At 71.5% G+C, this 56143-nt stretch carries 50 protein-coding genes and 3 pseudogenes (2 of these 53 only partly in view); 30 read left to right on the top strand and 23 right to left on the bottom strand.

The window, feature by feature from the left end:
- The 7 genes and pseudogenes from ACFYYH_RS03265 to ACFYYH_RS03235 all read left to right on the top strand — a co-directional run.
- Positions 1–458, top strand: a pseudogene (locus ACFYYH_RS03265) (GNAT family N-acetyltransferase); its annotated part reaches 49 nt to the left of the window's first position; the annotation flags it as partial.
- Positions 459–720: 262 nt separating this feature from the next.
- Positions 721–1653, top strand: coding sequence for an ABC transporter substrate-binding protein (locus tag ACFYYH_RS03260; protein WP_388545350.1), 933 nt, complete (start codon positions 721–723; stop codon positions 1651–1653).
- A 16-nt stretch (positions 1654–1669) separates the two neighbouring features.
- On the top strand, positions 1670–2713 hold the full coding sequence (locus ACFYYH_RS03255; RefSeq protein WP_388545108.1) for an amino acid ABC transporter permease: 1044 nt from the start codon (positions 1670–1672) through the stop codon (positions 2711–2713).
- A 143-nt stretch (positions 2714–2856) separates the two neighbouring features.
- Positions 2857–3609 carry an amino acid ABC transporter ATP-binding protein gene (locus ACFYYH_RS03250; protein WP_388545347.1) on the top strand — a complete coding sequence of 251 codons (753 nt, stop codon included), beginning with the start codon at positions 2857–2859 and terminating at the stop codon, positions 3607–3609.
- A 163-nt stretch (positions 3610–3772) separates the two neighbouring features.
- Positions 3773–4762, top strand: coding sequence for an ABC transporter substrate-binding protein (locus ACFYYH_RS03245; protein WP_388545105.1), 990 nt, complete (start codon positions 3773–3775; stop codon positions 4760–4762).
- 665 nt (positions 4763–5427) lie between these two features.
- Complete coding sequence (locus tag ACFYYH_RS03240) at positions 5428–7308, top strand: APC family permease (RefSeq protein WP_388545345.1); 1881 nt, start codon at positions 5428–5430, stop codon at positions 7306–7308.
- A pseudogene (locus ACFYYH_RS03235) lies at positions 7289–7636 on the top strand (DUF6895 family protein); the annotation flags it as partial. The gene ACFYYH_RS03240 and the pseudogene ACFYYH_RS03235, both read left to right, overlap by 20 nt.
- Positions 7637–7761: 125 nt before the next feature.
- Here ACFYYH_RS03235 and ACFYYH_RS03230 read toward each other — a convergent pair.
- Complete coding sequence (locus ACFYYH_RS03230) at positions 7762–9054, bottom strand: LCP family protein (protein WP_388545102.1); 1293 nt, start codon at positions 9052–9054, stop codon at positions 7762–7764.
- 450 nt (positions 9055–9504) lie between these two features.
- Between ACFYYH_RS03230 and ACFYYH_RS03225 the strand changes: the two genes are divergently transcribed.
- Positions 9505–10086, top strand: a complete 582-nt coding sequence (locus ACFYYH_RS03225) for a hypothetical protein (protein WP_388545101.1) — start codon at positions 9505–9507, stop codon at positions 10084–10086.
- A gap of 45 nt (positions 10087–10131) precedes the next feature.
- Positions 10132–10629: a hypothetical protein gene (locus tag ACFYYH_RS03220; protein WP_388545098.1), complete on the top strand. Its 498-nt coding sequence runs from the start codon at positions 10132–10134 to the stop codon at positions 10627–10629.
- A 45-nt stretch (positions 10630–10674) separates the two neighbouring features.
- Here the strand turns inward: ACFYYH_RS03220 and ACFYYH_RS03215 are convergent, their stop codons facing one another.
- Positions 10675–12549 carry a LamG-like jellyroll fold domain-containing protein gene (locus ACFYYH_RS03215; RefSeq protein WP_388545095.1) on the bottom strand — a complete coding sequence of 625 codons (1875 nt, stop codon included), beginning with the start codon at positions 12547–12549 and terminating at the stop codon, positions 10675–10677.
- Between the two features lie 246 nt (positions 12550–12795).
- Between ACFYYH_RS03215 and ACFYYH_RS03210 the strand changes: the two are divergent.
- The 3 genes and pseudogenes from ACFYYH_RS03210 to ACFYYH_RS03200 all read left to right on the top strand — a co-directional run.
- Positions 12796–13065, top strand: a pseudogene (locus ACFYYH_RS03210) (carboxymuconolactone decarboxylase family protein); the annotation flags it as partial.
- 504 nt (positions 13066–13569) lie between these two features.
- Positions 13570–15447: an N-acetylmuramoyl-L-alanine amidase gene (locus ACFYYH_RS03205; protein WP_388545094.1), complete on the top strand. Its 1878-nt coding sequence runs from the start codon at positions 13570–13572 to the stop codon at positions 15445–15447.
- Between the two features lie 183 nt (positions 15448–15630).
- The gene (locus ACFYYH_RS03200; protein WP_388545091.1) at positions 15631–16062 is read left to right on the top strand and encodes a cupin domain-containing protein; all 432 of its coding nucleotides are present in this window, start codon (positions 15631–15633) and stop codon (positions 16060–16062) included.
- 91 nt (positions 16063–16153) lie between these two features.
- Here ACFYYH_RS03200 and ACFYYH_RS03195 read toward each other — a convergent pair whose 3' ends face one another.
- Positions 16154–17017: a helix-turn-helix domain-containing protein gene (locus ACFYYH_RS03195; protein WP_388545090.1), complete on the bottom strand. Its 864-nt coding sequence runs from the start codon at positions 17015–17017 to the stop codon at positions 16154–16156.
- A 149-nt stretch (positions 17018–17166) separates the two neighbouring features.
- The gene (locus ACFYYH_RS03190) at positions 17167–18117 is read right to left on the bottom strand and encodes a GlxA family transcriptional regulator (RefSeq protein WP_388545089.1); all 951 of its coding nucleotides are present in this window, start codon (positions 18115–18117) and stop codon (positions 17167–17169) included.
- A 212-nt stretch (positions 18118–18329) separates the two neighbouring features.
- On the opposite strand from ACFYYH_RS03190, the gene ACFYYH_RS03185 reads away from it, so the two are divergent.
- From ACFYYH_RS03185 to ACFYYH_RS03170, 4 genes are all read left to right on the top strand, one after another.
- Entirely contained in the window at positions 18330–19136 is an 807-nt protein-coding gene (locus ACFYYH_RS03185) for a DJ-1/PfpI family protein (RefSeq protein ID WP_388545087.1), read from the top strand.
- A 150-nt stretch (positions 19137–19286) separates the two neighbouring features.
- Positions 19287–19601 carry a hypothetical protein gene (locus tag ACFYYH_RS03180; RefSeq protein WP_388545086.1) on the top strand — a complete coding sequence of 105 codons (315 nt, stop codon included), beginning with the start codon at positions 19287–19289 and terminating at the stop codon, positions 19599–19601.
- A gap of 15 nt (positions 19602–19616) precedes the next feature.
- Positions 19617–20219: a protease gene (locus tag ACFYYH_RS03175; RefSeq protein WP_388545084.1), complete on the top strand. Its 603-nt coding sequence runs from the start codon at positions 19617–19619 to the stop codon at positions 20217–20219.
- A gap of 363 nt (positions 20220–20582) precedes the next feature.
- On the top strand, positions 20583–21791 hold the full coding sequence (locus ACFYYH_RS03170) for a S8 family peptidase (RefSeq protein ID WP_388545082.1): 1209 nt from the start codon (positions 20583–20585) through the stop codon (positions 21789–21791).
- 169 nt (positions 21792–21960) lie between these two features.
- Here the strand turns inward: ACFYYH_RS03170 and ACFYYH_RS03165 are convergent, their stop codons facing one another.
- Positions 21961–23391 carry a dihydrolipoyl dehydrogenase family protein gene (locus ACFYYH_RS03165; RefSeq protein WP_388545080.1) on the bottom strand — a complete coding sequence of 477 codons (1431 nt, stop codon included), beginning with the start codon at positions 23389–23391 and terminating at the stop codon, positions 21961–21963.
- 129 nt (positions 23392–23520) lie between these two features.
- Between ACFYYH_RS03165 and trxA the strand changes: the two genes are divergently transcribed.
- Entirely contained in the window at positions 23521–23907 is a 387-nt protein-coding gene (gene trxA / locus ACFYYH_RS03160; protein ID WP_388545079.1) for a thioredoxin, read from the top strand.
- A gap of 127 nt (positions 23908–24034) precedes the next feature.
- On the opposite strand, the gene ACFYYH_RS03155 is transcribed toward trxA, so the two are convergent.
- Both ACFYYH_RS03155 and ACFYYH_RS03150 read right to left on the bottom strand, forming a co-directional pair.
- A complete protein-coding gene (locus tag ACFYYH_RS03155) occupies positions 24035–24304 on the bottom strand; it encodes a hypothetical protein (protein ID WP_388545078.1) in 270 nt (89 codons plus the stop codon).
- A gap of 137 nt (positions 24305–24441) precedes the next feature.
- Entirely contained in the window at positions 24442–25476 is a 1035-nt protein-coding gene (locus ACFYYH_RS03150) for a LacI family DNA-binding transcriptional regulator (protein ID WP_388545077.1), read from the bottom strand.
- Positions 25477–25735: 259 nt separating this feature from the next.
- Here ACFYYH_RS03150 and ACFYYH_RS03145 point away from each other — a divergent pair, with 259 nt between their 5' ends.
- Positions 25736–26188, top strand: coding sequence for a type II toxin-antitoxin system PemK/MazF family toxin (locus ACFYYH_RS03145; RefSeq protein ID WP_388545075.1), 453 nt, complete (start codon positions 25736–25738; stop codon positions 26186–26188).
- A 111-nt stretch (positions 26189–26299) separates the two neighbouring features.
- Here the strand turns inward: ACFYYH_RS03145 and ACFYYH_RS03140 are convergent, their stop codons facing one another.
- Positions 26300–27172 carry a TIGR02452 family protein gene (locus ACFYYH_RS03140; protein ID WP_388545073.1) on the bottom strand — a complete coding sequence of 291 codons (873 nt, stop codon included), beginning with the start codon at positions 27170–27172 and terminating at the stop codon, positions 26300–26302.
- A 175-nt stretch (positions 27173–27347) separates the two neighbouring features.
- Here ACFYYH_RS03140 and egtA point away from each other — a divergent pair, with 175 nt between their 5' ends.
- From egtA to egtD, 4 genes are read left to right on the top strand one after another with little or no spacing between them, the layout of a single operon-like run.
- The gene (egtA, locus tag ACFYYH_RS03135) at positions 27348–28622 is read left to right on the top strand and encodes an ergothioneine biosynthesis glutamate--cysteine ligase EgtA (protein WP_388545071.1); all 1275 of its coding nucleotides are present in this window, start codon (positions 27348–27350) and stop codon (positions 28620–28622) included.
- The gene (egtB, locus tag ACFYYH_RS03130) at positions 28619–29977 is read left to right on the top strand and encodes an ergothioneine biosynthesis protein EgtB (RefSeq protein ID WP_388545068.1); all 1359 of its coding nucleotides are present in this window, start codon (positions 28619–28621) and stop codon (positions 29975–29977) included. Before egtA ends, egtB begins: the two co-directional genes overlap by 4 nt.
- On the top strand, positions 29977–30732 hold the full coding sequence (gene egtC / locus ACFYYH_RS03125) for an ergothioneine biosynthesis protein EgtC (RefSeq protein WP_388545065.1): 756 nt from the start codon (positions 29977–29979) through the stop codon (positions 30730–30732). Before egtB ends, egtC begins: the two co-directional genes overlap by 1 nt.
- Complete coding sequence (egtD, locus tag ACFYYH_RS03120) at positions 30729–31691, top strand: L-histidine N(alpha)-methyltransferase (RefSeq protein ID WP_388545062.1); 963 nt, start codon at positions 30729–30731, stop codon at positions 31689–31691. The genes egtC and egtD overlap by 4 nt, the downstream gene beginning before the upstream one ends.
- Here egtD and ACFYYH_RS03115 read toward each other — a convergent pair.
- The 8 genes from ACFYYH_RS03115 to ACFYYH_RS03080 all read right to left on the bottom strand — a co-directional run bounded on the left by ACFYYH_RS03115 (position 31586) and on the right by ACFYYH_RS03080 (position 41139).
- Entirely contained in the window at positions 31586–32464 is an 879-nt protein-coding gene (locus ACFYYH_RS03115; RefSeq protein WP_388545060.1) for a lysophospholipid acyltransferase family protein, read from the bottom strand. The two genes, egtD and ACFYYH_RS03115, sit on opposite strands and share 106 nt — an antisense overlap.
- The gene (locus tag ACFYYH_RS03110; RefSeq protein ID WP_388545057.1) at positions 32461–33270 is read right to left on the bottom strand and encodes a GNAT family N-acetyltransferase; all 810 of its coding nucleotides are present in this window, start codon (positions 33268–33270) and stop codon (positions 32461–32463) included. The genes ACFYYH_RS03115 and ACFYYH_RS03110 overlap by 4 nt, the downstream gene beginning before the upstream one ends.
- Positions 33271–33540: 270 nt before the next feature.
- Positions 33541–34794: an extracellular solute-binding protein gene (locus tag ACFYYH_RS03105; protein WP_388545342.1), complete on the bottom strand. Its 1254-nt coding sequence runs from the start codon at positions 34792–34794 to the stop codon at positions 33541–33543.
- 200 nt (positions 34795–34994) lie between these two features.
- Positions 34995–36449, bottom strand: a complete 1455-nt coding sequence (locus ACFYYH_RS03100; RefSeq protein ID WP_388545054.1) for a cellulose binding domain-containing protein — start codon at positions 36447–36449, stop codon at positions 34995–34997.
- A gap of 92 nt (positions 36450–36541) precedes the next feature.
- Positions 36542–38077: a beta-N-acetylhexosaminidase gene (locus ACFYYH_RS03095; protein ID WP_388545052.1), complete on the bottom strand. Its 1536-nt coding sequence runs from the start codon at positions 38075–38077 to the stop codon at positions 36542–36544.
- A gap of 13 nt (positions 38078–38090) precedes the next feature.
- Positions 38091–38840: a carbohydrate ABC transporter permease gene (locus ACFYYH_RS03090; protein WP_388545339.1), complete on the bottom strand. Its 750-nt coding sequence runs from the start codon at positions 38838–38840 to the stop codon at positions 38091–38093.
- Positions 38841–38962: 122 nt separating this feature from the next.
- Positions 38963–39895, bottom strand: coding sequence for a carbohydrate ABC transporter permease (locus ACFYYH_RS03085; RefSeq protein WP_388545049.1), 933 nt, complete (start codon positions 39893–39895; stop codon positions 38963–38965).
- Positions 39892–41139, bottom strand: a complete 1248-nt coding sequence (locus ACFYYH_RS03080; protein ID WP_388545046.1) for an extracellular solute-binding protein — start codon at positions 41137–41139, stop codon at positions 39892–39894. The genes ACFYYH_RS03085 and ACFYYH_RS03080 overlap by 4 nt, the downstream gene beginning before the upstream one ends.
- Before the next feature lie 216 nt (positions 41140–41355).
- Here ACFYYH_RS03080 and ACFYYH_RS03075 point away from each other — a divergent pair, with 216 nt between their 5' ends.
- The 4 genes from ACFYYH_RS03075 to ACFYYH_RS03060 all read left to right on the top strand — a co-directional run bounded on the left by ACFYYH_RS03075 (position 41356) and on the right by ACFYYH_RS03060 (position 44452).
- Positions 41356–42183: a GntR family transcriptional regulator gene (locus ACFYYH_RS03075; RefSeq protein ID WP_388545336.1), complete on the top strand. Its 828-nt coding sequence runs from the start codon at positions 41356–41358 to the stop codon at positions 42181–42183.
- 32 nt (positions 42184–42215) lie between these two features.
- A complete protein-coding gene (locus ACFYYH_RS03070; protein ID WP_388545043.1) occupies positions 42216–43004 on the top strand; it encodes a GntR family transcriptional regulator in 789 nt (262 codons plus the stop codon).
- An 84-nt stretch (positions 43005–43088) separates the two neighbouring features.
- Complete coding sequence (locus tag ACFYYH_RS03065) at positions 43089–43322, top strand: dodecin (RefSeq protein ID WP_388545333.1); 234 nt, start codon at positions 43089–43091, stop codon at positions 43320–43322.
- A 104-nt stretch (positions 43323–43426) separates the two neighbouring features.
- Positions 43427–44452: an MsnO8 family LLM class oxidoreductase gene (locus tag ACFYYH_RS03060; protein ID WP_388545040.1), complete on the top strand. Its 1026-nt coding sequence runs from the start codon at positions 43427–43429 to the stop codon at positions 44450–44452.
- 46 nt (positions 44453–44498) lie between these two features.
- Here ACFYYH_RS03060 and ACFYYH_RS03055 read toward each other — a convergent pair whose 3' ends face one another.
- The 3 genes from ACFYYH_RS03055 to ACFYYH_RS03045 are packed head-to-tail and all read right to left on the bottom strand — an operon-like array spanning position 44499 to position 47943.
- Positions 44499–45245, bottom strand: coding sequence for a succinate dehydrogenase/fumarate reductase iron-sulfur subunit (locus ACFYYH_RS03055; protein WP_388545038.1), 747 nt, complete (start codon positions 45243–45245; stop codon positions 44499–44501).
- Positions 45242–47230: a fumarate reductase/succinate dehydrogenase flavoprotein subunit gene (locus tag ACFYYH_RS03050; RefSeq protein ID WP_388545035.1), complete on the bottom strand. Its 1989-nt coding sequence runs from the start codon at positions 47228–47230 to the stop codon at positions 45242–45244. Before ACFYYH_RS03050 ends, ACFYYH_RS03055 begins: the two co-directional genes overlap by 4 nt.
- 2 nt (positions 47231–47232) lie before the next feature.
- The gene (locus ACFYYH_RS03045) at positions 47233–47943 is read right to left on the bottom strand and encodes a succinate dehydrogenase (protein WP_388545033.1); all 711 of its coding nucleotides are present in this window, start codon (positions 47941–47943) and stop codon (positions 47233–47235) included.
- Between the two features lie 96 nt (positions 47944–48039).
- Between ACFYYH_RS03045 and ACFYYH_RS03040 the strand changes: the two genes are divergently transcribed.
- Positions 48040–48987, top strand: coding sequence for a LysR family transcriptional regulator (locus ACFYYH_RS03040; RefSeq protein ID WP_388545031.1), 948 nt, complete (start codon positions 48040–48042; stop codon positions 48985–48987).
- On the opposite strand, the gene ACFYYH_RS03035 is transcribed toward ACFYYH_RS03040, so the two are convergent.
- The 3 genes from ACFYYH_RS03035 to ACFYYH_RS03025 all read right to left on the bottom strand — a co-directional run bounded on the left by ACFYYH_RS03035 (position 48957) and on the right by ACFYYH_RS03025 (position 53087).
- Positions 48957–51128: a putative bifunctional diguanylate cyclase/phosphodiesterase gene (locus tag ACFYYH_RS03035; protein ID WP_388545028.1), complete on the bottom strand. Its 2172-nt coding sequence runs from the start codon at positions 51126–51128 to the stop codon at positions 48957–48959. The genes ACFYYH_RS03040 and ACFYYH_RS03035 overlap by 31 nt on opposite strands.
- On the bottom strand, positions 51125–51937 hold the full coding sequence (locus ACFYYH_RS03030; RefSeq protein WP_388545331.1) for an SAM-dependent methyltransferase: 813 nt from the start codon (positions 51935–51937) through the stop codon (positions 51125–51127). The genes ACFYYH_RS03035 and ACFYYH_RS03030 overlap by 4 nt, the downstream gene beginning before the upstream one ends.
- A 205-nt stretch (positions 51938–52142) precedes the next feature.
- Positions 52143–53087: an SCO0930 family lipoprotein gene (locus ACFYYH_RS03025; protein WP_388545025.1), complete on the bottom strand. Its 945-nt coding sequence runs from the start codon at positions 53085–53087 to the stop codon at positions 52143–52145.
- A gap of 689 nt (positions 53088–53776) precedes the next feature.
- Here ACFYYH_RS03025 and ACFYYH_RS03020 point away from each other — a divergent pair.
- The 3 genes from ACFYYH_RS03020 (at position 53777) to ACFYYH_RS03010 (ending at position 55426) form a co-directional block, all read left to right on the top strand.
- Positions 53777–53908, top strand: a complete 132-nt coding sequence (locus ACFYYH_RS03020) for a hypothetical protein (protein ID WP_388545022.1) — start codon at positions 53777–53779, stop codon at positions 53906–53908.
- 14 nt (positions 53909–53922) lie between these two features.
- A complete protein-coding gene (locus tag ACFYYH_RS03015; protein WP_388545020.1) occupies positions 53923–54687 on the top strand; it encodes a hypothetical protein in 765 nt (254 codons plus the stop codon).
- Between the two features lie 184 nt (positions 54688–54871).
- Complete coding sequence (locus tag ACFYYH_RS03010) at positions 54872–55426, top strand: hypothetical protein (protein ID WP_388545017.1); 555 nt, start codon at positions 54872–54874, stop codon at positions 55424–55426.
- A gap of 238 nt (positions 55427–55664) precedes the next feature.
- On the opposite strand, the gene ACFYYH_RS03005 is transcribed toward ACFYYH_RS03010, so the two are convergent.
- Positions 55665–56143: the 3' portion of a hypothetical protein gene (locus ACFYYH_RS03005; RefSeq protein WP_388545015.1), read on the bottom strand. Its footprint extends 7 nt past the window's final position; only the last 479 of its 486 coding nucleotides appear in the window; its start codon lies beyond the right edge, outside the window; it ends in the stop codon at positions 55665–55667.

The raw sequence follows: 56143 nt of genomic DNA, 5'->3' as shown, positions 1-56143 counted from the left end.
TCTCCGACCCGCTGGTGCTGCCGATGCTGCGCGAGCTGGACCATGAGTACACCAGCCGCTACGGCCAGGCGGCGCACGGCGAGATGGCCCGCTTCCCGGCGGAGGAGTTCGCACCGCCGCACGGTGTCCTGGTGCTGTTGCTTGAGCACGGCGTGCCGGTCGCCGGCGGGGCGTTCCGCCGGTACGACGAGACCACGGCCGAGCTGAAGCGGATCTGGACCCACTCCGCCCACCGCCGGCGGGGGCTGGCGGTGCGGGTGGTCGGGGAGCTGGAGCGGATCGCCGCCGTACGGGGCTACCGCAGGATCCGTCTGACCACCGGGCCGCGTCAGCCCGAGGCCAGGGGGCTCTATCTGACGACCGGGTACACACCGCTGTTCGACACGAGCGCGGACCCGGAGACCATCGGCCTGCACTCGTTCGAGAAGCGTCTGACCGACCGTCCCGGCGGCCCGCCCGCCGGACGTCCCGCCGACCGGTCCGCCGGCCGCCCCGCGGCCTCCACCCTCACGACTGTCCCCGCCGGCACGGCTGTCTCCACCGACACAGCCGTCTCCAACGGCACAGCTGAATCCACCGAAGGAAAGGTATGAGCCCGTGCGCACCCTGATCCCGGGCCGTCTCCGGCCCGTGCGCCGCGACCGGCCCGTACACCCCCGGGTGGACTCCTCCGTACGCCGACGGGAGGGCGGTCCCGCGCTCCGTGGCACCGCCCGGTCCGTGCGCGGCCGGCTGTCGGCCGCCGTCCTGGCGGCTCTGCTCCTACCGGTCCTGGCGGGCTGCGGCGCGGACGCGCCGTCCGGTCCCGCGGCGGCGGGCGCCGCGTCGCCCGCGCCGTCGGACGATGTCACCGCGTCGCTGAAGAAGAACCCCGCGCTGGCGGAGCTGCTCCCCGAGGACGTCCGCGCGCAGGGGACGCTGCGGATCGCCTCCTATGTGGGGGCGCCGCCCAGCGCGTACTTCCCCGACACGTCCAGCCGGCGGCCGGCGGGTCTCGACATCGACATCGCCGAAGGCGTCGGCAAGCTCCTGGGGCTGCGGCTGGAGCGGCAGGACGCCAGTTTCGAGGCGATCCTGCCCGCGCTCAGCAGCGGCAAGTACGACGTGGGCACCGGGAACTTCGGTGTCACCGACGAGCGCCGCAAGACCCTCGACTTCGTCACCTACATCAATGACGGCCAGGGGTTCGCCGTCCGCAAGGACGACACCAGCCTCGGCAAGGTGACCCGGCTCGACCAGCTCTGCGGCAAGGCCGTGGGCACGTCGGCGGGCACGACCTTCGAGGCGACGCTGAACTCGCAGAAGAGTGTCTGCGCGGACGCGGGCAAGAAGCCGTACACGGTGCAGGTGTTCTCCGACAACGGCGCCATCCTGACCAGTCTTCAGCAGGGCCGGATCGATGTCGTGATGTCGACCATCAACGGTCTGCGCTACCAGGCCTCGCAGCCGGCGGCCGGGGTCACGTTCCTGGGCGAGTTCCACCGGCTCGACGTCGGTTTCGCCTTCGCGAAGGGCTCCCCGCTGCTCAAGGCCTTCCAGGGTGCTGTCAACGAGCTGATCGACAACGGCACGTACGGCCGGATTCTCACCAAGTGGGGGACGCAGGACTCCGCCATCGAGGAGTCCCTCATCAGTCCGCCCGAGACGAAGTAACCGGCAGGAGCCCCCGATGGACACAGCAACCGGCACCGACGCGGACAGACCCGCCGTGCCGTCACCGCCCTCCGCAGCACCGTCCGACGCCCCGCCGTCGTCGTCCGCCCCCTCGGCGAAGGCGGCACCGGCACCGAGCGAGGCCGAACTCGCCGCGCTCAAGGTCGTGCCCGCGCGCCACTACTGGCGCTGGGTGGCCGGTGCGGCCGCACTGGTCGTCGTCGCCCAGTTCCTCCACGGTCTGGTCACCAACCCGGGCTGGGACTGGGACACCTTCTTCCTCTATCTCTCCACCGACAGCGTCCTGAATGCCGTCTGGGTGACCCTCCAGCTCACCGCGTACGGCACCGCGCTGGGCTTCGCCCTCGGTGTCGTCCTCGCCTTCATGCGGCTGTCGCGCAGTGTGATCCTCCAGACGGTCGCCTGGACCTATATCTGGGCCTTCCGCTCGATCCCGCTCATCGTCCAGCTCCTGTTCTGGTTCAACCTGGCCTATCTCTACCAGGAGTTGGGGGTCGGCATCCCCTTCGGTCCGGTGCTGTGGAGCTTCGAGACCATGAACCTGGTCGGCGCGATGTCGGCCGCCGTCATCGGTCTGGCACTGCATCAGGCCGCCTATGCCGCCGAGATCGTGCGCGGCGGGATCATCTCCGTCGACGGCGGGCAGCTCGAAGCCGCGGCGGCGCTGGGTATCCCGCGGCTGCGGCAGATACGCCGGATCCTGCTGCCCCAGGCGATGCGGGGCATCCTGCCGAACGCCGCCAACGAGGTGATCTCCCTCTTCAAGGGCACCTCGATCGTCTCCGTGATGGCGATCGGCGAGCTGTTCTACCAGGTTCAGGTGATCTACGGCCGTAACGGCCGGGTCGTACCACTGCTGATGGTCGCCACCGCCTGGTACATCCTGCTCACGACTCTGCTGTCCATCGCCCAGTACTACGTGGAGCGGCACTTCGCGCGCGGGGCCGAGCGCACTCCTGTGCCCACCCCGTTCCAACGAGCCAGGAGCTTCACCCGCAGAGTGCGGGCCGCTGCCGCCACCGGAGGTTTCCCGCGATGAGTACCGACAGCGCCGCCGGCACCGCCCCCGGTGACAACACCCCGGACAAGGGCGCGCACACGGACACGAAGACGGCCGGGGACACGGACACCCTCACCGACGCGGGCACGGGCACCGGCACCGGCACCGGCACCGGCGGTCTGATGGTCGATGTGCGGGGCGTGCACAAGAACTTCGGCACGCTGGAGGTGCTGCGCGGGGTCGACCTCCAGGTCCGCACCGGCGAGGTCACCGTCGTGCTCGGCCCCTCGGGGTCGGGGAAGTCGACCCTGCTGCGCAGCATCAACCACCTCGAAAAGCTCAACCGGGGATACATCAGCATCGACGGCGAGCTGATCGGCTACCGCCGCTCCGGCTCCCGGCTCCATGAGCTCAAGGAGAGGGAGGTGCTGAAGCAGCGGCTCCATATCGGGTTCGTCTTCCAGAACTTCAATCTCTTCCCGCATCTCACCGTGGTCGAGAACATCATCGAGGCCCCCGTCTCCGCGCTGCGCCGCCCGCGCAGGGTCGCCGTCGAACAGGCGGAACGGCTGCTGGAGCGGGTGGGCCTCGCCGACAAGGCCACCGCCTATCCCCGGCAGCTCTCCGGCGGTCAGCAGCAGCGCGTGGCCATCGCCCGCGCGCTCGCGCTGGAGCCCAAGGTGCTGCTCTTCGACGAGCCCACCTCCGCGCTCGACCCCGAACTGGTGGGCGAGGTCCTCGATGTCATCAAGGATCTGGCCCGCTCGGGCACCACCATGATCGTCGTCACCCATGAGATCGGCTTCGCCCGTGAGGTCGCCGACACCGTCGTCTTCATGGACGAAGGGGTGATCGTCGAGCAGGGTCCGCCGGCCGAGGTTCTCGACCGGCCGCGCCACGAACGGACCAAGGCGTTCCTCTCCAAGGTGCTGTGACGCCGTCCGTCCCTGTCTCTGTCCCTGTCCCCGTCCCGCGTCCCCCGTCGCTCACGCCACTGCCACTGCCACTGCCACTGCCCAACACTCCCCCACGTTCCTCTCCCCCCGTCACCGGCCCATGCCGTTCCATCGACCCGTCTTTTCCACCGAGGAGTCCTCCGTGCCGTCCAGACCTGTCCTCCGTACCACCGCCGCCCTGCTCGGCCTTGTCGCCACGCTCTCCCTCTCCGCCTGCGGCAACTCCGCCGACGACGCCACCGGTCAGGTGGCGGCCAAGGGCGAGGGCAAGGACGGTCTGAAGATCGACCTCAGCCCCGACCAGAAGCGGATCAGCACGGGCAAGGTGGACTCCATCGCCGCGCTCGTCCCCGCGGCGATCCGCGAGCGCGGCACCCTGGAGATCGTCAACTCCGCCGGGTCCGTACCGCCGTTGGTCTTCTACGCCACCGACGACAAGACGGTGATCGGGGTGGAGACCGATATCGCGTCGCTGGTCACGGACGTACTGGGGCTGAAGCCCAGCTATCACACGGTCGACTGGGCCAATATCTTCGTCGGCCTCGACAGCGGCAAGTACGACGTGGGCTTCGGCAACATCACCGTCACCGAGGAGCGCAAGGAGAAGTACGACTTCGCCACCTACCGCCTCGACAATCTCGCGTTCGAGGCGAAGAAGGGCGGCGACTGGAAGGTCGCGGCGCCCAAGGACGTGGCGGGCAAGACCATCGGCGTGGGCTCCGGCACCAACCAGGAGAAACTGCTGGTCGACTGGAGCAAGCAGAACGTGGAGAACGGTCTGAAGGCGACGGACATCAAGTACTACCAGAACGCGAGCGACTACTACCTCGCCCTGGGCTCCGGACGCCTCGACGCCTATCTCGGGCCCAACCCCGTCGCCGCGTACCACGCCGCCTCCACCGGGGAGACCGAGATCATCGGTACCTACTCGGGCGGCGGCGCCGATGTCCAGGGCAAGATCGCGGCGACCACCAAGAAGGACAACGGCCTGGTCAAGGCCCTCCACGAGGCGCTCGCCACCGTGATCGAGAACGGCTCGTACGAGAAGGTGCTGGCCCGCTGGGGACTGTCGAACGAGGCCGTGACCTCCTCCGAGCTGAACCCCCCGGGGCTGCCGAAGACCGCGTCCTAGAACGCGCGAAAGCCCGGGACCTCCGCCGGCCGCTCCAGCGGTGAGCCCGCGGTCGCGTCCCGCCCCGGCCGGATGACCGGAAGGCCAGAGGCCGGCCGAGAAGCCGGCCCCGTCGGGGCCAGGGGGGAGGGCGGGGGCCGCTGGGGCGCGGCGGCCCCCGCCGGCTCCCCCGCCCGCCGTACCCCCGAACGGGTTGTCGGCGTTCCCGCGCGGGCGCCGGCCGCCGTGGGAGAGACGGTCGGCGCGCTCAGCCGATGAGACTCGCGGATGTGACGGATACCCAGGGAGAAGACGGTCGGCGGGGGCGGGAACCGGAGGACAGCGCGGGGACGCCCACACCCGTCATCGTGGAGAAGCTGGACGCGGAACAGGCCATGGTGCTGCGTCAGGTGGGCCGTGAGTGGGCGCGGGTGTCCGCCGTCCCCGAGGCATGGCGGGCGGCGCTGCCCGTGGACCCCGACATCGGCCGCTATCCCGAGCCCGCGCAGATCGTGCCGCCGCGCTTCGGCCGGATCGTACAGGTGCCTCCTCTCGGCGGGCTGCCGGCCGAGCCGGACGGCAGGGCGACGGTGGAGACCCAGGCGGAGCCCGGCGGTCCCGGCCCGCGCATCCGGCGCGCGATCCTGGGGGCGCCGCTGAGGAGCACGGCGATCGCCCGGGAGCGGATGCGCAAGATCGTGGCACTGCCCGTCCTCTCGGCGGACGCGCTGTCGTCGGTCGCGTACGGTCCCGAGGCGCTGCTCGCCGTGCTGGTGCTGGCCGGTACCGCCGGACTCGCCTACTCGCTGCCGGTGGCGGGGGCGATCGTCTTTCTGATGCTGGCGGTGGGACTGTCGTACCGTCAGACGATCCGCGCGTATCCGCGCGGCGGCGGGTCGTACATCGTCGCGACGGACAATCTCGGCCGCGTGCCGGGGCTGATGGCCGCGGCCGGTCTGATGACGGACTACGTCCTCACGGTCGCCGTCTCGATCTCCTCCGGGATGGCGGCGGTCACCTCGGCGCTCCCCGGGCTGTCGGACGAGGTGGTGCCGATCGGCCTGCTGGTGATCGCCCTGCTGCTCGCCGGGAATCTACGGGGTGTCAAACAGGCCGGCGCGCTGTTCGCCGCGCCCACCTACGCGTTCATCATCGCGGTGCTCTCGCTCGTGGTGGCGGGGCTGTACGACGCGGCGGGGCGCGACTTCCAGCCCGTCCCGGCGCCGGCGCCGCATGTGGTCGAGGGGGTCGGTCTGCTGCTGGTGATGCGGGCGTTCGCCTCCGGGTCGACGGCGATGACCGGCATCGAGGCGATCTCCAACGCGGTGCCGGCCTTCGAGCCCGTCGCCTGGCGCAACGCGCGCACGACGCTGTCCTGGATGATCGGCCTGCTCATCACCCTGTTCGCCGGCACGATCGCGGTGGTCCATCTGACGGGTGTGGTGCCCGAGCGGAACGAGACCGTCCTGTCCCAGCTCGCCCATCACAGCTTCGGCTCCGGCGGCATGTACATCTTCATCCAGGCGGCCACGGCCCTGGTGCTGCTGCTCGCGGCGAACACCGCGTACAACGACTTCCCCCGCGTGCTGTACCTGCTGGCCCGTGACAACCACGCGCCGAGGATCTTTCTGCGGCTGGGTGACCGGCTGGCGTTCAGCAACGGCATCATCCTGCTCTCCGTGGCGGCGGCCGTGATCTTTGTCGCCTTCGAGGGCAGAACCGCGTCTCTCATTCCGCTGTACGCCGTCGGGGTCTTTCTCGCCTTCACCCTGTCGCAGTGCGGCATGGTGGTCCACTGGTGGCGCGGGCGTGAGCGGCACTGGCGCAAGAGCCTCGCCTTCAACGCGACGGGGGCCCTGCTCTCGGCCGTCGTCTTCGTCACCGCGGGCATCACCAAATTCACCCAGGGGGCATGGCTCGCCATTCTCACGGTCGTGCTGTTCCTGCTGGTGACGACCAGGATCCGGCGCCACTACGACCGGCTGCACCAGGCGCTGCGGCTGCACTCCGAGATGATCGAGATCCCGGGACGCGCGCTCCCGCCGCGGCCGGAGGACTGCGTACCGAAACAGGTGCCGGAGAAGGCCGAGGGCGCGTCGGCGCGGGAGCTGTCCCGCGGACCGCGGGAGGTGGAGAGGGAGGAGACGCCCGACGAGATCCTGCATCTGTCCGTCGTCCTGGTGGACGCGCTGCACCAGGCGAGCATGCGCGCGCTGGCCTACGCCGCCTCCCTCCAGCAGCCCGTTCTGGCCCTGCATGTCAGTCCGAGCGACGAGGACGCCGAGCGGTTCCGCGAGGGATGGCTCATGTGGGGCGACCATCTCCCCCTGCGGATCGTCCTCTCCCCCTATCGGGCCATCGTGACGCCGTTGATCAGCTACATCGAGCAGCTCCACCATCAGCGTCCGGATCTGACCATCACGGTGATCCTCCCGGAGATCGTCGTACGGCACTGGTGGCACCGGCTGCTCCAGAGCCCGCTCGCCGGGCGGCTGCGCCGGGCGCTGCGGCCGCTGCCGAAGATCGTGGTGACGACGATCCCCTTCCATGTGGATGACGCGGTATAGGCCGGACGCGGTAGAGACCGGACGCGGTACAGGCCGGACGCGCGCCGGTGCGCGGGCCTTCCGGAGTCCTCACCGGGACGGCCCGTTGCCTCGGCGACCGGCTGCCCGTCCGGACCGGCGTCCGGGCCGGGATCGCCGGGTGGGATCCGGTGGCCGCGCTTATGATCATCGGGAGTCCGCTGCCGTTCCGTACCGCGACCCGACGGACCGGGAGCGACTGGCCCGTCCTCAGCACGAGGACGGGCTCATGCCCCGCGACGGACACCCCGTCGGCGGGGATCCCGGCGAACGCTTCGTGGCGCACCACCACACCACTGTGGTCGCCGCGGTCGCCGGTGCGCTCGCCCTCTCCCGCACCCTTGGCACCCGTCCAGGACATCGAGAGCGGGAGCGGGAGCGGCGGGAACGGCATGCGCGGCGGCCCCAGGGACCCGCATCGGACGCGGCCTCGTCTCACCCCGTGACCTCGGGCAGGTCGGGACCGATGGTCAGGGTCACCGTGCCCGGTGCGGCCTGGGCCGACTGGACGGGGACGAGCCCCGGGAGCCGCGCGGCCACCGCCCTGGCCCGGTCCGCGAGGCCCTCGGGGTAGACGAGCGTGGTGCGGCCGGCCGGCGCGGGCGCGTTGCCCGTGCGGCTGATCCGGAAGCCGAGCGCGCCGAGCCGGTCGGCCGTCTCCCGGGCCTTGCCCGTCACGCCCGTGCCGTTGAGGACGGTCACCGCCACGGTGGCCGCCGCGGGGGGCAGTTGACGGGCCGCCTGCGCCAGCCGGGCCTCGGTGATCTCCCGGTCGAGGGTGAGCGCGGTGAACAGCCGCTCGGCGGCGGGCCCGTTCCAGACGACATTGGCCTTGTCACTGGGAACGTCACGTTCCCGTGGGTAGTTGGGCACGGTCAGGAAGGAGATCCGTTCGGTGGGCAGGCGCTGGATACCGGAGGCCAGCTCGAAGAGGGGCTTGAGCCCGGCCAGTTCGGGATCGGTGGTCAGTGACCCGGTGGCCGAGTCGAGGAACCCGTACAGCGCGCGGGGATGGTAGAGCTTGGCCTTGGCCCGGGTGGCGAGGGCCCGCATGAACTCCTGCTGCCGGCCGATCCGGCCGATGTCCGTGCCGTCGCCGAGGCTGTAGCGGGCCCGTACATAGCCGAGGGCCTGGCCGTCCTTCACCGTCTGGCATCCCGACTCGAGATCGAGATGGGCCCTGCTGTCGTGGATGGGCCGCTCGGGACAGATCTCCACTCCCCCGAGCGCGTTGACCATGCCGGTGAATCCCCGGAAGTCCACGACGAGGAAGTGGTCGACACGGACACGGGTGTTCTGCTCGACGGTCTTGATCGCACAGGCCGCGGCCTTGCCGGTGTCCCCTCCGGAACCGCCGATCGCGAACGCCTCGTTGATTTTGAAGTCATGGGGTACGGAGAAGGTGCCGTCGCCCTGCTCGCAGGCGGGGATCCGGACCCAGGAGTCGCGGGGGAAGGAGACCACGGTGGCCCACTTCCCGCTGCCGCCGACATGGAGCAGCAGCAGGGTGTCGGACTGCATGGTGGCCAGCCCCCGGCCGTAGGTGCCCCCCGTGCCTTTACGGCTGTCGGAGCCGATGACCAGGATGTTCTGCCCGCCCTGGGTGGCCCTGGGCCGGTTGTCGCCGATCGCGTCGTCCACCCCCGCGCCCTGGATGTTGCCGCTGAGCCGGTTGTACAGCCAGCCGCCCGCCCCGGATGTGCCCAGCACCAGGAGCGCCGCGGCCACGGCGATCCAGCGTCCGATCCGCAGGCGCGTGGACCGCGGGCGCGGGCGTCCCCCACTCCGCGCGGGCCGGTTCCCCGGGCCCGTCTGTACTGCTTTCACGACGTCAAGCTCCTTACTGCGGCCCGGTCATGGAACGGATCGTACGGGGAGGGACGTGCCCGATGTGCCGGATGTGTCGGACAATCATTCAGGCGAGAACGAGGACCGGCCCCGGGTCGAACACGGCTCGGAATCCCGCCGGCCCCCAGGAAGCGCGGGGAGTGGCCCGGCACCGGGAGCGTCGCGGCCGGACACGGCGTACGGGGGCGCCGGGTGGGGCGCCGGGCGGGGGGTACGTCGGACGGCCCTGTCCGGTGGCCCCCTCCCGGGCGGTGCCGTGTAGTGGAGGGTGCGGCCCCGACCGGGCGGTCGGTGTACCGCCCGAGGGACGGCCGGATCGGAGGAGCCTCGATGGGGAGCACGTCCAGCGCGGCCGGTGCCATGGCCGTGGCCCTGCTCTGCGTCGCGGCGCTCACCGGCTGCTCCGGCGGAGGAGGAGAAGCACCGGCGGCGCCGTCCGAGGCTCCCGACAGACCGGCGGCGGACGCGCCCTCCGCCTCGGCCCCGGCGAGCGCTTCGAGCCCTTCCGGACCCGGGGCGGACAGGGACGAGGTCGCGGCGCGCTCCACCGCGCTCGGAAGGATCCTGGTCGACGGCGCGGGCCGGACCCTCTATCTCTTCGAGGGGGACAGGAGGAACACCTCCACCTGCACGGGGTCCTGTACGAAGATCTGGAGTCCCCTGACGGTGGTGACCCGGGCGACCGCGGGCGGCGGCGGGGTCGAGAAGAGACTGCTGGCCACCACCGCGCGGGAGGACGGCGCCCGGCAGGCCACGTACAACGGGCATCCCCTGTACACGTTCGAGGACGACCACAAGCCCGGTGACACCAACGGCCAGGGCGACATCTCCTTCCACCACCGGTGGTACGTCGTCGACACCGCGGGCAACAGGAACACCACCCCGCAGCAGGACACCGGCGGTCTCTACTGACCCCCGCCTCCGAACCCCCTGGCCACCGGTGAGACAGGAGAAGCGATGTCATCAGGCACGTCCGTCGTACCGCCGCACCGCGGACGGAAGCTCCGTGTACTGCGGGGAGCGGCACGGCTGCTGGCCGCCGTCGCGCTGGCCGTGGTCGCCTATGTCCACGCCGATCTCGCCCCCAGCTACGACCTCGTCTCGGAGGACATCAGCCAGGGCACGCTCTTCCGTGTCGAGGCCGGTCTGGCCGCGCTGGCCGCGCTGCTCGTCCTGGTGTGGCACCGGCTGATCAGCGATCTCTTCGCCTGGTGCGTCGCCGCCGGAGGTCTGGCGCTGCTCTTCGTGTACCGGTACGTCGACGTCGGCGCCCTCGGGCCGGTCCCGAACATGTACGAGCCGAACTGGTACGGCAGGAAGCTCGTCGCGGTCGTCGCCCAGGCACTCGCCGTCCTCGCCACGGTCTTCCTGCTGCTCACCCACCGCTGGCGGCGCGGCCGGGGCGTCCACGCGGGTCTGGGCAACCGCAGACGCCGCCGCGGCGAGGTGTCCTGAGCGGACCCCCGCCCACGGCGGCACGCGCGGCGCGGCGCGGCGCGGTCACGCGAACGGTGTGAGGAACTCCTTGGGCCTCAGTGCCCGGTCCACGATGCGGGTGTCGCCGACCCATCCGTAGAAGCCCTGCCCGAACTGCTCGTCGAACTGGGTCCCGCCGATGACGAAGGGCTTGCCGAGCGTCGCGATACCGGTCGACTCCTGCGTGGGATTACGGGCGATCTTCGAGCCGTCGACGTACATCACCGTACGGTGGCCGTCGTTGACGACGGCGATATGGGTCCACCGTCCGACCGGCAGGGCGTGGCTCCATGAGGTGGGGTCGGCGTCCTGGCGGTGCGCGTAGACGACGAACTGGAGGAACCGCTCCGGGGAGACATTGAGACTGCAGGTGGGCTCGTCGGGCGACCAGCCGGTGGTCTTGCCCGCCTCGCTGTTGCGCCCCTCCCAGCTCAGGATGCCCATCCAGGCGTGATCGCCCTCGAAGGGCTCGGGCAGCTTGATGAAGGTCTCGATGGTGTACCCGGAGGTGAACTTCGCGCTGTTCAGCGGGGCGTGGGCGGAGGTGGTGAGGAGGGCGCCGCGGTCGGGGGACTTTCCGCCGTCGAACCGCAGGCTCGCGTGGGCCGGCTGGCCCTCGTGGTGCTCGTTCGACCAGGTGAGCGCGTCGGCGCCGCTGGAGTGCAGTCGGCTCACGGTCAGGTCGTTGCCGTTGCCGGTCAGATCGCGCGCGACCCTTCCGTCCGCCACGGGCGCGCCCGCCGTCCCCGCGCCCCCGAGGCCGGAGGAGTCGAAGCGCCAGTACGCGACGGTGCCGCGCGGCATCACGGCGGAGGCCGGGCGGGCCGGGGGCGGTACGACCGGGGCGAAGCCCGCGAACCGGGTGTCGAAGTCGATGTCCAGACCGAACCGGTCGGTGGGGCCGGTCAGTTCGATCGTCTCGGCCTCCAGCGGTGTCCGCTTCTCCGGATTGCGCGCGAGGAACCAGGGCGAGAACGTCTCGACGTCGATGACACCGCGTGCGAGGTCGAAGCCGTACAGCCGGATCATCCCGGCCCCGCCGTAGTAGCGGTCCTGGTAGTTGGTGATGTGGACATGGACGTCGTGGCCCGCGTCATTGGTCAGCACGGTGCGGCCGGGCGGCCAGTAGTGACCGCCGAGCGCCAGGAAGATCTGGTCGTTGCCACGGATGAGGCCGTCCCACAGCCGCTGTCCGTTGTCCGAGAGCTGGGCCCTGCCGTCGTCGTCGGACCAGGCGATGTCATGGGTGGTGAGAAGGGCCGGCAGTGTGGCATGGCGGTCGAGCACCGAGCGCGCCCAGTCCAGCCCCGCGTCGGACACCCGCCAGTCCAGGGCGAGGACCAGCCACTCGCGTCCCGCGGCGTTCAGTATGTGGTAGCTGTTGTAGCCGTCGCGCGAGGAACCGCGGAAGGTCGGCATGGACGCGTAGCGCGCCGGTCCGAAGGCCTGGAGGTAGGCGGAGTCACCCCGCTGGTCGTCGGTCGAGGAGTTGATGTCGTGGTTGCCCGCGAGCACGCTGTAGGGCACCTTGCCGTGGAGGGTGCGGAAGGTGTCGGCGGCCAGCTCGATCTCCTCACCGGTGCCGTGCTCCGTGACATCGCCGAGATGCGTCATGAACGCGATATTGGCCTCCTTCCGCTCGGACACGAGGTAGTGGAAGGTCTCGCGCAGCGGCGCCGGGTCGGAGCTGTCGGCGTCGAAGAGGTACTGGGTGTCGGGAAGGACGGCCACCGTGAACCGGGCCGCGGCGGAGTCGAAGCGCCCGTCGTCGCCGCTCGTCGCGGCCCACGCCGGGGAGGCGTCGAGCAGCGTCGCCGCGGCTCCCGCCGCCGGAACGGCGAGGGCCGCCTGGAGCAGCGTCCGTCTCGCCGGCTTGCCATGGTTGTCTGTTGTGCCCATGTCGAACTCCCTGCGCTGTACATCCGTGTCAGCCGCACTGTTCTGATCAGCCATGGCGCTGCGATGGCGGACAACTGAACGACGTCTGCCCGTTCGCGGTACGTATGGGCCGGTCCGGGGGCGAGAAGGGGATGCGCGAGAAGGTGATGCGGCAGGTGAGACGCACCTCACACCCGGCTTCCTGTCACACTTCACCGGGCTCTCCCGGTCAGTAGTGTGTATCCGCAACATGGCTAGGAGACCAGCATGGAATCGCGCCTCGACTACTTCGGCAACCCCCTCGCCGCGAAGGTGCTGAAGCACATTAACTCGGCCGGCAAAGTGGTGTCGGACTCGACGCTACCGGCCGTGATCCAGGAACTGGTGAAGATCCGGGCAAGCCAGATCAACGGCTGCGGCTTCTGCACCGACATGCACACCAAGGAAGCCACCCTGGCGGGAGAGACCCCACAGCGCCTCAACCTGGTGGCGGTCTGGCGGGAGGCCACGGTGTTCACCGACGCCGAGCGCGCCGCGGGACATTCCCGCCCCCCGGCGCCTGCCTGTCACAAAGCGAGCCGCTGCCCTGTCTCTTCCGGTGCACAGCATTCATTCGGTACCGGTGAGCAGCTCGTCGCGGGATGCGCGCCGCGAAAACCGCCGGGCAATTACCCGAAGGGGCGCCGGCCGGAAACCACGCCCCTTCCGAACAAGGCTGATGCGCATCCCACTTGCCGTTTCACGGTTTCGTTTCCCTGTGAATGTTGTGTGCGGCACGGTATGCCCCCGCAGGGTCTTTCCCCTGTTCAGCGCCGCGAGTTGAGCCGTACAGCCCCTCAGGGACGGGGATGTGTCCGTACAAGCCGAACGGCGCTTCCTATCATGTACAGTCCAATGCTGGTATTCCACAGCAGGCTCTGGCGCCCGGTTCGCCCCTGTCGATGCCACGGCGCGTTTCATGACTGCTCAGAGCCCGTCACCATCATGTGAAAGCAAGGTATCGCAGTGCACAAGCGCAAGCCGCGACGGCGGCTGTCACTCATGATCACAGCGGGTGCGCTGGCGGCAGCGAGCGTGACGGCCGTTCCGGTGCCCGCCCAGGCCTCCGGACCGGACGGGCGGACCACCGGCCGCCAGCAGGCGTTCGAGCAGGCCGCGGCCGAGTACGACGTTCCCCTGCCCGTCCTTCTCGGCGTGGCTTACCACCAGTCGGCCTGGGAAGCGCATCCCGGTGAACACAGCGTCAGCGGCGGCTACGGCCCGATGCATCTGACCGACGTGACGCCCGAGATGATGGCCGGGGGCGACGCGGGAGCGGCCGGCCGCGGGGATGTGAAGGAGATGGCCGCCGATCCCTCCCTGCACACCCTCCGGACGGCGGCGGAGCTGACCGGACTGCCCGCCGAGAAGCTGCGCGAGAACGAGGTCGCCAACATTCGCGGCGGTGCCGCTCTGCTGGCCTCGTACGCGAAGGCCACGACCGGGCGCACACCGCTGGACCCGGGCCAGTGGTACGCGGCGGTGGCCCGCTACAGCGGCTCCACGCAGGAGCGCGGGGCGAAGGCGTTCGCCGACCGTGTCTTCGCGACGGTCAAGAAGGGTGTCGGCGAGACGACCCGGGACGGGCAGCGTGTCCGGCTGAACGCCGTCGCGGATGTCCGGCCGGACACGGGCCAGTTGGCCGGGCTCCGTCTGAAAGCGACGGCCGCCGCGGAGACCGAGTGCCCGCCGACGCTCGACTGCGCCTTCATTCCCGCCGCTCCCGCCAACGGTCAGGTGTCCGCCCGGCCCGCCAACGGCATCCGGATCGATTCCATCGTCATCCATGACACCGAGTCGTCCTACGAGTCGGCCATCAGCACCTTCCAGACGCCCGGCGGCGGTTCGGCACACTATGTGATCCGCTCGTCCGACGGCGCCGTGACCCAGATGGTGCCCACCAAGGACCTCTCCTTCCACGCGGGCAACTACTCGAGCAACATGCATTCGATCGGTGTCGAGCACGAGGGCTTCGCCGCCTCCGGGGGCACCTGGTACACCCAGATCCAGTACGAGACCAGCGCGGAACTCGTCACGTATCTGGCGGACCGCTTCGGCATTCCGCTGGACCGGCAGCACATCGTCGGGCACGACAACGTCCCCGGGCCGAACTCCTCGCTCGTCTCCGGCATGCACTGGGACCCGGGCCCGTCCTGGGACTGGGAGCGCTACATGCGTCTCCTCGACGCTCCCGTGGACGGCTCTCACGGCGTCGCGCCGATCGGCTCGCCGGTCACCATCACCCCCGGGTTCGCCCAGAACCAGCAGACGGTGCAGGTCTGCCCGTCCGACGACCCGACGGGTGCCACGCCCGAATGCGCCGAACGGCGCCAGGCGTCGAACTTCGTCCACCTGCGCACGGCACCCAGCGACACCGCCCCGCTCTTCGGTGACCAGGCCATTCACCCGGACGGTATCGGCACCAACCGGGTCAACGACTGGGGCAGCACCGCGCAGGCGGGGCAGCAGTTCGTCGTCGCGGACCGCCAGGGCGACTGGACAGCCATCTGGTACAGCGGCACCAAGGTGTGGTTCCACAATCCGGACGGACGCAACACGACCCCCGCCCACGGTGTGACGGTGGTCAAGGCCGCCGGGGCCTCGCCCGCGGCGGTGTACGGCAGCACCTACCCGGACGCGGCCGAGTATCCCGCGGGGCTTTCGCCCTCCACCCAGGCTCCGTTGAGCTTCTACACCGTCCCCGCCGGCCAGGCGTACGTCGCGACCGGCGAGGCCGAGGCCACCGACGACTACTTCCCCTCCAGCGGCAGCGTCGTGACCGGCGGCAAGAAGATGTACACCGTTCAGTACAACCACCGGGTCGGGCTGGTGTACGAGTCCGACGTGGTGACGGCGCCCGACGTGGTGACGGCGCCCTGACCGTCCGATCGCGGACGCCCGGCAGGCAAGGGCCGATGAGCGACCGTCCGGATGCGGATCGGTCGCCATCGGTCCTTCCCCGTCCTCCCCACGGACACACGGCACACGTGGTGTGTCCGCCCTGATGCCGACCGCCTGGGTCCGGCCCGGTCAGCACCGCACTCATGACGAGAGGGAACACATATGCGCACTCTGTCCCGAATAGGAATCGTTGGCTCTCTGCTCACCGGTCTGTCCCTTCCGGGGGTCGCGCACGCCACCCCGGGCGGTCCCGGTGTGACCGGCAAGGTCATCGCCCGCTCCACCGTCGGCGGGTACGACTACATCGTGCGGGAGGTCACCATTCCGCCGGGCCAGGCGACCGGCTGGCACTTCCACGACGGCACTCTGTACGCGTACGTCAAGCAGGGGACCCTCAGCCACTTCGATTCCACGTGCGGGTCCGACGGGGTGTACCCGAGGGGCGCTTTCCTGAGGGAGCCCTCCGGTGCCGACCGTGTGCACATCGGCCAGAACCTCGGCGCCTCGGACGTCGTCCTGGAGATTCTCTACGTCCTGCCGCACGACGCGCCCTTCTCCCGCGACGCCCCCAACCCGGGCTGCGACTTCGAGTAGTGCCTCAGACCGTGTCCGGGCCGTGCCGGTGCGCGGTGCCCACGGTGGCGTCGGCGTAGCGGCGGGCCGGACGCGCGAAGGCGTCCTCCGGTCAGAACTTCTCGCGGAGAACGGTGAGGAGTTCCTTGGTGCGGCTCGCGGGCTCCGCGTGGGCCACCATCCGGTCCATCGCCTCCATGTGCTCGGCGACCTCGCCCGCCTCGTCGAGGTAGAGCGCACCGGTCAGATACTCGATGTAGACCATGTCGGGCACTTCGGGGACGTCGAAGCGGAACAGGACGAACGGGCTGTAGGTCCCGGGGTGGTGTCCCGCGCCCAACTCGGCTATCTGAAGAGTGATGTTGGGCTGCTCGGTCGCTTCGATCAGACGGTCGATCTGCGCCCGCATCACGGCCGCGGAGCCGACGGGTCTGCGCAGGACCGTCTCGTCCAGGACGGCCCAGTAGGCCGGGGCGTCGGAGCGGGTGAGCAGCGCCTGGCGCCGGCACCGCAGGGAGACATGGCGCTCGATCCGCTCGGAGTCCGCCGTCCGGCCCAGCGCGCCGGTGGTCAGGACCTGGCGGGCGTAATCCTCGGTCTGGAGCAGCCCGGGGACGAAGTGCGGCTCGTAGACCCGGATCGTCGTGGCGGCCTCTTCGAGGCTGACGTATCCGCTGAACCACTCGGGGAGCACATCGTGGAAACGCTGCCACCAGCCCGGCTCGGTCGCCTCCTCGGCCAGCCGCAGGAACATCCCGGCCTCCGCCTCGGACACCCCGTACGCGGGCAGCAGGATCTGCACATACGGGATCTTGAGCCCGACCTCGGCCGTCTCCATCCGCCGGATGGTGGCCGCGGTGATCCGCAGCAGCTTGCCGGCCTGCTCCCTGCTCAGCCCCGCCTTTTCGCGCAGGGCACGCAACTGCCTACTGAGAACGAGCTGCCCGATCGTCGGGGCAGACCGCGGTTCGCTCATGTCCCACCCCCGAGCAACACCACCGTTTTCGGGCAGTCTGCCACAGCAACTGGTATGTGGGGATGGCATGTTGATCGCGAAACGCACACTATTCACGGCCGCTTACGGACGGGGCGCGCGCTCGGGGCGGGGACGCGCCGGGGCCGCGGTCACCGGACGGAGCCGCGGAAGGCGCGCCGATAGGTGTGCGGGCTGGTGCCGACGACGCGCTTGAAGCGTTCCCGGAAGGCCGTGGGCGAGCCGAATCCCGCCTGGGAGGCGATGCGGTCGACGGAGTGGGTGGTGGTCTCCAGGAGGTACTGGGCGCGGCGGATCCGGGCCCGGTGGAGCCATCGCAGCGGTGTGGTTCCGGTCTGTTCGCGAAAGCGCCGGCTGAGGGTACGGCTGCTCATCCTGGCCCGCGCGGCGATGTCATCGAGGGTCAGGTCCCGGTCGGCGTTCTCGTCCAGCCACCGCAGGAGCGGCTCCATGGTGGAGCCGGCCGGGGTGGGCGGCTGGGCGTGGACGATGAACTGCGCCTGGCCGCCCTCGCGTTCGAGGGGCATGACCGACAGCCTGGCCGTGTCGGCGGCGACGGCGGAGCCATGGTCCTTGCGGACCATGTGCAGACAGAGATCGAGTCCGGCGGCGGCCCCGGCCGAGGTGAGGAACTGTCCGTTGTCGACGTAGAGCACATCGGGATCGACGGTGATCTCCGGATGGAGGGCGGCGAGACGGGCGGCCGCGACCCAGTGGGTGGTGGCGCGCAGCCCGTCGAGGAGGCCGGTGGCGGCGAGCACGAAGGCACCGCTGCAGATGGAGGCGACGCGGGTGCCGTTCGCGGCGGCCGCACGCAAGGCGTCGAGCACGGCCGCGGGAGGCGGCCCGGCGTACTCCGAGGTGCCCGGGACGATGATCGTGTCCGCCTCGCGCAGCCGGTCGAGCCCGTACGGGACGCGCAGGACGAACAGACCGGTGTCGACCTCCTCGGTGGCGCCGCAGATCAGGAGGCGGTAGGCGGCGCGCCCGTCCGGCAGACGGGTGCGGGAGAACACCTCGATCGGTGTGGACAGGTCGAAGGAGACGACCTGGTCGAGCGCGAGTACGGCCACCGTGTGCATGGCGAGATGCTAGGCCAGGAACGGGTTACCGCCAAGGGCGGCCTACCAGGGACGATGCCGGGGCAGGTCCGAGGTGAGGTGGTGCGCTGCGGCCTGGCGAGAATCCGTTGGAAGCTGGCACTCGGGCCACTACTGGGCCGCGGGCCTCCCGCCTAGCGTCGAGGACGGCTCCCGCGCCGGGAGCCCCACGACTCCGGGAGAGTGACGACCGCATGCTGGTGCAATGCGTACTGTTCGACGGCTTCGATCCACTGGATGTCCTCGCGCCGTACGAGGTGCTGTACATGGGAGGGGCCGCCGTCGGCGGCGCCCTCACTGTCGAGCTGGTGTCGGCCGAGGGAGCGCGGGAGGTGCCCAGCGGTCTGACGGGGGTGTCCCTGCGGGCCGTGGGGCGTCTGGACCCCCGGCGTGCCGACGTGATCGTCGTACCGGGGGCGGCGAGCCGCGTCCTCGCGGCGGACACCGGAGCGGTCGGGGAGCCGGAACCGGACGCGGTCGGTGCGGCCGGTGAAGCCGGTGCGGCCGCTGCGGCCGGTGCGGCCGGTGAAGCCGGTGCGGCCGCTGCGGCCGGTGCGGCCGCTGCGGCCGGGGAAGCCCGTGAGGGGGCCGGTGAGACCGGCGAGGAGTCGGTTCCGGCGCTCCTCGCCCGTACGCTGCGCACGGATCTGCCCGCACTCCTCAAGGAGGCGCTGGACAAGGACGGGCTGACGGTCGCCACGGTCTGTGGCGGATCCCTCGTCCTGGCCATGGCCGGGCTGATCGAGGGACGGCCCGCGACGACCCATCGTCTCGGTCTGGACGCGCTGGACGCCACCGGAGCCGTCGTGGTCGACGCCCGGGTGGTGGACGACGGCGACCTGATCAGCGCCGCCGGTGTCACCTCCGGTCTGGATCTCGGGCTGCATCTGCTGGACCGCGAGGTGGGACCGCGGGTCGCGCAGGCCGTGGAGCGGCTGTTCGCCCATGAACGCCGTGGCATCGTCTGGCGCCCGGTGGGCCCGGAGCCCGTGGGTCTGTGACCTCCGCGCCGACAGCCGCGCCGGCTTCCTGGGCGGTGTCCGTCTCCCCTCCCGGTCCCGGTTCCCCCGTGCGGCCTCGCCGCCGCCCGCGTCCCCCCCTCACCTCCACCCACCCCCATCCGTCGTCCCACAGCGAGGAGCCACTCCGCCATGTCCGTCGAAGGCCGATGGAGCCTGGTCGTCCGCACCCCGATCGGCACCCAGCGCGCCACCCTGGAGATCGGAAGCCGTGATGGCGTCCTGCACGGGGTCGCCCTCGGCGACGGCGGCCCCGTCGACATGACCGACGTCGTCCTCGACGGCGACCGGCTGACCTGGCGGCAGTCCATCACCGAGCCGATGCGGCTGCGTCTCGTCTTCGACATGACCGTGACGGGCGACGGGATGAGCGGCACGTCGAAGGCCGGCCGTCTGCCCGCCGCCAGGGCCACCGCCCACCGGATCCCGCCCCAGCGGCACGTCTGAGAAAGCACCCCACCTGTGACGAAGTTCCTTCTTGCCGTTCATGTCCTGGCCGCGATCGTCGCGATCGGACCGGTCACCGTGGCCGCCAGCATGTTCCCGCCGACCGTCCGCCGGGCGATGGACTCCCCCGGCGATGCCCAGGCGGTGGCGTGGGTACGGCTGCTGCACCGGATCTGCCGTGTCTACGCCGTCCTCGGCCTGGCCGTACCCGTCTTCGGATTCGCCACCGCGAGCGCGATGGGTGTGCTCGGGGACACCTGGCTGATCGTCTCGATCGCCCTGACCCTCCTGGCGGCCGTCACGCTCGGCGCCCTCGTACTGCCCCGTCAGGAGGCCCTGCTGGTCGGGATCGAGGCGACGGCGACGGCGACCGCTACGGCGACGGCGACGACCGGCCCGGACATCCCGCAGCCGCAGCCGGAGCCGGAGTCGGAGTCGGAGTCGGACTCGGAGTCGGAGTCGGAGTCGGAGTCGGAGTCGTTCAAGAGTGCCGCCACCGGACTGTCCGCTCGCCGGGCGACCGCCCGGCTGGCGATGGTCACCGGGATCTTCAATCTCCTGTGGGCCACCGTCACCGTCCTCATGATCATTCGCCCCGGCTCCACCACGGGGGCCTGACACACCGTCTTTCAGCGCCTCAACACCCCGGTACCGGAACGGACTCCGGTGCCGGGGTGTTCGCGCGACAGGCCCCCGGACCGACCCGGGCGCCACCGGGACCCGCGTCCGCTTCCGTCACCCCATGGGCCAAAAGTCCTTCATGACATGGTTCTTGACGTGCGGTCATTGCCAAGTCATTGCATGGCCATGTCATATCGATGACATGGCTTCAGGCCGTCTTGTCGGCGCACCCCACTCTCCGCAATCGTTCTGGCACGGGCGGCAGCGGCACCACTCGCACCGCCTCACGCATACATCCGTGTGCGTTCCCCCACACTGCGCACGCACCCCCGCGCACCCCGCTGAGGAGGACCCCTCACCATGGCAAGCACGCGTACCACCAGGACGAAGTTCGCGGCTGTGATCACCGCGACAGCGGCGGCCGCGGCTCTCGCGGCGATCTCCGCCCCCGCCCAGGCGGCCCCGGCGGTCGGCACCGTCATCGGCGCCGACGCCAAGGACGCGGTACAGGGCAGCTACATCGTCACCCTGAAGAAGACGGCCGGCCTCAAGTCCGCCTCGGCCGCGGGCCGGAGCGTCGTCTCGGAGTACGGCGGCAAGGTCGAGCGTACGTACACGGCCGCCCTCAACGGCTACGCCGCCAGCCTCTCGCCCGAGCAGGCGCGGAGACTGGCCGCCGACCCCTCGGTGGACAAGGTCTTCCAGAACCGCACGGTGCGCGCGTTCGCCACCCAGACGAACCCGCCGTCGTGGGGCCTGGACCGTATCGACCAGGCGGCGCTGCCGCTGAACCGCCAGTACACGTACCCCGACACGGCGGGTCAGGGCGCCACCGTCTACGTCATCGACACCGGAGTCCGCATCACCCACCAGGACTTCGGCGGGCGGGCCTCCTACGGTTACGACGCCGTGGACGGTGACACCACCGCGCAGGACGGCAACGGACACGGCACGCATGTCGCCGCCACCGCCGCCGGCACCTCGTACGGAGTCGCCAAGAAGGCCAAGATCGTCGCGGTCCGTGTGCTCAACAACGCGGGCTCCGGCACCACGGCCCAGGTCGTCGCGGGCATCGACTGGGTGACCCGGAACCACTCGGGCCCCTCCGTCGCCAACGTGTCCCTGGGCGGCGGCGCCGACCCCGCGCTGGACACCGCGGTGCAGAACTCCATCAACAGCGGGGTGACCTACGCGATCGCCGCCGGTAATTCCGGTGCGAACGCGCAGAACTACTCGCCGGCCCGGGTCGCCGCCGCCATCACCGTGGGCGCGACGACCAGCACCGACGCCCGCGCCAGCTACTCCAACTACGGCACGCGCGTCGACCTGTTCGCGCCGGGCAGCTCCATCACCAGTGCCTGGAACACCTCGGACACGGCGACCAGCACCATCAACGGCACCTCGATGGCCACCCCCCATGTGGCCGGAGCGGTGGCCGTCTACCTCACGGGTCACCCGACCGCGACTCCGGCGCAGGTCTCCACGGCCCTGGTGAACGGCGCCACGTCGAACGTGGTGACCAACCCGGGCACCGGCTCGCCCAACAAGCTCCTGCGCATAGTCCCGTAACGGACCGCCGGAACGGACAGCGGCACAGCACAGCCCGACAGCACAGAGCGCCCGTCGCCGTCCAGGCGGCGGGCGCCCCTGCGTCCGCGTCCGGCGGCCCCCGCGTCCGCCCGCACGCGGTCCGGGCCACGCGGGCCGTTCATCTCCCCCTCCGGGGACGCGCGGCCGCTCAGCCCCGGTAGGTCTCCAGCAGCCGCAGCCACACCTCGCTGATCGTGGGATAGGACGGAACCGCGTGCCACAGACGGCTGATCGGAACCTCGCCGACGACCGCGACGGTGGCCGAGTGGAGCAGTTCACCGACGCCCGGTCCGGCGAAGGTGACGCCACGGAGGATCTCGCGGTCGAGGTCGACGATCATGCGGGCGCGGCCGTGGTAGCCGTCGCCGTAGAGCGCCGCCCCGGACACACTCCCGATCTCGTAGTCGACCGCGCGGACGCGGTGTCCCGCCCGCTCGGCCTCGGCGAGGGTCAGGCCGACCGCCCCGATCTCCGGGTCGGTGAAGACGACCTGCGGCACGGCGCCGTGGTCGGCGGTGGCGGCGTACGGGCCCCAGGGCTCGGAGACCGGTACGGACGCGTCCGCGGCCCTGGCCGCGATGGCGGCGCCGGCGATACGGGCCTGGTACTTGCCCTGATGGGTCAGCAGGGCGCGGCGGTTGACATCGCCGACCGCGTAGAGCCAGTCGCTCCCCCGGACCAGACAGCTGTCGTCCACGGTCAGCCAGGAGCCGGGTTCGAGGCCCACGGACTCCAGCCCGATGTCGTCGGTGCGCGGCGCCCGGCCGGTGGCGAAGAGGACCTCGTCGGCCTCGATCCGCTCACCGTCCGCCAGCACGACGGTCACCGGACCGGTCCCGCCGTCGCGTTCCACCGCGGCGACGGACGCCCCCGTGCGGACCGTGGCGCCCGCTTCGGTCAGCGCCTCGACGACCAGCTCACCGGCGAACGGTTCCATCTTCGGCAGCACACCGCCGCCGCGCACCAGCAGGGTGACCTCCGAGCCGAGCGCCCGCCACGCGGTGGCCATCTCGACGCCCACCACTCCCCCGCCGACGACCACCAGACGTCCCGGGACATGCTGGGAGCTGGTCGCCTCACGGCTGGTCCAGGGGTTGGCACCGGCGAGTCCCGGCAGGTCGGGCAGTTCGGCACGGGTGCCGACGGACACGGCGACGGCATGGCGGGCGGTCAGCACGCGGCGCTCGCCGTCGGGGCCGGTGACGACCACCCTCTTGTCGCCGTCCAGCCTGCCGTGCCCGCGTACGACGGTGGCGCCCACGCCTTCGAGCCACGCGACCTGGCCGTCGTCCTTCCAGTTCGAGGTGAACTCATTGCGGTGGGCGAGCACCGCGGGCGCGTCCAGGGGGCCGCCCACGGCCTGGCGCAGTCCCGGCACCCTGCGTGCCTCGGCGCGCGCGAGCACCGGGCGCAGCAGCGCCTTGCTCGGCATACAGGCCCAGTAGGAACACTCGCCGCCGACCAGTTCGCTCTCCACGACCGCCGTGCTCAGTCCGGCGGCCCTGGCACGGTCGGCGACGTTCTCCCCGACCGGTCCCGCGCCCAGCACCACCACGTCGTACTCAGTCTCTTCCGTCATGGGGTCAGTCTGGTCGGGCGATCGCCGCATGGCCACACGATCTTCGGGCATGGGCCAAGGAATACCGCGACGCGGTGGACGGTTGTCGCAGGCGGCTTCCCCCCGGAGAGCAGGAAGAGGTAACAGGCCATGGCCACTGTGGAACTCACCAAGGACAACTTCGACCGGACGGTGTCGGAGAACGACTTCATCCTGATCGACTTCTGGGCCTCCTGGTGCGGACCGTGCCGCCAGTTCGCCCCGGTGTACGAGAAGGCCTCCGAGCGCCACGAGGACCTCGTCTTCGCCAAGGTCGACACGGAGGCGCAGCAGGAGCTGGCCGCCGCCTTCGACATCCGCTCGATCCCGACGCTGATGATCGTCCGCGACAATGTCGCGGTGTTCGCCCAGCCCGGCGCGCTGCCGGAGGCCGCGCTGGAGGATGTGATCGGCCAGGCCCGCGCGCTGGACATGGACGAGGTCCGCAAGTCGGTCGCGGAGGCCGAGGCGAAGGCGAAGGACACCGAGAGCGCGTAACGCGCCCTGGCGGCGACGCGTCCCGCCGCCGTACCGAGCCGGAGCACCGCACCACCACCGGAGTACCGCACCACCGGAGTACCGGGCCGGAGCACGGGGCCGGAACGGCGGGCCGGCCCGGGGCCCCTCAGACGGCAGGCACCGCGACCACGCGCACCGACATTCCGTAGTCCAGTTCCGAGCCGTCGACCAGCAGGGCTTCGACCGTCAGCGTCTCGGGGTCGATGTCCGCCTCCATGCCGTTCCCCTCGTACCGCGGATAGCCGGAGGCTCCTGTGTCACCGGTCGCCTGGACGAGGGCCGAGCGCAGGGCGGTCGCCCCGGTGGGCGGGCCTTCGTCGTCCTCGGTGAACTCGGCGACCAGCAGGATCTCGAAGCGCTGCGGAACGGTGCTCATGCGGCGACGCTAACCACCGCGCGGCGGCGCCGCATGTCGTCGGCGCCCGCACAGGACCCGGTTCCGACGCCGGCCGAGGAGCCGAGGACCCGCTTCAGCCGGTCGAGGACGCGGTCCAGCCGGTTGGGGACCCGGTTTCAGGTGGACTCGCGGGGGACGGCCCGCGCGCCCATCAGATCGTGCCGCTCCGGCTCACCGTCCGGGTCGCGGACCACCCGGTGCACGAGTTCGGCCAGCCGCCGGCCCGTCACCATGTCGATGTGCACCGTGGAGAGCCGGGGGCGCAGCAGTCTGCCGAGCAGCAGATCGTCGGCGCCGATCACGGCCGTCTCCCCCGGGATGCCGATGCCCTCGTCCTGGAGCGCCCGCATCAGGAGCATCGCGTACTCGTCGTTGTAGGCGAAGACGGCGTCCAGACCGAGCCCGCGCCAGCGGGCGGCGAGCGCCGCCGCCGACTCCTCCTCGTACGCCAGCGGCAGCGGCGTGATCCGGGCGCCGGTGCCGTCGGCGGCGGCCCGCGCCCCCGCGAGACGCGGGTCGGCGAACAGCTCCAGGCCGGGTTCCTCGGGCATCACCACACCGATACGGCCGTAGCCGCGTCCGACGAGATGGGCCACCGCCCGGCTGCCGATCTCACGCTGGTCCATGACCAGCGCGTGCGCGCCCGCGACCCGGTCGGGGCCGAGCGTGATCACGGCCCGCGCCCCGGACCGTCGGAGCAGGTCCACGCCCTGCGGTGTCAGGGCGATCTCGCCGAGCGAGATGACGGCGACGGGCCGCAGCTCGGCCCAGGCACGGGCCGCCGCGTCCCCGTCCATGCCGAGACTGCCGTACTGCACCACGGTGTAGCCGAGCCGCCGCAGCTCCCACTGGAGTTCATTGAAGAAGGCGCTGTAGAGGGGCCCGACGGGGACATGGGCCGCAGGCAGCAGCACGATCCCGGTGTGTCCCGCGCGCAGACTGCGGGCCGCCGCGTGCGGCACGTACCCCAGTCGCTCGGCGGCGTCGCGCACCTTCCGGCGGGTCGGCTCGCTGATCCGGACGGCCGTGGCGTTGTTGAGCACGTACGAGACGGTGGCGCGGGAGACGCCGGCCAGCCGCGCCACATCGGCGCTGGTGGGAACCGGACGTTCGACGGGGTGTTCGGCGGACTGCTCGGGCAACGGGCTCATCGCTCCCGGTATCTTTCCAGACCGCGTGGGGCGAGGTCCGGCGGTTGCCAGGAACGGGGCGCCCTTTCCTGAGCCGCGTGCGCGGGAGGCGTGCGCGGGAGCGCCCGCACGTGGCGGTTCGCCGGGGGCCGGAAGCGGAGCCGGAGCCTGAAACCTCCAAAGCCTGGAACCTGGAGCCGGAGCCCGGAGCCGGAGCGCCGAGCGCGGTACCGGGCCCCCGCCCGCCGGAGCCCGCCGCCGGGGTTCTAACGTCATGCGGATGACGCGCATCTCCCCCACCGGCGACGACCTGCCCGGCCGTGCCGGCCCCACCGCCACCACCGAGGCCGACCCCCGTGCCGTGGGGCCGGTCCGCACCTCGTACGCCCCCGAGCACGACGGCGACCCGGACCCCGGCGAGATCGTCTGGACCTGGGTGCCCTACGAGGAGAACGACGGACGCGGCAAGGACCGCCCGGTGCTGGTGGTCGCCCGTGAGGCCGCGGGCACGCTGCTGGCCGTCCAGCTCTCCAGCAAGCGCCATGACCGCGACCGCGAGTGGGTGCCGATAGGGGTGGGCCCGTGGGACCGCGCGGGCCGCGACTCCTGGGTCGCTGTCGACCGGGTGCTGCGGGTCCACGAGCGGGGCATGCGACGGGAGGCCTGCGCGCTGGACCGCGGCCGGTTCAATCTGGTCGTCAACCGGCTCAGGGAGCGCTACGACTGGAGCTGACGGCCGCACGTCCGCCGGAAGCCCGCGGTGGGCGACCGCCAGGAGCCCGCGGTGGGCGACCGCCGGGAGGCCTGGGCGTCCGCCCGGGAAGCCCGTGCCCGTGCCCGTGTACTAAGCGAACGCCCGGCGGAACGCCCCCAGCGTCGTCGCCCCCGCCGTACGGTCCAGCACCGCGAAGACCACCTCGTCGAAGCGGTCCGCGAACCTTCCGCCCCCGGTCAGCGGGGCGTGGAACGCCTCCGCGACCGTCGCCGGGTCGTTGCGGAAGACACCGCAGCCCCAGGCCCCCAGCACCAGCCGCCGGTAGCCGCGCTCCGCCGCCGTCTCCAGCACGCGCTCCGCGCGGGAGGCGAGCGCGGCCGCGATCCCGTCGGCCCGCTCGGGGATCCGCTGGGCGATCACGCCCGCGTTCGGTGCGGCGGAGGTCAGAAAGCCCACGTGGTACGGCGTGCCGAGCAGCCGTCCCCGGTCGTCGCGGAAGACCGGCACACCCGGTGAGTGGATCACCCGGTCGCTGTAGAAGGGGCTGCGGTCGGCGCGGTGGTGGGCGTAGAACTCGGGCACGCGCAGCAGGGTGGTGTACAGGGCGGAGGCCCGGCAGAGCGCCTCCTCCTGGGCCTGCGCCCCGTTGAGATACCCGCCGCCGGGATTGCGGGCGGACGAGAAGTTGAGCACGGCCACCGCGCCCGTTCCCGCCGCCGTCAGCCGTCCCGCGGCCTCGAGACTGCTCTCGCCGGTCACCTCGACGGCCGTCGCCCGGTGCGCCGCGAGAGCCGCCGTACCGGCCGTGCCCGCCGCGCCGGCGGCCGCCCGGACGCCCGGATCCGGGATCTCGACGGGGTCGGGGCCGTACATCCGCGTTCCGTCCAGCGCGGCGTCGACAGCGGGGCGAATCACCACGTCACGGCCGTCCGGGGCACGGTACTTCCCCGTTCGGACGATCTCCTCGGTTTCTTTCGCGATGCCCCGCAGCCGTGCGCTCATACGGCGAATCGTGTGTGAACGATCTCCCCCGGGGCAACCGTTTTTCTGGCGAAACGGCAACCCTGGGGGCACTCTTGTGCGAAGCGGTGAGAGGGGCTTTAGGTTGGACGAAGCGCGCTCCGCTCCGAACCCGGAGAGGGAGTTCGGTCTTGGTCTTCGACAGGAGGATCCGGCCATGCCATCCGACAGTTTCCATGACGAGGGACCCGTACTCGGCGAGGACGACGCCGAGGATCTGCTACGCGGTATCTGTTTCAAGACCGGCCCGCCCCGCACCGTGGGCGTGGAGCTGGAATGGCTCGTGCACGACCTGCACACCCCCGAACAACCCGTCCCGGCCCGTCGGCTCGCGGAGGCCTTCGACGGACTGCGGGCCCTGCGCCTCAGCTCCGCGCTCACCTTCGAACCCGGCGGCCAGCTCGAACTGAGCTCGGCGCCCGCCGCGTCGCTGATGGAGTGCATCGCCTCCACCGACCGGGACCTGGCCGTCGTACGCTCGGCGCTCCGTACGGCGGGACTCGCTCTCGCGGGTCTCGGCCAGGACCCCTGGCACTCTCCCGACCGGCTGTTGCGCGAGCCGCGCTACGACGCCATGGAGACCTATCTCGACCGGATCGGCCCGGCCGGCCGCGCCATGATGCGGACCACCGCCTCGATCCAGGTCTGTCTGGACGCGGGCCACGAGGAGCCGGGTCCGCTGGGGTACAGCCGGCGCTGGCAGCTCGCCCATCTGCTGGGCGCGGTGCTGGTCGCCGCGTTCGCGAACTCCCCGATGCGCGAGCGCAGGCCGACCGGCTGGCGCTCCACCCGGCAGGCGCTGTGGGCCCAGCTCGACCCGGCCCGCACCTCGGCGCCGTCCGCGCGGCACGAGCCGCGCGCAGGCTGGGCCGCGCACGCCCTGGACGCCCCGGTGATGTGCATCCGGGCGCCCGAGGGCCCCTGGGCCGTGCCCGAGGGGCTGACCTTCCGGGAGTGGATCCGGTCCGGGACACCGCGTCCGCCGGTCCGGGCCGATCTCGACTACCACCTCACGACGCTGTTCCCGCCCGTGCGCCCGCGCGGCCATCTGGAGCTGCGGATGATCGACGCGCAGCCGGGCGACGACGGCTGGATGGTGCCGCTCGCGGTCACCACCGCGCTGTTCGACGATCCGGAGGCGTCGGAGACGGCCTACCGGACCGTCAAGTCGCTCGCGGAGACGGCGGGCTCGCTGCCCGCGCCGCGCAATCTGCTCTGGGTCAACGCCGCGCGGCACGGCCTGGCCGACCCCGAGCTGCATCTCGCCGCGATGACCTGTTTCGCCGTCGCGCAGGAAGCGCTGCCGCGGATCGGCGCCGACACGGCCGTGCGGAAGGCCGTCGCCGCCTTCAACGACCGCTATGTGGTGCCCGGCCGGTGCCCCGCCGACGAGCTGCGCGCCTCTCTGAACGGGAAGGACCCCAGGACATGACCGACTCCGCGGAAACCGCCGGGATACCGGCGGAACGGCTGCGGCACCGCGCCGTCGAGGCCCTGACGGCCGCCCGGGACCGTACCGCGCTGCTGACCTCGTGTGTCGACGACCACGATCTGACCGCGCAGCACTCCCCGCTGATGTCCCCGCTGGTGTGGGATCTGGCGCACATCGGCAACCAGGAGGAGCAGTGGCTGCTGCGGACCGTCGCGGGCCGCGCGGCGATCCGCCCCGAGATCGACTCGGTGTACGACGCCTTCGAGCATCCGCGCTCGGCGCGGCCCACGCTGCCGCTGCTGCCGCCCGCCGAGGCACGGGCGTACGCGTCGGACGTACGGGGCCGGGTGCTGGACGTCATCGAGCGCACCCCGCTGCACGGCGGTCCGCTGCTGGACGCTGCCTTCGCCTTCGGCATGATCGCCCAGCACGAGCAGCAGCACGACGAGACCATGCTCATCACCCATCAGCTGCGCCGGGGCCCGGCCGCGCTGACCGCGCCCCCGCCGCCCGCGGGGAGCACGGCGGGCCTGCCCGCCGAAGTCCTGGTCCCCGCGGGGCCCTTCACCATGGGCACCTCCACGGAGCCCTGGGCGCTGGACAACGAACGGCCGGCCCATCAGCGGCTCGTGCCCGCGTTCTTCATCGACACCGTCCCGGTGACCAACGGCGCCTACCTCCACTTCATCGAGGACGGCGGCTATACGGAGGAACGCTGGTGGGCCCCGGAAGGGTGGGCCCAGATCCGCGAACACGGCATCGGCGCCCCGCTGTTCTGGCGGCGTGAGGGCGGGCAGTGGCTGCGCCGCCGCTTCGGGGTGGTGGAACCGGTCCCCCTGGACGAGCCGGTGCTCCATGTGAGCTGGTACGAGGCCGACGCGTACGCCCGCTGGGCGGGGCGGCGGCTGCCGAGCGAGGAGGAGTGGGAGAAGGCCGCCCGCCACGATCCCGTCTCCGGCCGGTCGCTGCGTCATCCCTGGGGCGACGACGAGCCCACCCCGGACCGGGCCAACCTCGGCCAGCGCCATCTTCAGCCGGCGCCCGCCGGCAGCTATCCGCGGGGCGCGTCACCGCTCGGCGTACGGCAGTTGATCGGTGATGTCTGGGAGTGGACGTCGAGCGACTTCCTGCCCTATCCGGGCTTCGCCCCCTTCCCGTACCGCGAGTACTCGGAGGTGTTCTTCGGCAGCGCGCACAAGGTGCTGCGGGGCGGGTCGTTCGCGGTGGACCCGGTCGCCTGCCGGGGCACGTTCCGCAACTGGGACCTGCCGGTGCGGCGCCAGATCTTCTCCGGCTTCCGCACCGCCCGTACGGCCGGCCCCGCGCCGCGGGCCGGCCTCCCCGAGGAATCCTGATGTGCCGTCAGATCGCTTATCTGGGACCGCCGGTGGCGCTCGGTGAGGTGCTTCTGACACCTCCCCACGGGCTCCACCGGCAGTCCTGGGCGCCGCGTCACCAGCGGTACGGGACCGTCAACGCCGACGGTTTCGGGGTGGGCTGGTACGCCGAGGGCGATCCGGTCCCGGGCCGCTACCGGCGCGCCCTGCCCATCTGGGCCGATCTCGGCTTCACCGATCTGGCACGGGTGGTGCGCAGCGGCGCCCTGCTGGCCGCGGTACGTGACGCGACGCTGGCGGGCGCCGACGGCGAGGCCGCCGCGGCGCCGTTCGCCGCGGGGCCCTGGCTGTTCGGCCACAACGGAGCGGTCGGCGGCTGGCCGGGCAGTGTCGCGGCGCAGGCCGCGGCCCTGCCCGCCGAGGAGCTGCTCTCCCTCCAGGCCGGCAGCGACTCGGCGCTGCTGTGGGCGCTGGTGCTGCACCGGCTGCGGGCCGGGGACGAACCGGGCGGGGCGCTGGCCGACACCGTGCTCGACGTCGCCACGGCCGCCCCCGCGTCCCGGCTCAATCTGCTGCTCACCGACGGCGTCAGCATCGCGGCGACCGCCTGGGGCGACACCCTCTGGTACCTCACCGGGCCCGGCGACCGCACCGTGGTGGCGTCGGAGCCGTACGACGACGATCCGCGCTGGCGCGAGGTCCCCGACCGCACCCTGCTGGTGGCGACCCGCGCCGATGTTCTGCTCACCCCCCTCAAGGAGCCACCCGCGTGAGCCCGTTCGAACTGACCCGCACCCTGCCCGAGGACGCCACCGGCGCCGCGCTGCGCGCCGATGTGCTCCAGGGGCTGACCCGTACCCCCAAGACACTTCCGCCCAAGTGGTTCTACGACGCCAGGGGCAGCGACCTGTTCGAGGAGATCACCCGGCTGCCCGAGTACTATCCGACCCGCGCCGAGCGGGAGATCCTGCTCGCGCGCGGGGCCGCGATCGCGGCGGAGACCGGGGCACGCACCCTGGTCGAGCTGGGGTCGGGGTCGTCCGACAAGACGCGCCATCTGCTGGACGAGCTGACCGCGCTCCAGCTCTATGTGCCGGTCGATGTCAGCGAGAGCGCGCTGACCGGGGCCGCGCGGTCGCTGCTCGCCGAGCGGCCCGGCCTCCGGGTGCACGCGCTGATCGCCGATTTCACGGCCGGGCTGACCCTGCCCGAGACCCCCGGTCCCCGGCTGGTCGCGTTCCTCGGCGGCACGATCGGCAATCTGCTGCCCGCGGAGCGCGCGCTGTTCCTCGCCTCGGTCCGCGCCCTGCTGGCGCCGGGTGACGCGCTGCTGCTCGGTACGGATCTGGTCAAGGACGAGTCCGTACTGGTCAGGGCGTACGACGACGCGGCCGGTGTGACGGCGGCGTTCAACAAGAACGTCCTCTCCGTCATCGACCGTGAGCTGGGCGCGGACTTCGACCCGCGCGACTTCGGTCATGTGGCGCTCTGGGACGCCGGGCACGAGTGGATCGAGATGCGGCTGCGGGCCCGCCGTGCCCTCACCGTGAAGATCCCCGAACTGGATCTGGTGGTGCACTTCGAGGCCGGTGAGGAGGTACGGACGGAGGTGTCGGCGAAGTTCCGTCAGGAGGGGGTCCGGGCCGAGCTGTCGGCCGCCGGGATGGAGCTGACCCGCTGGTGGACCGATGAGGCGGGACGGTTCGCGCTCTCGCTCGCGACGGCGGTCTGAGCGGCCTCGGACAGCGTCCCGCGGCCGGTGTGGCGGCCGGCGGGGATCACCGGCAGGACCGTGATCTCCGCCGTCAGCCCGCCGGCCGTCACCACCCGCCACAGCGAGGCCCCGAGCGAGTCGTCCCCGACATAGGCCGGCGCGCCGGACGGCTCCCCGCCGGGGCCCCGGTAGGTGAGCCGTACGGGCCGGACGTCGGCGTCCGCGTCCAGCGCGGCCTGGAAGACGGCCGTGGTGAACCGGCCGTGGTCCTGGCCGCACCAGGTGCAGGCCTCGGGGAAGACGATCACCCGCGAGCCGTCGCTCAGGGCGTCGGCCAGCGTCCGCACGGTGCCGGGCAGCGCCCGCAGCCGCTCGCGCTCCACGAAGACCGTGCCGCCCTGGGTCGCCATCGCGCCCAGGACGGGCCAGCCCCGTATCTCGCTCTTGGCCAGCATCCGCCCCGGAAAGACGGCGGCGAGCAGCGGTATGTCCAGCCAGGAGATGTGGTTGGAGACGACCAGCGTGCCGCCGCCGCGCGGGGGCGCGGGTTCGCCCGTGATCCGGATCCGCAGACCGAAGGCCCGGATCACCGTCCGCGCCCAGAGCCGGGTCAGCCGGTCCCGGTGGGCCGCGCCCAGCAGCGAGACGAGCGGGGTGAGCAGCACCCCCGCCAGCACGAGGGCGGTCCCCGCCAGCAGCCGGCCGGCCGCGGTGACGGGGGCGACGGCGGGTCCGTTGTGTGCCGCGCAGCCCCGTGGGGTGCAGGGCGCCGTGGGCAGCCAGACGCTCATGCCGACGGTACGAGGGAGAGGAAGTGCCGCAGATAGCGCGGGTTGGTGCGCCGCATCGACAGCAGGACATAGAGGTCGGCGCAGTCGAAGTCCGGGTCGTGCGCGGGCGCGCCGCACACCCAGGCGCCGAGGCGCAGATAGCCGCGGAGCAGCGGCGGCAGTTCGGCGGCCGAGGCGGCGGGCGAGGCGGCCGCCTCGGCCGGCGTCCAGAGCCGGTGCGGGGTGACCCAGTACTCCTCGGGCGCGAGGTGCTTGTTCTTCACGGTGTTCCAGGTGGCGGCCGCCAGGGCGCCGCCGTCCGCGAGCGGGACCGAGCAGCAGCCCGCCAGCCAGTTGTGGCCCGTGGTGGTCATGTAGCGGGCGAGTCCGGCCCAGATCAGGGCGATGACCCCGCCCGTACGGTGCAGGGGGTGGACGCAGGAGCGGCCGACCTCGACCAGGTCGTCCCTGATCGGGGCCAGCCGGGAGAGGTCGAACTCGCTGTCGGAGTAGATCCGTCCCGCGGCCCTGGCCCGGTCGGGCGGCAGCAGGCGGTAGGTCCCGACGACCTCGCCGGTGGTCTCCTCGCGTACCAGCAGATGGTCGCAGTACGCGTCGAACTCGTCGGAGTCGAGGCCGGGCTCGGGCCCGTCGAGCCGGGCACCCAGCTCTCCGGCGAAGACGAGATGGCGCAGTCGCTGCGCGGCCCGTACGTCGTCCTGGCCGCGGGCGAGGGAGACCACGTAGCGCGTCTCGGCGGCGGCGGGAGCGGTGACGCCGACGGGGACGGGAGCGGTCGTGAGCGGAGCTGGTGCGATGGCGGACATGGCTGTCTCCTGTGCCGGTGGGGAAGGCGGCTGCCGGAGTCCGTCGCTCGCGCGGCGGGTCCGGCACCTTGTTTCTTCCGTGACCGGCTGGATTTGACATGACCGCACGGCGGAGTGCGGATGTGAGGCGGTTGAATGGCCGGGACCGGGGCGGGCCGGGGAGTGCCCCGGTCCGTGGCGCGCGTGGGCCTTCCCCGTAACGTACCGGTACCCCCGTACGGCGCGGAAACCGTCACCGCCGCCCGGCGCCCGTGCGGGAGCGCGCGCGGTTCAGCCGGAGACCAGCGCGGCGGTGATCTGCTCGGAGGCCGCCCGCGCGGCCTCCGCCGGGTCCTCGCCCTCCAGGACGGCCGTCATATAGGGCTTGATCGGGTTGTCCGCCTCGACGCTCGCCCACTGCGGGGAGTTGGGGGTGGCCCGGCCCCTGGCGGCGCCCTCGGCCATCGCGGCCGTCCCCTCGTCGCCGCGGATGACTCCGGCGAGCGTCACCTTGTTCGGCACATAGCTCATGGTTCTCGCCAGCTCCGTCTGCCACTCCCGGCCCGCGAGCGCCTTGACGACGTCGACGGCGGCCGAGTGGTGGCTGGAGTTCTTCGGCACGATCAGATCGGAGCCGCCGGTGAAGACGCGGCCCGGCTCGGCGGACGTCTTGCCCGGTATCGGGAAGAAGCCGAGCCGGCCCTTCAGCTCCGGGTTCTTCTCCTCGATGAGCCGTGCCGAGCTGGGGGTGGAGATGATCTGGGCGACATCGCCCCTGGCGAAGACCTCCGCCTGCGGGGGCTTGGCCTCGTCGGAGTTCTTGGGGCCCTCGCCCAGCGACTGGAGGTCCTTGTAGAAGGCCATGCCCCGCAGGGCGGCGGGCGAGTCGACGGTGCCCTGCCAGTCGCCGCCCGTCTCGACGGCCAGTTCGCCGCCCTCGTCCCAGATGAAACCGGCGAGGGTGTACCAGTCCTGGCCCGCGAGATAGATGCCCTGGTCGCCGCCGCGGTTCAGCTCCTCGGTGTCGGCGAGCCAGGCCTCACGGGTCTTGGGGGGCTCCTCGATCCCGGCGAGCGCGAAGAGGTCCTTGTTGTAGATCACGACGCGGTTGGCCGCGTACCACGGGATGCCGAACTGGGCGCCGTTGATGCTGCCCGGTTCGGCGAGACCCGGCAGCCAGTCCTGGCTGCCCAGGTCCCGTACGGACTCCAGGGTCAGATCACGCAGGTTCCCGCTCTCCGCGTACTGGGCGACCTGGGTGTTGCCGACCTCGATGACATCCGGGGCGTCCTCGCCGTCCAGCGCGGTCAGCACCTTCTCCCCGATGCCGCCCCACTCCTGGATCTTGATGTCCAGTTCGACGGAGGGGTGTTCCTCCTCGTAGTCGCTCACGAAGCGGTCGAGGAAGGCGTCCGAGACGCTGTCCTTCATCAGCCAGACGGTGACGGTGGTGGAGCCACCGCCTCCGCCCGGCATCATTCCGCAGCCGCCGAGCGCGACGGAGGAGACAAGAGCCACGGAACAGGCGAGACAGCGGTTCTTCACGTAGGTCAACCTCTGGCGTATCGGCACGAAAAGGGAGCCCGACGTGGGGGGAGCGAACAGTGTTCGCACGGGTGTGTGGGATTTTGGTATGGACCAAGGGGAGGGTCAAGTCCCGGAAGGGGACAAAGGGGAGCGGGCGCCCGGCGGCGCCCGCTCCCCCGGTGGCCCGGTCCGTCACCCGGCACCGGCGCCCGTTCCCGTCACTGGACGCCGGGCACGGTGTCCTCGAAGGTGGTGCCCGCCGCCCGGTAGGCGCTGACCTTCGCGCCGACCTGAGCCGGGGTCAGCACCTGGTCCTTGACGTGCAGGACGTAGTCGACCTTCTGGTCGTAGGCGCGCGGGGTGGTGCTCGTCTGTCCGGCCAGGTCGATCAGCCACTGGTTGAAGTTGATCGACATGGGCCGCTCGGGCAGATAGCGGGCGTCGTGGGTGCCGAAGTGCTGCCCGTCGACGTAGTAGGTGATGGCGGTGTTGTCGATGGTGACCACGAGATCGTGCCAGCCCGCGTAGCTGGTCCGGGACTCGGAGTGCTGGTTGACGGCCTCCCAGGGATCGGGGCGGTAGGTCTCCCAGGAGGTGGTGTAGAGGATGTTGGCGGGCTCGCCCCAGCCGCCGTTGGGCAGGTACTCGAAGTCGTACTCGGCGTAGTCGTCCGCCATCGGGGCCTTGAGGTCGTTGATCGTGAAGAAGGTCTGTACGAGACGGTCGCCGTCGGGGCCCGACTTCGGGGTGTCGGAGAACCGCACCCGGGCCGCGTAGGTGCCGTTGCGGAACTTCGTCGCCCGGGTGAGGATCTCGGTCTGCTCGGTCGTGCCGGCGGTGCCTGCGGTGGAGGTCTCCAGATTCATGACCGAGTTGGTCCCCTCCCTGGCGAAGGTGACGTTCTCGGGCGCCCAGGCCGCGCCCGGCACCCCGGGACCGCCGGAGTTCGCGCGCACGCTCCAGCCGTGGGAGCCGATCGCCGGATCGGTGTACGAGGTGTAGTTGAAGTCGTCGAAGAGCGCGGCCCCGCCGGTGGGCGGGTCGGTCGGGGGGTCGGTCGGCGGGTCGGTGGGGCCGCCGGGGTCGTTGCCGTCCGGGGCGGTGCCCCAGACGAGCGCGCCGCCCACCGTGGCGGTGGTCTTCGTCCAGTCGCCGTAGGCGGTCTGCGAGGCGCCGAAGGAGTAGTCGTCGCTCTGGTTGAGCGAGGCCCAGTTGGAACGGTGGAAGCGGAGCTGTAGATCGCCGGTGTCGGCGCCGGGGGCGAGGGAGCCCGCGCCTGCGGTGAAGCCGATCTCCAGATAGCGGTCCGCGGTGGCGGTCGGCCGGGCGAGGGTGCCGAAGGTGCCGGTGATGTTGGCGCAGCCCTTCACCGCCCAGGAGCAGGCGAAGGTGTACGAGGCGCCCGCGTCGGCCTTGAAGTAGTAGCGGACCTTGACGGTGCCGAGGGAGACGGCGGAGCCCGAGGTGTTGACCACCTTGAACCAGGGCTCGGCCTGGTCGGAGCCGGTGGAGCTCTGACGGTACTGGACCTTCAGCGACGGGTCGGCGGCGGCGGCCGGCAGCGCGGTGAGCGCGGCGCAGCCGAGTCCGGCCGCCAGGCCCAGGGCGACGGCGGTCCGTAGCCCCGCGCCGCCGCGTACGCGGCGCGCGGCGCTGACGGGTGCGGCGCTCATGGGTGAAGTGCTGGCGGGTGAGGCGCTCGTGGGGCCGGTGGTGCCTTCCGGTGGGGTGGCGCTCGTCCGTCGACCGGTGCTCGCTCGTGGGGTCATCGACCGTTGTCCTCTCCTGGTGGGGGGCTGGGCGGGAAGTGGTGCGGGAGGCGGCCCGGCACGCGGAGCGCGTCGAGCCGGGTTCGGTGGTGGATCAGCCGCCGCTGGAAGCCCGGCCAGTCCCGGTGCGGCGACCAGGCGGTCTCGGCGAGCGCGCACAGCCGGGGGAACGCCAGATACTCGGCGTGCGCCGCGGTGGGCACGTACTCGCTCCAGAGCTGTGCCTGGGTGCCCAGGACACGGGCGGCGGCGTCCGGTTCCCAGGCGGCGGGCACGGGCTCCAGGTCGTACACGTCCCGCAGGGACACCACACCGCCGGGCTGACCGGGCGGCTCGCCGGGACCGTCGCTCTGCGGGTAGTCCAGATAGGTGGAGCGGTACGGGGCCATGATCACGTCCTGGCCCCGGCGGGCGGCGGTGAGCCCGTGTTCGGCGGCCCGCCAGGGCACGGCGGTGAACCCGACGGGCAGATCGCCGCCGGACTCGGTCCAGCCCAGGGGCCGCCGGCCGCGCGCGGTGAGAAAGCCGCCGACGCGTCCCATGAACCAGCCGTGCAGTGCCCCGGGTCCGGACAGCCCCTCGGCCGCGATCCGCCGGTGTGCCTCGGGCGAGCGCTCCCACTCGGTGGTCGGGCACTCCTCGCCGCCGATGTGCACATGCGGGGAGGGGAAGGTGTCCATGACCTCGTCCAGTACGGTGCGGCAGAAGTCGAGCACCTGGTCATGGACGCCGAGCACGTTCTCGCACACGCCCCAGCGGTCCCACACGGTGAGCCGGCGCGAGGGCACATTGCCGAGTTCGGGGTACGCGGCGAGCGCGGCCCGCGCGTGACCGGGCATCTCGATCTCCGGTACGACGGTGACCCCGCGGGCCGCGGCATGGGCGACGAGACCGGCCAGTTCCTGGCGGGTGTAGGCGCCGCCGTGCGGTTCCCCGCCCACCTCGGTGAGCTTCGGGTACGCCGCGACGGGCATCCGCCAGCCCTGGTCGTCGGTGAGGTGGAGGTGCAGCACATTGAGCTTGTGCAGGGCGAGCAGATCGGTGAACCGGCGCAGGAAGGAGACCGGCCGGAAGCGCCGGGCCACATCGAGCATCGCGCCGCGCCAGGCGAAGCGCGGTACGTCCGTGATCTGTACGCACGGCAGCGACCATTCCGTACCGGGCGCCGGTTCGTCCGACAGCGCACGGGCGGGCAGGAGCTGACGGATCGTCTGGACGCCGCGCAGCAGACCCGCCCGGCCTCCGGCGCGCAGCAGTACGGCGTCGGCGCCGACGGTCAGGCCGTACCCCTCGCCGCCCAGTCCGCCGAGGGCCGGATCGAGGACGAACACGATCCTGCCGTCGCCGGCGTGCGGGAGCGGCAGTCCGGTGGCGGGGGCGAGCAGCGTACGGAGCAGGGCGGCGGCGTCCTCGGCGCCGCCGGGGGCCGCGCGTACCGCGGTGTGTTCGTCGAGGACGAACTTTCCCGGGAGCGGGGTGAGATGGGACGGCCGGGGAACGAGCTGGAGTCCGGCGCGGTGGGCCGCGGTCATGGGGGTGGGTCTCCTATCCCTTGACGGCGCCGCTGGTCATTCCGGAGGCGACCCGTCCCTGAAGGACCAGGAAGAGCACCAGAACGGGCAGGGCGAAGAGAGTGGAGGCGGCCATGGTGGCGCCCCAGTCGGTGCCGAAGACATTGGAGAACGAGGACAGCCAGACGGGCAGGGTGCGGTCGTCCTGGTTCTTGATGATCAGCATGTTGGCGAAGGCGAACTCGTTCCAGGCCGTGATGAATCCGAAGAGCGAGGTGGCGAGCAGCCCGGGGGCGAGCAGCGGCAGGGTGATCCGGCGGAAGGCGACCGCGCGGGTGCAGCCGTCGACCTGGGCCGCCTCCTCCAGCTCGACGGGGATCGCGGTGAGGAAGCCGCGCAGGGTCACGATGGTGAAGGGCAGTGTGATCATGAAGTAGATCAGGGTGAGCGTCGACAGCCGGTCCAGCATTCCGGTGTCGCGGGAGATGACGTACATCGGGATCAGCAGCGCTTCCCAGGGCGCCACTTGCGCGATGAAGACCATGAGGATGAAGCCCCTGCGGCCCTTCCAGCGCAGCCGGGCCACGGCGAACGCGGCGGCGAGGGCGACGATCAGCGCGAGCAGTACGCAACCGGCCGTGACGAGAAGGCTGTTGCGCCAGAAGAGCCAGAATCCGTCCGCCTCGACGGCCTTGGTGAAGTGGTCGAGGGTGACCGACGCCGGCAGGAACCGCGGCGTCTCGGACTGGATGTCCCGGGTCGGCTTGAAGGCGGTCAGCACCATCCAGTAGACGGGGAAGACGGAGAGGACGAAGACCAGCAGCGCGGCGGCGTTCAGCGGGAGGCGGCGGATCCGGATCCGGGTACGGCGGCCGGCGCCGCCCCCGGCCCCGCTCACCACGGGGCTCACAGCTCGGCCTCCTGCCGGAACATCTGACGGAGGTGGACGACCAGTACGGCGACGAGCAGCAGCACCGTGAGGGTGGACACCGCCGCTCCCAGGTCGTAGCGGTGCAGGGACTGGGCGATCCGGTACGCGTACACAGGCAGCGTGGTGGTCGCGTCGCCGGGCCCGCCCTTGCTGATCGCCCAGATCTGGGCGAAGCACCGGAAGACCCAGATGACCTCCAGACAGAGCACCAGGGCGAAGAGGGGCCGGAGCAGGGGCAGGGTGACGGAGCGGAAGATGCGGACCGCGCCCGCGCCGTCGAGCCGCGCCGACTCGTACAGCTCCGCCGGGACGGTGAGCAGCGCGGCGTGCAGGGTGATCGCGGCGAACGGCACGGACTGCCAGACGACGAGCAGGACCAGGATGGCGAAGGTGGCGCCGCCGTCCGCGAACCAGGAGTAGTTCTCGTACGACTCGAATCCGAGCCGGACGAGCAGCCAGTTGACCACGCCGAGCCGGGAGGAGAACAGCCACTGGAAGACCGTGGTGGTGGCGATGACCGGGCTCGCCCAGGCGAGCACCAGACCGCTCGTCACCAGCAGCCGCGTCCGCCGGCCGAGATGCTGGAGCATCAGCGCGACGAGCGTGGCCAGCACCATGATCAGGACGACATTGACGGCGGTCCACCAGAACGTCCGCCGTACGACCTCCCAGAACACGGCGTCGGCCAGGATCTCCCGGTAGTTGGCGAGTCCGGCGAACGGGGCCCCGCCGCGGATGAGTTCGCCCATTCCGTAGGTCTGGAAGGAGATGACCAGATTGCGGACGAGGGGGTGGACGAGCAGATACGCGGTGCCGAGCACGGTGGGCGCGATCAGCAGATACGGCCAGAGGGTCCTGGGTATCCGGCCGGCCCCGGCGGCCCGGCGGGCCCCGGCGTCCGCGCTCATGAGCCGAGCGTCCTGGTGATGCTGCCGGACGCTTCCCTCGCGGCCTTCGTGGGATCGGCTCCGGTCAGCACCGCGGTCATGTACTGCTTGATCGGGTTGGTGGCCTCGACGGCGGCCCACTGCGGCGAGTTGGGGGTCGCCCGGCCCCGTGCGGCGCCCGCGGCCATCGCGGCGGTGCCCTCGCTGTCCTGGACGGCCCCCGCGAGCGAGGTCCTGTTGGGGACATAGCTCATGGTCCTCGCCATGTCGGTCTGCCAGGTGTCCCCCGCGAGCGCCTTGATCACCTCATAGGCGCCGTCCTGGTGGGCGGAGGCCTCCGGGACGATCAGATCGGAGCCGCCGGTGAGGACCGCGCCCGGCGTGCCGACGGCCTTTCCCGGCACGGGGAAGAAGCCGATCTTCCCCTTCAGCGCGGGGTTGGTCTCCTCGATCAGCTTCGCTCCGCCGGGTACGGAGATGATCTGGGCGACATCGCCCTGGGCGAAGACCTCCGCCTGCGGGGGCTTGGCCTCGTCGGAGTCCTTGGGTCCCTTCCCGAGGGCCTGGAGGCGCCGGTAGAAGTCCATTCCGGCGATCGCCTCGCGGGTGTCCAGGGTGCCCTTCCAGCCGTCGCCGGACCGGGCGGCGAGATCGCCGCCCTCGTCCCAGATGAAGCCCGCCAGGGTGTACCAGTTCTGGCCCGGCAGATAGATGCCCTGGACGTCGCCCCGGTTGAGCTTCGCGGTGTCCTCGATCCAGGCGTCCTGGGTGGCGGGCGGTGAGGCGATCCCGGCCTTGGCGAAGTGGCCCTTGTGGTACAGGACGACGCGGTTGGCCGCGTACCAGGGGATGCCGTACTGCTTGCCGTCGATCTTCCCCGGCTCCGCGAGCCCCGGCAGCCAGTCCGCGCCGGAGAGCTCCTCCGTACGGTCGGTGAGATCCCTGACCCCGCCGCTGGCCGCGTACTGGGCGACCTGGGTGTTGCCGACCTCGATGACATCGGGGGCGTCGGTGCTGGCGAGGGCGGCGGTGACCTTCTCGCCGATGCCGTCCCACTCCTGGATCTGGATGTCCAGGGAGAGGTCCTGGTGCCGCCGCTCGAAGTCCTCGGTGAACCGGGTGAGGAAGTCCTCGGTGACGCTGTCCTTCATGATCCAGACTGTGAGCTTCTCCGGTCCGCCGGCGCTGTCGGAGGAGGAGCCGCACGCAGTGACGGCCAGGGTCGCCGCGAGCGCTGCGGAACCGGCGATGAAGCGGATCTTCACGGGCCACCTCGATAGGGGATTTACCAATTGGTCAACTGGTAAGGTGTGTGCCCAGAAGGTGGCATGGACCAATGTCGGCGTCAACCCCCCGGAAAATAAGGCTCGGACAGATACCGCCCGGACCGAACATGCCAGTCACTGGTTACGATTGTGTTTACCAGTTGCCCCGTCGGCTCACGGGGACGGAAAGCACCAGGGACGGAAGAGGTCATGCCCATGGGGAACGGCTCGTCGGGCGCCGTACTCAAGCGTGAGCGCGTACGGGAGTATCTGCTCGGCCTGATCGAGGCGGGCAGCGCCGGGGACGCGATCCCCTCCGAGCGCGCCCTCTGCGCCGAACTCGGTGTCTCACGCCCCACCCTGCGCACCGCGGTGGACGAACTCGTCGCCACCGGGCAGCTCGTCCGCGAGCACGGCCGCGGCATGTTCGTCGCACCCGCGAAGATCACCCAGGAACTCACCCCGGAGGACACGGCGTTCGTCGTCCCCCGGGCCTCCGGCACCTGGTCCAGCCGCGTCCTGGAGCGCACCACGTTCCGGGCCGGCGCCAGGATCGGCCGCAAGCTGCGGGTCTCCCCCGCCGCGGAGCTGATCTACATCGCCCGGCTGCGGCTGGTCGACGGCTCGCCCATCGCCATCGAGCATCTCCACATCCCCGCCGGACTCGCCCCCGGGCTCACCCCGCAGGAGCTCGAATCGGGCGAGCTGTACGACCATCTGAGGGAGCGTCACCAGCTCTCCGTGCACGAGGCCACCCAGTCCATCGAACCGACGGTGGTCAGCGAGTCCGAGGCCGCGGTCCTGCGGGTCCCGGTCCTCTCCCCCGCCCTGCTCATCGAACGCCTCACCCTCGACACCTCGGGCCGCCCCGTCGAGTACGTCCACTCCCTCTACCGGGGCGACCGCTACCGGATCGTCTCCCGGCTGGCCCTGGGCGCCCGGCCGCCCCACCCCCGCCCCGACGGCCACCACCCGGGCATCCCCCCGGGGGACTTCGCCCACGACGGCATCATCACCTCGTCCACGACGGGTGATGCATACTGACCGCAGCTTCCGACGGCTCACCGGGAGGGCCCGTGCGCGACCCCCGTTCCCCCCATCCGGTGCTCAAGCGGGAGCGGGTGCGGGAGCATCTGCTCGGGCTGGTCGACGCGCGGCGGCCCGGCGACGCGATCCCCTCCGAGCGCACCCTCTGCGCCGAGCTGGGCGTGTCGCGGCCCACCCTGCGGACCGCCGTGGACGAACTCGTCGCCACCGGACTGCTGGTCCGCGAGCACGGCCGCGGCATGTTCGTCGCACCCGCGAAGATCACCCAGGAGCTGGTCGCCGAGGACCGCTCCGCCGCCGCGCCGCCCGCGCCGGGGGCGTGGTCGGCCCGGGTGCTGGAGTTCCGTACGGCGGGCGCGGGAGCCCGGGTGGGACGCAGGCTGGGGATCTCCCCGGCCGCCGAGGTGGTGTATGTGGCCCGGCTGCGGTCCGTGGACGGCGGGGCCGTCGCGCTGGAGTATCTGCACATCCCCGCCGAGCTGGTTCCCGGGCTGACCCCGGCACGGATGGAGTCCGGCTTCTACACGTATCTGCGCGAGGAGCGGCGGATCACCCTGACCGAGGCCGTGCAGTCGATCGAGCCGACCGTGCTGAGCGAGGACGAGGCGGAGCTGCTGGGGGTGCCGGTGCTCTCACCCGCGCTGCTCTTCGACCGGATCACCTCGGACGTCTCGGGCCGGCCCGTGGAGTATGTGCGCTCCCTCTACCGGGGCGACCGCTACCGGATCGTCTCCCGGCTGTCGCTGGACACCGCCGCGGAGGACCGGCCGGCGCCGGACGCCTCGCGGAGCGCCGCGTGGTGGGGCACGGTGGAGTGACACCGCGGCACCCGTGGCGCGGGGCGCGCGGACGAACGCGGCGTGACGCGACGTACGACCACGCACGAGGAGGAGAGCGAGCCCATGTCCCACCACTCCCACCACACCTACCGGGTCACCGAGATCGTCGGCACGTCCCACGAGGGGATCGACGACGCGATCCGCAACGGCATCGGCCGCGCCTCCCGGACCCTGCGCGGTCTCGACTGGTTCGAGGTGACGGAGGTCCGCGGCCATATCGAGGACGGCGACATCGAGCACTTCCAGGTCGGGCTGAAGGTGGGATTCCGGCTCGACGAGGAGCTCGAAGAGGAGTGAGCGTGTCCCGGCGGGGCCCCGGCTCGGGTCCGGACCGGGCCCGGGCCGGGTCCGTGGTCCGACGGTCCGGGGAATCCTGAGGCGGGCCGGGCGTTGCAACCGGTGTGAGCACCGCAGCGGGCATCCCGTTCTCCGTACTCGACCGCTCCCGTACCCGGCAGGGCCAGGACGGGCCCGGGGCACTGCGTGACACCGTGCGGTTCGCACGGCGGATCGAGGCGCTCGGCTACCACCGGTTCTGGGTCTCCGAGCACCACAGCGTGCCGGGGGTCGCCGGGTCCGCGCCGACGGTGCTCGCGGCGGCCGTCGCCGCCGCGACCTCCACGGTCCGGGTCGGCACCGGCGGAGTGATGCTGCCCAACCATCAGCCGCTGGTGGTCGCCGAGCAGTTCGGGGTGCTGGAGTCGCTGTTCCCGGGCCGGATCGACATGGGGCTCGGCCGTTCCGTGGGGTTCACCGACGGGATACGCGCGGCACTGGGCCGGGACAAACGGGACGCGGAGGACTTCCCCGGGCAGCTCGCCGAGCTGCTCGGCTACTTCACCGGGACGCCGGCCGCGCACCCCCAGGTCCACGCGTGGCCCGCCGAGGGGCTGCGGGTGCCCGCGTTCGTCCTGGCGACCGGCAAGGGGGCGCGGGTCGCGGCCGAGGCCGGGCTGCCGCTGGTCATCGCGGCGGTACGGGGCGAGGACGCCCTGCTGCGCGCGGTCGACGCGTACCGCAGGGACTTCCGCCCCTCCCCGTGGGGCGAGCGGCCGTATGTGGTGCTCTCCGGCACGGTCGCGGTCGCGGCCACCACCGAGGAGGCCCGCCGGCTGCTGCTCCCGGAGGCCTGGTCCACGGCGTACTCACGGACGCGCGGTGTGTTCCCCCCGCTCGTACCCGTGGACACGGTCCTCGCCACCACCATGACCGCGCGCGAGCGCGCCCTGTTCGAGGAGGCGTGGCGCGGACAGCTGTACGGCACGGAGGAGGAGGTCGCGGCCGGTCTGGGAAAGCTGCTGGCGCGCAGCGCGGCGGACGAGTACCTGGTCACGACGAGCACCTACGACGGCGAGGCCCTGCTCGACTCGTACCGCCGGCTGGCGGCCCTGCTGGGGCTCAGGGGCCCGGACGGCCCGGACGCCTGAGGACCGCTGCTCCGGGGGGGGGTGCGGCCCGTCCCCGGGGCGTGTCCTACCGGGCCACCTTGCGCGCCGCCCGCAGCCACTCCTTGTTCATCGCGGCGATCGACGGCAGCGGGATGCCCTTCGGGCAGGCCGTGGCGCACTCACCGGTGAGGGTGCAGCCGCCGAAGCCCTCCTCGTCCATCGTGGCGACCATGTCGAGGACGCGGGTCTCGCGCTCGGGCGCGCCCTGCGGGAGGACATTGAGATGGTTGACCTTGGCGGAGGTGAAGAGCATCGCCGAGCCGTTGGGACAGGCCGCGACACAGGCTCCGCAGCCGATGCACTCGGCGTGCTCGAAGGCGAAGTCGGCGTCGGCCTTGGGAACCGGGGTGGCGTGGGCGTCGGGAGCGGCGCCGGTCGGAGCGGTGATGTAGCCGCCCGCGCCGATGATCCGGTCGAACGCGGAACGGTCCACCACCAGATCCTTGACCACCGGGAAGGCCCCGGCCCGCCACGGCTCGACATCGATGGTGTCGCCGTCCTCGAAGTGCCGCATATGGAGCTGGCAGGTGGTGGTGCGCTCGGGGCCGTGGGCGTCGCCGTTGATGACCACGCCGCACGCGCCGCAGATGCCCTCGCGGCAGTCGTGGTCGAAGGCGACCGGCTCGTCGCCCTTGAGGATCAGCTCCTCGTTGAGGGTGTCGAGCATCTCCAGGAAGGACATGTCCTCGGAGATGCCGTCGATGCCGTAGGTGACCATGGCACCGGGGGTGTCGGCGTCCGGCTGGCGCCAGACGCGCAGGGTGAGCCTCATGCGTAGCTCCGCTGGGTGGGGTGGACGTACTCGAAGACGAGGTCTTCCTTGTGCAGGACGGGCGCGATGCCGGTGCCCCGGAACTCCCAGGCCGCCGCGTACGCGAACGCGTCGTCGCGGCGGGCCGCCTCACCGCCCTCGGTCTGCGACTCCTCGCGGAAGTGACCGCCGCAGGACTCGGTGCGGTGCAGCGCGTCGAGGCACATCAGCTCGGCCAGTTCCAGATAGTCGACGACGCGGTTGGCCTTCTCCAGCGACTGGTTGAACTGCTCACCGGTGCCCGGCACCTTGATCCGCCGCCAGAACTCCTCGCGGATCTGCGGGATCCGGTCGAGCGCCTTGCGCAGGCCCTCCTCGGTCCGCGCCATACCGCAGTGGTCCCAGAGCAGTTCGCCGATCTCCTTGTGGAACGAGTCGGGGGTACGGTCGCCGTCGACGGCGAGCAGCAGCCGCAGCCGGTCCTCGGTGTCGGCGAGGGCCTCGGCCACCCGGGGGTGGGAGTCGTCGATCTCGTCCTGGTGCGGATGGCGGGCGAGATAGTCGTTGATGGTGGACGGCAGGACGAAGTAGCCGTCGGCCAGGCCCTGCATCAGCGCGGACGCGCCGAGCCGGTTGGCGCCGTGGTCGGAGAAGTTGGCCTCGCCGATCGCGAACAGGCCGGGCACGGTGGTCTGGAGGTCGTAGTCGACCCAGAGCCCGCCCATCGTGTAGTGGATCGCCGGGTAGATGCGCATCGGCACGGCGTAGGGGTCCTCGGCGGTGATCCGCTCGTACATCTCGAAGAGATTGCCGTACCTCTCCTCGACGGCCTTGCGGCCGAGCCTGCTGATGGCGTCGGCGAAGTCCAGATAGACGCCCTGGCCGCCGGGTCCGACCCCGCGCCCCTCGTCGCAGACGTTCTTCGCGGCCCGCGAGGCGATGTCGCGCGGCACGAGATTGCCGAAGGAGGGGTAGATCCGCTCCAGGTAGTAGTCCCGCTCGTCCTCGGGGATCTCGGCGGGCGGACGCCGGTCGCCGCGGGCGAGGGGCACCCAGATGCGGCCGTCGTTGCGCAGTGACTCGCTCATCAGCGTCAGCTTGGACTGGTGCTCCCCGGAGCGCGGGATGCAGGTGGGGTGGATCTGGGTGAAGCAGGGGTTGGCGAAGAGCGCCCCGCGCCGGTGGGCCCGCCAGACCGCGGTGGCGTTGCTGTTCTTGGCGTTGGTCGAGAGATGGAAGACATTGCCGTAGCCGCCGGAGGCGAGGACGACCGCGTCGGCGAAGTACGGGGAGATCTCGCCGGTGACCAGATCGCGGGCGACGATGCCGCGGGCCCGGCCGTCGACGACGATCAGATCCAGCATCTCGGTGCGCGGACGCATCTCGACGCCGCCCGCCGCGATCTGCCGGGAGAGCGCCTGGTAGGCGCCGAGGAGCAGTTGCTGGCCCGTCTGGCCGCGCGCGTAGAACGTACGGGAGACCTGGACGCCGCCGAAGGAGCGGGTGTCGAGGAGTCCGCCGTACTCGCGGGCGAAGGGCACGCCCTGGGCGACACACTGGTCGATGATCTCGACCGAGACCTCGGCGAGCCGGTGGACATTGGACTCACGGGCCCGGAAGTCACCGCCCTTGACGGTGTCGTAGAAGAGCCGCCGCACGGAGTCGCCGTCGTTGCGGTAGTTCTTGGCCGCGTTGATCCCGCCCTGGGCTGCGATGGAGTGGGCGCGGCGGGGTGAGTCCTGGTAGCAGAACTGGACGACGTGGTAGCCCTGTTCGGCGAGGGTCGCGCCGGCCGCGCCGCCCGCGAGGCCGGTACCGACGACGATCACGGTGTGCTTGCGGCGGTTGGCGGGGTTCACCAGCCTCGCCTCGAAGCGGCGCCGGTTCCAGCGCTCCTCGACGGGCCCGTCCGGTGCCCTGGTGTCGGCGATCGGCTCGCCGACGGTGTACGCGGCGTAGTCCGTGGGGAGGGCGGTCCTGTCCCTGCCCGGCTCATCTCTGTCCATGCTCAGCTCACCACTCCGGTCATGACGGCGACGGGTACGGCGACGAAGCCCGCGGTCAGCGCGAACGCCAGCAGGCCGGCCGTGGTCTTCAGGGCGCGTTCGCGGGCGGCGCTGCCCACGCCGAGGGTCTGCGCCGCGCTCCAGAAGCCGTGCAGGACGTGCAGGCCGAGCGCGAGCACCGCGACGATGTAGACGGCGTTCCCGTACCAGGTGGAGAAGGTGTCCACGACGTTCTGGTACGGATGGCCGGGCTGGAATCCCCCGGGGTGCGCGGTGCCGGTGGTCAGATCGAGGAGGTGCCAGACGAGGAACAGACCGAGGATGATCCCGCCCCAGCGCATGGTGCGGGTGGCGTAACTGGCGCGCGCCCGCCTGTGCGCGTAGCGGACCGGGCGGGCGGCGAGGTCGCGGCGGCTGAGCTGGTAGGCGCAGACCGCGTGCAGCACGACGGCGGCCACCAGCACCACCCGGACGATCCAGAGGGCCCATTCATAGTGCAGAACCGGTTCGCCCAGGGTCCGCAGCCAGTGCGCGTACCCGTTGAACTCCGGTGCTCCGAAGAAGATCTTGAGATTGCCGAGCATGTGCGCGACCAGATAGCCGAGCATGATCAGGCCGCTCACGGCCATGACCGTCTTCTTCCCGATCGTCGATCCCCAGAGGGTGCGGGTCATGGACGGCCGTTGGTCCGTCCCCCGCGTCGCCAGCGCCATGGACAGCACGCTAGGCCGCTCCCCGCGCAGTGGTCCAAGACATGGTCCGGCTGATCTCCATAGCCCCTGCCTATCGTGCGGTCTACCCTGGCTCCCATGCAGTTCCAGCAGCTCCACTACTTCGTGGCCGTCGCGGAGACCAGGCACTTCACCCGCGCCGCGGAACGGGTCCATGTGTCGCAGCCGTCCCTCTCCCAGCAGATCAGGGCGCTGGAGAAGGAGCTGGGGGCCGAGCTGTTCAGCCGCGCCCGGGGCAATGTCGCCCTCACCGACGCGGGTGAGGCGCTGCTGCCGCTCGCCCGGCGCATCCTCGCCGACACCGAGACCGCCCGGCACGAGGTGCAGGAGCTGGTGCAGCTCCGGCGCGGCCGGGTCAGGCTGGGGGCGCCGCCGAGCCTGTGCACGGGGCTGCTGCCCGAGGTGCTGCGCGCCTTCCACGATCTGCATCCGGGCATCGAGCTGCTGATCGAGGAGAGCGGCTCGCACGATCTCGTACGGGAGCTGGCCCGCGGGGCGCTGGATCTGGCGCTGGTGGTGATGCCCCTGCCCGCCGCGTCCCCCGCGCTGACCACGGTCGAGCTGCTGCACGAGGATCTGGTCGTGGTCTCCTCGGCCGCCGCTCCCGCCCCGCGCCGCCCGCTCAGGATCGCCGATCTGGAGGGCGAGCCGCTGGTGATGTTCCGGCACGGCTACGACCTGCGCGAGCTGACGGTGGCCGCCTGCCGGGCCGCCGGGTTCGAGCCGTCGTTCACCGTGGAGGGCGGCGAGATGGACGCCGTGCTCGGGTTCGTACGGGCCGGTCTCGGGCTGGCGGTCGTGCCCAGCATGGTGGCGGGCCGGGCCCGCGATCTACGGGTCACCGCCCTGGCCAGGCCGGGCCTGCGCCGTACGATCGCGCTCGCCCACCGCAGCGATGTCGCCCCGCCGCGCGCCGCCCGTGAACTGCGTCGGGTGCTGCTGGCCACCCTGGCCGCGGCCCCGGGGCTGCCCGGGACCGCGGCTCCCGGGAACGGTCAGACCGCGTCCGCGAGCGACAGCTCGTGAAGCTGCTCGGGCGGCCCCGGCCGGGCGTAGTACCAGCCCTGGGCGGTGTCGCAGCCGAGCCGGCGCAGATGCTCGGCCTGGGCCCCGGTCTCCACCCCCTCCACCGTGACGGCCAGCTCCAGGCTGTGCGCCAGCGACACGATCCCCTCGACGATCTTCAGATCGACCGGGTCCGCGGGGTGCTGCTGCATCCCCTGGGTGAAGGAACGGTCCAGTTTGAGCACGCTCACCGGCAGCCGCCGCAGATTGGCCAGATTCGAGTACCCGGTCCCGAAGTCGTCGAGCGCGATGTCCACCCCCATCTCGGCGAGCTGGCGCAGCGGCTTGAGCAGATCCTCGTCGGCCCCGATCAGCGCCGACTCGGTGACCTCCAGGCAGAGTGAGCCCGGCGGCAGACCGATCCGCTCCAGCACCTCCACCGTGTCGGAGACCAGCCCCGGATGGTGGAGCTGGGCCGGGGAGAGATTCACATTGATCCGCAGCGGTCCGCCGAGCGTCCTGGCGGGCAGTGTCTGCTGCCAGAACATGGCCTGCCGTACGGACTGTTCCAGCACCCAGCGGCCGAGCGGGACGATCAGTCCGGTGTGCTCAGCGAGCGGGATGAACCGGTCGGGCCCGAGCACCCCGTGCTGCGGATGCGACCAGCGCACCAGCGCCTCCGCGCCATGGACGGACCCGTCGTCGAGATGGACGAGCGGCTGGTACTCGATGAAGAACTCGCCGCGTTCCAGCGCCGCGGGCAGCGCCGTGGTCAGTCCGTGCCGGGTGATGGCGCGGGCGTCGGCCTCCGGATCGGCCACCTCGTAGCGGTTGCCGCCCGCCGCCTTGGCGCGGTACATGGTGATGTCCGCGCTGCGCAGCACCTCGGCGGGGCTGTGCTCGGCGGCGAGGCCCTCCACGATGCCGATGCTGCCCCGCACCGTGAACTCCCGGCCGTCGAGCAGGATCGGCGTGGCCAGTACGCCGAGGATCCGCGAGGCGAGATCGCCCACCGCGCGCTGGGTGTCGGGGCCGGTCGTCAGGGCCACGAACTCGTCGCCGCCGAGCCGGGCCACCATCTCGCCGGGCGCGGTCGCACAGCTCTGGAGCCGGTCCGCGACCTCGACGAGCAGCCGGTCCCCCGACGCGTGGCCGAGGCTGTCGTTGATCGCCTTGAAGCCGTCGAGATCGAGGTAGCAGAGGCCGAAGCGCGCGCTCCCGGAGGCGGAGAGGGTCTTGTCCAGCCGCTCGAAGAACAGGGTCCGGTTGGGCAGTCCGGTCAGGGCGTCATGGGTGGCCTCGTACCGCAGCCGCAGATTGAGCAGCCGCCGCTCGGTGGTGTCCTCCATCAGCGCGAGCTGGTACTGCGGAGCGCCCTCGGCGTCCCGGAGCAGCGAGACCGTCAGATTGGTCCAGAGGACGGTGCCGTCGTTGCGGTAGAACGGCTTCTCGGTGCGGAAGTGTTCCCGTTCCCCGCGTACCAGTTCGCCGTACATCCGCCAGACATGGGGCACGTCCTCGGGGTGGACCCAGTCATTCACGTTCCTGCTGCGGACATGGTGTTCGAGTCCGCCGAACATCTCGGTGAGGGTGTCGTTGACCTCCAGCACATTGCCGTCGAGGTCGGCGATGCCGATACCGAGGGCCGCCCCCTCGAACACCGCGCGGAAGCGCGTCTCGGTGGCGTGCAGCGCCTCCTCGGCCTGGCTGCGGGCGGCCAGCGCGGAGCGCGCGATGGCCTCCTGCTCGGCGAGGGTGCGCTCACGCAGCGCCTGGGCGAAGCCCGCGGCGAGGGAGTGCTGAAGCCGGGCGCAGCGTGCCCGGCTCTCCTCACCCGGCAGATCGTCCGTACCGCAGTACAGGACCAGATAGGAGTCGATGACGCCGAGCGTCCCGGAGAGGGCCTCGGGGTCGGTGCAGTGGGCCGTCACCAGAGCGGCGCCGACGCGTCCCGCGGGCGCCGTGTCGAACGGGCGCGCGTGCAGCGCGTCCCGCAACTCCCTCGCGAGCGGGATCAGATGTGTCTCGAACTCGGGGCGGGTCAGGGGCGTGGCCGTGGCCGGGAAGATCGCCCGGCTCCAGATGGTCGCGAACCGCCTCAGTCTGTCCTCCAGGCCGTCCGGGTCCGCCGCGGAGCCCGTTGGCTGCGACGGCACCATCACGCTGTGCGTCCCACACCGGCGAAGCCCGAGAAGGCGTACGGGTCCTCCTGGGCGACGGGGCAGTCGGGACGCCACTCGGCCATGGACACCAGACCGGGCTCGACCATCTCGAAGCCGTCGAAGAAGCGGGCGGTCTCCTCCCGGGTCCGCATCACCAGCGGACTGCGGATCTCTCGGTAGACGTCGACCGCGCCCCTGGCCCGCTCGGGGGCGAGCGGGATCCCGTCGTACGAGGCGTGCGTGAGGATGAGCAGACTCCCCGGCGCGAGCGCGTCACGCAGCTCGGCCACCGAACGGTACGGGTCGTCCTCGTCCTCCAGGAAATGCAGGACGGCGACGAGCAGCAGCGCCACCGGCCGGTCCAGGTCGAGCAGACGGAGCGCCTCGGGGCTGGTGAGTATCCCGTCGGGCTTGCGCAGATCGCCGTTGACGATGTCCGCGTCGCCGTTTCCGTCGAGCACGGCCCTGCTGTGGGCGACGGCGACCGGGTCGTGATCGACATAGAGCACCCGGGCGCCGGGGTTCGCGGCCTGGGCGACTTCATGGACATTACCGAAGGTGGGAATGCCGGAACCGATGTCGAGGAACTGGGTAACGCCTTCGGCCAGGGAGAATTCGACGGCGCGGCGTATGAACGCCCGGTTCGCCTTCATGATCTTGGGAAGCCCCGGCATGAACTCCATTGCCTTGCGCGCGGCTTCCCTGTCCACCTCGAAATTGTGCGAACCGCCCAGATAGTAGTCGTAAACGCGGGACACGCTCGGCACCGATATGTCGATGCCTCGCGGGACCCAGGCGGGACGCTCCATCGATGTCTCCAACAAGTCGCCACGGTCGCGGCCATGTCCTGGCCGGTTGTTCGAGCCGAGGCTACTGATCGCCCGCCAAGAGAGCGAGCCCAAACGGAAATTAGCGATCCGTTCTTGGTCACACGCCAGCGGCACGTGCAACCGGTCCGCCGTCACACGGAGGGGTGTGACGGCGGACCGGCGGGCCGGAGGCGCGGCGTGGGGACTACTTGGGCGCTCCGACCAGCTTGGCATTCGGGGAAACCGCGAACCAGGTACCGCCAACGCCCTGACCATTGGTGTCGCCCGGCTTTGTGTCACCGCTGAAGGTGTAGATCGGCCAGCAGTCGATGCTCTGCTGCTTGATTCCGTCGGGCCTGTCGAAGGTGACGAACCCCTTCTTGATGATGCCTTCGGTGTCATTCTTGTCGACGGGGGCGACAACCGGCCACTTTTCGAGGCAGGCGCCGGTGCAGGCCGACGACATCGGCCAGGCGGTGTCCTTCTTGAACCGGTACACCGTCATTCCGTTCGCGTCCACGACGATGTCGCCCAGCTTGGGGTCCTTGCGGACGGACAGACCCGGCAGGTCACCGGCGGTCACCTCGTCCGAGGCGGAGTCCGCCGGGGCGGCCTTCTTGCCGTCGGGAGCCGAGGCGAACCAGGTGCCGCCCACACCCTGGCCCTTGGCCTCGCCGGGGCTGGTGTCCTTGGCGAACCGGTACATCGGCCAGCCGGCGATGGTGAGTTGCTTGGTGCCGTCGGTCCGGGTGACCTCGCCGAGCAGCGAGGGGTCGGTGCCCGGCGCGGCGGTGGCGTCGCCGGCGGCGACCACGGGCCAGGCGGTCGCACAGTCGCCGTCGCAGTTCGACTTGGGCGGGTTGGCCGTGTCCTTGTCGAAACGGTAGAGCGTGAACCCCTCGCTGTCGGTGACGACCTTGCCGAGCTCCTTGCTGTCCCACACGGCGAGCTGACCGGCCGGCTCGGCCGCCGCCGCGGCGCCCGTGTCGCTGCCGTAGCCGCTGTCGGCTCCATAGCCGGCGTCGGCCGGTTTGGCCGCGCCGACGGACTGGCCGTTGGTGTCGGTGCCCTGCTCCTGACCGCACGCCGTCGTCAGGGCCAGTACGGCCGCCGCGGTCACCGCGAGCGAGGCGTTCCGCCAGGTGTTCATGTCAACTCCTGTTGTTCGTAAGCCAGTTGATGCGCCTGGGTGCGCCCTTCATGGCCCTAAGTACGCGCCGGGACCACCGCCGTGTTCAACGCGAATGGAAAAAACTTCCGGCTCCCAAACCTCTGGCGGCCCAAAAGCCCCCATCCGGGGGAATCCGAGCGACTCGCGGCGTGCCATGACCGGAGGGGGAACAAGCTCCTGCCGTGTATGGATCACTCGTCGGACGGCTGCTCGCGGTCGCCGCCCTCATATCGCTGTCGGCTCTGCCCGTGCCGGCCGCGGCTCACAGCTGCGCCCATGCCTCGCTCGGGCCCGGCGGAGCCGGTTCCGTGGTGTCGGTGTCGGGCGGTGGCAGCTGCTGGCCGACACCTCCCCCGCCGCCGACACCCCCGCCACCCCCTCCTCCGCCACCACCGCCTCCACCCCCTCCTCCTCCACCACCACCGCCACCGCCGACGCCTCCGCCACCGCCGACGCCGCCACCACCGCCGCCTCCGCCGACCGTCACACCGGAGCCGCCGCCCCCGCCCGTGCCGCCGGCTCCCCGGCCGCCGCGCCCTGCCCCGCCGCCGCCCGCGCCTGAGCCGGAGCCGCCCGCCCCGGCCCCCAGCCCGCCACGGCCCTCGCCGCCGCCGAAGCCGGCACCGAAGCCGGCACCGACGCCGTCCGCGAGCCCGAAGCCGTCCCGGGTGGCCCTGCCGGCGTACCGCAAGGCGACCCGTGAACAGCCGCGCGGCGGACCCTCGATCGTCTCGCTGATGCTCCTGGTCACGGCTCCGGCCGTACTCGCCGTCGCCGTCCTGCGTCCCCGCTCCCGCTGATCCACGGAGGATCCATGTCGGAATGGCTCGTTCTGAGCATCGCGATGGCCGCCGCCTGCGCGGTCGTCCTCACCATTGTCGTGATCAACAACCGCCGTATCCCCGATGACGACGATCCCAGCGGGACACCCGATGTCATGGAGTACATGACGATGATGATCGGCGTGATCTACGCGATCGTCCTGGGTCTCGCGATCGCCGGCGTCTGGGAGGGCCGCAGCGCGGCCCAGGAGTCCGTACGGCAGGAGGCCCAGGCGCTGCACGAGATCCAGCAGCGGGTCCAGGTCTACCCCGCCGAGGTCAGGGACCGGATCCGCGGCGACGTCGACGCGTATGTCTCGTACGTCGTCCGCACCGAGTGGCCGCACATGTCCGAGCACGAGGCGCTGAGCACGCGGGGCACCCAGCTCTTCGACCGGATCCGGCGTGATGTCACCCAGTACGCGCCGCGCACCGATCTGGAGGGCCAGGCCTACCAGCCCCTGGTGGACGAGGTGGCCACCGCGGACGACGCGAGAGGCGCCCGGGGACAGAACGCGGGAGCCACGATGCCCGGCGTCGTCTGGTTCGGCCTCATCACCGGCGCCGTGGTCACGGTGGGGCTGATCTTCGTCCTCCAGATCCGCCGTACCTTCCGCGAACTGCTGCTGGCGGGGCTCTTCAGCGCCCTGATCGCCTTCCTGCTCTTCCTCATCTGGGACTTCGACGCCCCGTACGGCCGGGGGATCGCCGCGACCACCGCTCCCTTCCGCGATCTGTTCCCGCAGCTCGGCTCCTGAGGGCGCGGCACGGCACCGACCGGGGCATGGATGTCCGCCGACCGGGGGACATCCATGCCCCATTCGCCCGCCAGCGATCGCGGGTGTGATAACGGGCTCCTACCGTTTCTCGCATCGAGGTGCATTCCCTGATATTTGCGGAAACGGTTCCGCTGCTGCTCCTCGGGGACCCGGAGGATTCACCATGCGCGCGATACGTGCCGCGTCCGCCGCTCTGCTGGGAGTGGCCGCACTCGCCCTGACCGCCCCCACCGCCGTGGCCGCGGTCGACGGAAGTGTCACGCCGTTCGGATTCACCGTCACCCCTTCCACGATCAACCCCGGCGGCAAGGTCAACCTGACCGTCACCCGGTGCAGCACCCCCGCCACCGCCTCGTCCGGGGTCTTCGACACGGTCACCATCCCGTCCGGCAGGTCCGCGACCGCCACCGTCGACTGGGACGCCAAGGCCGGCGCCCGGTACGAGGTGACCTTCACCTGCAACGGGGTCTCGGCGAAGACCACCCTCGCCATCTCGGGCTCCGCCCCCAGCCCGGCCCGCACCACCAACGGCACGACCACCGGCACGGTCACGGACCCGGTCAGCACCAGCTCGCCGGGCGGTGTCAGGGGCGGCCTCGGCGGCAGCATCGGCGGAATGAACACCGCGGAGATCGTCACCGGTACCGCACTGGTGGTGGCGGGCGCCACCGGCACCGTCTACGCCATACGCCGACGAGCGGTGAACCGTGGCCACTGAGCGGCCGCGGGGCCGCCCCCGGCCGGCCCGCCCGGTCCGTACGCCCCGCCACCCGGCACGCTCGCCACCCCCGGCACCCCTCCCCGGAACGCCCCTCGCCCCGAGTCCTCCGCCTGGACTCGGGGCAACGGGCATGCGGGGCTGTCCGGGGGCATGCGGGGCTGTCCGGGGGCATGCGGGGCTGTCCGGGGGCATGCGGGGCTGTCCGGCCGCCGGGGCGGCCGGGCGGTACGGCCGGTCAGACTCCCGCACCGGTCAGCCGACGGCGGCGCGCGAAGAACAGGGAACCACCGACGGCCGCCGAGGCGACCAGCCCGCCGCCGACCGCCATCTCCGTGGAGCTGGGGCCGATGGAGCCGCCGAGCCCGCCCAGCGCGCCCCGCCCCTGGAGCACCTCGAACTGGTGGGTCTCGACCCGGTTGTTGTCGCTGCACTTGACGGCGAGGTTGTAGCGGCCGGGCGTGGCGTCGTCGAAGATCCGCGCGGTGGCCCTGGACGTCCCCGCCGGATTGACCGAGAGATCGACTCGCCGGAAGGCGTTGGACGTGACCGTCCCGCCATGGCCGCAGCCCTGGACGGTGATCTCGATCCGGCCGCCCTGGTGGACCGAGAACGGGTTGACGGTGACATTCCTCGGACCGTCCGTGGCGGCGGCGAGTGGGGCGGAGAGCGCCACGGCCGCGCAGGCGGCCGCGGACACCGCGAGAGCGCGTGAAG

This window comes from Streptomyces sp. NPDC002018, from assembly GCF_042890865.1.
GTDB lineage: Bacteria > Actinomycetota > Actinomycetes > Streptomycetales > Streptomycetaceae > Streptomyces.
The sequence above is the reverse complement of the archived record's forward strand: the minus strand, read 5'-3'. Positions and strand labels throughout refer to the sequence as shown.

What these genes read in the sequence shown, in the direction of transcription:
- ACFYYH_RS03255 (WP_388545108.1), top strand. Translation starts at nt 1,670, where the DNA reads ATGGACACAGCAACCGGCACCGACGCGGACAGACCCGCCGTGCCGTCA.
- ACFYYH_RS03250 (WP_388545347.1), top strand. Translation starts at nt 2,857, where the DNA reads ATGGTCGATGTGCGGGGCGTGCACAAGAACTTCGGCACGCTGGAGGTG.
- ACFYYH_RS03240 (WP_388545345.1), top strand. Translation starts at nt 5,428, where the DNA reads ATGCGCAAGATCGTGGCACTGCCCGTCCTCTCGGCGGACGCGCTGTCG.
- ACFYYH_RS03225 (WP_388545101.1), top strand. Translation starts at nt 9,505, where the DNA reads ATGGGGAGCACGTCCAGCGCGGCCGGTGCCATGGCCGTGGCCCTGCTC.
- ACFYYH_RS03220 (WP_388545098.1), top strand. Translation starts at nt 10,132, where the DNA reads ATGTCATCAGGCACGTCCGTCGTACCGCCGCACCGCGGACGGAAGCTC.
- ACFYYH_RS03215 (WP_388545095.1), bottom strand. Translation starts at nt 12,549, where the DNA reads ATGGGCACAACAGACAACCATGGCAAGCCGGCGAGACGGACGCTGCTC.
- ACFYYH_RS03205 (WP_388545094.1), top strand. Translation starts at nt 13,570, where the DNA reads ATGATCACAGCGGGTGCGCTGGCGGCAGCGAGCGTGACGGCCGTTCCG.
- ACFYYH_RS03200 (WP_388545091.1), top strand. Translation starts at nt 15,631, where the DNA reads ATGCGCACTCTGTCCCGAATAGGAATCGTTGGCTCTCTGCTCACCGGT.
- ACFYYH_RS03195 (WP_388545090.1), bottom strand. Translation starts at nt 17,017, where the DNA reads ATGAGCGAACCGCGGTCTGCCCCGACGATCGGGCAGCTCGTTCTCAGT.
- ACFYYH_RS03190 (WP_388545089.1), bottom strand. Translation starts at nt 18,117, where the DNA reads ATGCACACGGTGGCCGTACTCGCGCTCGACCAGGTCGTCTCCTTCGAC.
- ACFYYH_RS03185 (WP_388545087.1), top strand. Translation starts at nt 18,330, where the DNA reads ATGCTGGTGCAATGCGTACTGTTCGACGGCTTCGATCCACTGGATGTC.
- ACFYYH_RS03180 (WP_388545086.1), top strand. Translation starts at nt 19,287, where the DNA reads ATGTCCGTCGAAGGCCGATGGAGCCTGGTCGTCCGCACCCCGATCGGC.
- ACFYYH_RS03170 (WP_388545082.1), top strand. Translation starts at nt 20,583, where the DNA reads ATGGCAAGCACGCGTACCACCAGGACGAAGTTCGCGGCTGTGATCACC.
- ACFYYH_RS03165 (WP_388545080.1), bottom strand. Translation starts at nt 23,391, where the DNA reads ATGACGGAAGAGACTGAGTACGACGTGGTGGTGCTGGGCGCGGGACCG.
- trxA (WP_388545079.1), top strand. Translation starts at nt 23,521, where the DNA reads ATGGCCACTGTGGAACTCACCAAGGACAACTTCGACCGGACGGTGTCG.
- ACFYYH_RS03155 (WP_388545078.1), bottom strand. Translation starts at nt 24,304, where the DNA reads ATGAGCACCGTTCCGCAGCGCTTCGAGATCCTGCTGGTCGCCGAGTTC.
- ACFYYH_RS03150 (WP_388545077.1), bottom strand. Translation starts at nt 25,476, where the DNA reads ATGAGCCCGTTGCCCGAGCAGTCCGCCGAACACCCCGTCGAACGTCCG.
- ACFYYH_RS03145 (WP_388545075.1), top strand. Translation starts at nt 25,736, where the DNA reads ATGACGCGCATCTCCCCCACCGGCGACGACCTGCCCGGCCGTGCCGGC.
- ACFYYH_RS03140 (WP_388545073.1), bottom strand. Translation starts at nt 27,172, where the DNA reads ATGAGCGCACGGCTGCGGGGCATCGCGAAAGAAACCGAGGAGATCGTC.
- egtA (WP_388545071.1), top strand. Translation starts at nt 27,348, where the DNA reads ATGCCATCCGACAGTTTCCATGACGAGGGACCCGTACTCGGCGAGGAC.
- egtB (WP_388545068.1), top strand. Translation starts at nt 28,619, where the DNA reads ATGACCGACTCCGCGGAAACCGCCGGGATACCGGCGGAACGGCTGCGG.
- egtC (WP_388545065.1), top strand. Translation starts at nt 29,977, where the DNA reads ATGTGCCGTCAGATCGCTTATCTGGGACCGCCGGTGGCGCTCGGTGAG.
- ACFYYH_RS03115 (WP_388545060.1), bottom strand. Translation starts at nt 32,464, where the DNA reads ATGAGCGTCTGGCTGCCCACGGCGCCCTGCACCCCACGGGGCTGCGCG.
- ACFYYH_RS03110 (WP_388545057.1), bottom strand. Translation starts at nt 33,270, where the DNA reads ATGTCCGCCATCGCACCAGCTCCGCTCACGACCGCTCCCGTCCCCGTC.
- ACFYYH_RS03100 (WP_388545054.1), bottom strand. Translation starts at nt 36,449, where the DNA reads ATGAGCGCCGCACCCGTCAGCGCCGCGCGCCGCGTACGCGGCGGCGCG.
- ACFYYH_RS03095 (WP_388545052.1), bottom strand. Translation starts at nt 38,077, where the DNA reads ATGACCGCGGCCCACCGCGCCGGACTCCAGCTCGTTCCCCGGCCGTCC.
- ACFYYH_RS03090 (WP_388545339.1), bottom strand. Translation starts at nt 38,840, where the DNA reads ATGGTGCTGACCGCCTTCAAGCCGACCCGGGACATCCAGTCCGAGACG.
- ACFYYH_RS03085 (WP_388545049.1), bottom strand. Translation starts at nt 39,895, where the DNA reads ATGAGCGCGGACGCCGGGGCCCGCCGGGCCGCCGGGGCCGGCCGGATA.
- ACFYYH_RS03075 (WP_388545336.1), top strand. Translation starts at nt 41,356, where the DNA reads ATGGGGAACGGCTCGTCGGGCGCCGTACTCAAGCGTGAGCGCGTACGG.
- ACFYYH_RS03065 (WP_388545333.1), top strand. Translation starts at nt 43,089, where the DNA reads ATGTCCCACCACTCCCACCACACCTACCGGGTCACCGAGATCGTCGGC.
- ACFYYH_RS03055 (WP_388545038.1), bottom strand. Translation starts at nt 45,245, where the DNA reads ATGAGGCTCACCCTGCGCGTCTGGCGCCAGCCGGACGCCGACACCCCC.
- ACFYYH_RS03050 (WP_388545035.1), bottom strand. Translation starts at nt 47,230, where the DNA reads ATGGACAGAGATGAGCCGGGCAGGGACAGGACCGCCCTCCCCACGGAC.
- ACFYYH_RS03045 (WP_388545033.1), bottom strand. Translation starts at nt 47,943, where the DNA reads ATGGCGCTGGCGACGCGGGGGACGGACCAACGGCCGTCCATGACCCGC.
- ACFYYH_RS03040 (WP_388545031.1), top strand. Translation starts at nt 48,040, where the DNA reads ATGCAGTTCCAGCAGCTCCACTACTTCGTGGCCGTCGCGGAGACCAGG.
- ACFYYH_RS03030 (WP_388545331.1), bottom strand. Translation starts at nt 51,937, where the DNA reads ATGGAGCGTCCCGCCTGGGTCCCGCGAGGCATCGACATATCGGTGCCG.
- ACFYYH_RS03025 (WP_388545025.1), bottom strand. Translation starts at nt 53,087, where the DNA reads ATGAACACCTGGCGGAACGCCTCGCTCGCGGTGACCGCGGCGGCCGTA.
- ACFYYH_RS03015 (WP_388545020.1), top strand. Translation starts at nt 53,923, where the DNA reads ATGTCGGAATGGCTCGTTCTGAGCATCGCGATGGCCGCCGCCTGCGCG.
- ACFYYH_RS03010 (WP_388545017.1), top strand. Translation starts at nt 54,872, where the DNA reads ATGCGCGCGATACGTGCCGCGTCCGCCGCTCTGCTGGGAGTGGCCGCA.